Here is a 57341-nt window from a genome sequence, read left to right on the forward strand (position 1 = left end):
CCTACTTTCTTTTCGGGGAAAAGAAAGTAGGTCGCTCCGGGGGAGCGAAAGCCTTTGACTTTGACTTTGACGTTCAGAAGTGGACGTTAAGCAGTTGACTTCGAAGCTAAATAACTAAATTCAAAGCCTCTGAATATAAACCGCCAAGAAATCCAAAACTCCCCCAATCAAAAAAATCTACTGCCGGCCATTCCGCCGATTATCCGGCCACGGAGTATTGTAATTAGTCCGAAACGGATTAATATCAAGCCCCCCCCGCCGCGTATACCGCGCATAAACCGCCAGCTTCACCGGCCTGCACTCCCGCATCACGTCAACAAAAATCCTCTCCACGCACTGCTCATGAAACTCGTTATGGTTGCGAAACGAGATCAGATACTTGAGCAGCCCTTCCTGGTTGATCGGCGCGCCAACGTATCGGATCTGCACGCTGCCCCAGTCGGGCTGGCCGGTGACGAGGCAGTTCGACTTGAGCAGGTGCGACACCAGCGTTTCCTCGACCGGCGGCTCGTCCTGGTTCGCGTGCAGCAGGTGCGGCGCGGGTTCGTAGATGTCGGTCTCGATGTCGAGGCGGTCGAGCTGGATGCCGTCGAGTTCGCCCATCTTCTGGCTGCCGAGGTCGGCCTCGTTCACCAGGCGGACCTGCACGGTGCCGCCGGTGGCTTCGGAGAGGTCGTGGTGCAGCAGTTGCTGCACGGCCTCGGGCGAGGCGATCTTGCTCTGGTTGAACGAGTTCAGGTAGAGCTTGAACGACTTGGACTCGACGATGTTCGGCGTGTCGGCGGGAATGATGAAGCTGGCCAGCGCGACCTGCGGCTTGCCTTTCAGGTTCAGCCACGACAATTCGTAGGCGTTCCAGATGTCCACGCCGAAGAAGGGCAGGGCGCGGCCTTCGGCCAGGCCGATCTCGGTGCGCTTGGGCTGGCGCGGGATCGGGAACAGCAGCGTGGGATCGTATTCGGTCTTGTAGGCCGAGGGCTTGCCCAGCGGCGAGTGTTCGGGGAGGCTCATGGGGGCTCCGGGGCGGTGGGTCTTCTCCCTCTCCCGCTGGCGCGGGAGACGGGAGGAAGACCTCGGCTATCGGTCAGGTGGCCGGGCAGTCCGGCGTTTCGGCAAATCAGGACAGGAACAGCTTGTACACCGGATTCTCCGTCTCTTCCCAGTGTACGTAGCCCAGCGTGGCGAGGAACGCGCGGAACGCGCGTTTCTCGTTCTTGGGCACCTGGATGCCGACCAGGATGTTGGACGTGTCGCCACCCTGGTTGCGGTAGTGGAACAGGCTGATGTTCCAGTTCGGGCTCATGCTGGAGAGGAAGCGCATCAGCGCGCCCGGGCGCTCGGGGAACTCGAAGCGGTACAGCAGTTCGTCGTGCGCGAGCGGCGAATGGCCGCCGACCATGTAGCGGATGTGCTGCTTGGCCAGTTCGTTGTTGGACAGGTCCACCGTCTCGAAGCCGTGGCGGCGGAAGCCCGCGGTGATCTTCTCGTTTTCCGCGCGGCTGCTGATCTGCACGCCGACGAAGATGTGCGCGGTGCTGTTGTCGGCGATGCGGTAGTTGAACTCGGTCACGTTGCGCGTGCCGACCTGTTCGCAGAAGCGGCGGAAGCTGCCGCGCTCCTCGGGGATGCTGACCGCGAACACGGCTTCGCGCGCCTCGCCCACCTCGGCGCGCTCGGCGACGAAGCGCAGGCGGTCGAAGTTCATGTTGGCGCCGCAGGCGATGGCCACCAGGTGCTCGCCCTTGAGCTTCTCGCGCTCGGCGTAGAGCTTGAGGCCGGCCACGGCCAGCGCGCCGGCCGGCTCGAGGATGCTGCGGGTGTCCTGGAACACGTCCTTGAGGCCGGCGCAGATCGCGTCGGTGTCCACCAGCACGATCTCGTCGACCAGCTCGCGCGTGATGCGGAAGGTTTCCTTGCCGACCAGCTTGACCGCGGTGCCGTCGGAGAACAGGCCCACTTCCTTGAGTTCCACGCGCTTGCCGGCGTCCACCGAGCGCTTCATCGCGTCGGAATCCACGGTCTGCACGCCGATCACCTTGATCTCCGGGCGCACCGCCTTGATGTAGGAGGCGATGCCGGAGATCAGCCCGCCGCCGCCGATGGCCACGAACACCGCGTGCAGCGGGCCCGGGTGCTGGCGCAGGATTTCCATCGCGATGGTGCCCTGGCCGGCGATCACGTCGGGGTCGTCGAACGGGTGGATGAAGGTCAGCTTGTGCTTCTTCTCCAGTTCCACCGCGCGGTTGTAGGCATCGCTGTAGGAGTCGCCGTGCAGCACGATCTGCACCCATTCGCCGCCGCGCTCGCGCACCGCGTCGATCTTCACCTGCGGGGTGGTGACGGGCATCGCGATGATCGCCTTGCATTGCAGGCGCGCCGCCGACAGCGCCACGCCCTGCGCATGGTTGCCGGCCGAGGCGGCGATCACGCCGCGCCGCAGTTCCTCGGGCGTGAGCGAGGCCATCTTGTTGTAGGCGCCGCGCAGCTTGAACGAGAACACCGGCTGGGTGTCCTCGCGCTTGAACCACACCGAGTTGCCGGTGCGCGCGGACAACTGCTGGGCAAAGGTGAGATCGGTTTCCTGCGCCACGTCATACACTTTGGTGGTCAGGATTTTTCTCAGGTAATCGGTTTTGCGGGTCATCGTGGACAGCCAGGGCAGGGATGGCGAAACCATCAATGATAAAGGATGGCGCGCCGCCCGATGCCCGCGCCGGCACCCGGCGCGCGCGCAGCGCGGGCCGCGCAGCGCGCCGGGAGCAGGCTGGCGCACGTGCCCGGCGCCCGCACCGCGGCGGTGCAGGCGCCGGCGTGGTGCAGCCCGCGCGGCCGCGCACCATGTAGGACGGCGCCCGGTGGACGCTGTCAAAACACTCTGATACGGTGTAGCGCAATGCCTCCCTTGCCTCTCATCGAACCCGACACGGCGCTGTTCCTGGATTTCGACGGTACGCTGGCGGACCTCGCGCCCCGCCCTGACCTGGTACGGGTCGAACCGGAACTGGTGGGGACCCTGCGCGCCCTGCACCGCCACCTGGACGGCGCCGTGGCGCTGGTGTCCGGGCGGCCCATCGCCGAGCTCGACGACTTCCTCAAGCCCCTGCAATTGCCCGCGGCTGGCGTGCACGGCGCGGAACTGCGCGACGCCGGCGGCCGCAGCCTGCGCGAGCCCGATCCGGGCGTGCCGCTGCTGCTGCCGCCGCTGCAGGCGCTGGTGGCGGCGCACGCGGGGCTGCAGCTCGAACGCAAGTCCGTCGCGGTCGCGGTCCATTACCGCGCCGCGCCCGAGCTGGAGGGGCTGGTGCGCGACTTCGCCGCGCGCCTGGCCGCCGGCGCGCCCGGCATCGAGGTCCTGCACGGCAAGATGGTGGTGGAGCTCAAGCCGGCCGGCATCGACAAGGGCGGCGCCATCGACACCTTCATGCGCGGCCCGCCGTTCGCGCGGCGCCGGCCGCTGTTCGCCGGCGACGACATCACCGACGAAGCCGGCTTCGCGGTGGTGCGCCGCCTCGGCGGCCTGGGCGTGCTGGTCGGCGAGCGGCCCAGCGCGGCCACCGTCAGCGTGGCCGGGCCGGCGGCGCTGCGCTGCTGGCTGCACCGCTCGGCTAAGGCGCTGGAAGTCATGGCGGCGGCCGGCAACATGCCCACGGCGCCCACGGCGCCTACAGCGCCCGCTTCGCACGCTTCGCCTACGCCGTCCGCGCCACCCGCCGAGTCCGCCCCCACATCCACGACGACGCCTTGAGGGAGAAATCGCTGTGAGCCAATCATCCACCGAGGACAGCCAGCCGCGTGCCGCCGGCGCCACCCGCCACCATGCCGATCCCTCGCTCTCGCTGGGCATGATCGGCAACTGCGCGATCTCCGCGCTGGTCGACGGGCGCGGCCGCTACGTCTGGTGCTGCCTGCCGCGCTTCGACGGCGATCCGGTCTTCAACGCGCTGCTCGACCCGGGCGAGAACGCCGGCCACTTCGCCATCGAGATCGAGGATTTCCAGGAAGCGCAGCAGTGGTACGAGCCGAACACCGCGGTGCTGCGCACGCGGCTGACGGACCGCCACAACAACTGCATGGAGATCACCGATTTCGCGCCGCGCTTCTTCCGCCTGGGCCGCTATTTCCGGCCGACCACGCTGATCCGGCGCATCCGCCCGGTGCGCGGCGCGCCGCGCGTGCGGGTGACGGTGGCGCCGCGCTTCGACTGGGGCCGCGTGGCGCCCGAGATCACGCGCGGCAGCAGCCACGTGCGCTATATCGGCGACGGCATGACGCTGCGCATGACCACCAACGCGCCGCTGACCTATGTGCTGTCGCGCACGCCCTTCCTGCTCACGCGCAGCCTCGACTTCATCCTCGGCCCCGACGAGACGCTGCAGGGCGGGGTGGAGGAGATCGCGCGCGACTTCGAGCAGGAGACCACCGCCTACTGGCGCCTGTGGAGCCGCCGCCTGGCGGTGCCGCGCGAATGGCAGGACGCGGTGATCCGCGCCGCCATCACGCTCAAGATGTCGCTGTTCGAGGAGACCGGCGCCATCGTCGCGGCCATGACCACCAGCATCCCGGAGGCGCCCGGCAGCGGCCGCAACTGGGATTACCGCTTCTGCTGGCTGCGCGACGCCTTCTTCGTGATCCGCGCGCTCAACAGCCTGTCCGAGGTGGGCACGATGGAGGACTACCTGCGCTGGCTGTCCAACGTGGTGATGCAGTCCAAGGACGGCCACATCCAGCCGCTGTACGGCATCGGCCTGGAGCTGGAGCTGCCCGAGAGCGTGCTCGATCACCTCGCCGGCTACCGCGGCATGGGGCCGGTGCGCGTGGGCAACCAGGCGCAGGAGCACTTCCAGCACGACGTGTACGGCAACGTGGTGCTGGGCGCGGCGCAGGCGTTCCACGACCACCGCCTGCTGCACCGGGGCGGCGCGGCCGAGTTCCGCGTGCTGGAGACCGTGGGCGAGCAGGCGGTGCGCGTGTTCGGCACGCCCGACGCCGGCATGTGGGAGCTGCGCACGCGCGCGCGCGTGCACACCTCGTCGGCGCTGATGAGCTGGGCCGCGTGCGACCGCCTGGCCAAGATCGGCGACGCGCTGCAGCTGGCGGGCCGCGCGGCGTACTGGCGCCGGCACGCGGACGTGATGAAGGAGCGCATCGTGCGCGAGTCGTGGAGCGAGGAGCGCCAGGCGTTCGCCGAGAGCTTCGGCGGGCGCGAGCTGGACGCCAGCGTGCTGCTGATGGCCGAGGTCGGCTTCATCGCGCCGCAGGACGAGCGCTTCATGTCCACGCTCCGGGCGATGGAAGCCTCGCTGTGCGACGGGCCCTACATGCGCCGCTATGAGGCGCCCGACGATTTCGGCAAGCCCGAGACGGCGTTCAACATCTGCACCTTCTGGCGCATCGACGCGCTCGCCCGCGTGGGGCGCCGCGAGGAGGCGCGCGAGATCTTCGAGGCCATGCTGGCGGCGCGCAATCCGCTCGGCCTGCTGTCCGAGGACACCCATCCCGTCACCGGCGAGATGTGGGGCAATTTCCCGCAGACGTATTCGATGGTGGGCCTGATCAATGGCGCCACGCGCTTGTCGGCACCGTGGGACGCGGTGATCTGAGCCGGCGGGCGGGCCGCGGCGCCGCACCACAAAGGAAGACATGGGCAGACTAGTTGCGGTATCCAACCGCGTGGCCGACCCCCGCAACATCGCCGCGGGCGGGCTGGCGGTGGCGCTGGGCGAGGCGCTCAAGGCCACCGGCGGCGTCTGGTTCGGCTGGAGCGGCAAGATCGTGGAGACCGCGCAGGGCGGCACGCCGGGCGAGGGCGAGCTGCACATCCAGCAGGCCGGCAACGTCACGCTGGCCACGGTGGACCTGTGCCGCGAGGACCACGACGCGTATTACCAGGGCTACAGCAACGGCGTGCTGTGGCCGGTGTTCCACTACCGCATCGACCTGGCGGATTTCGATTCGGCCCACCTCAACGTGTACCGCCGCGTCAACCAGCTGTTCGCGCGCAAGCTCGCGCCGCTGCTGCGCCCCGACGACGTGATCTGGATCCACGACTACCACCTGATCCCGCTGGCGTCGGAGCTGCGCGCGATGGGCTGCGGCCAGCGCATCGGCTTCTTCCTGCACATCCCGCTGCCGCCGCCGCTGATCCTGGCCGCGATCCCGCAGCACGAGTGGCTGATGCGCGCGCTGTTCGCCTATGACCTGATCGGCTTCCAGAGCCAGCTCGACCTCGAGCATTTCTCGCGCTACGTGCAGCGCGAGGCGCAGGCCGAGCCGATGGGCGACAACCGCTTCCGCGCGTTCCACCGCACCGTGCGCGCGCAGGCCTTCCCGATTGGCATCGACGTGGACGAGTTCGCCGCGCTGGGCCGGGGCGACGAATCGCGCGAGACCTACGAGATGATGCGCGGCCAGTACGCCACGCGCCGGCTGCTGCTGGGCATCGACCGCCTCGATTATTCCAAGGGCCTGCCGCAGCGCCTGAAGGCGGTGCGGCAACTGATGGCGCAGTACCCGGAGAACCGCCGCAGCGCCACGCTGATCCAGATCGCCGCGCCCTCGCGCGAGACCGTGGACGCCTACGCCGACCTGCGGCGCGAGATGGAGGGGCTGTCGGGCGCGATCAACGGCGAGTACGGCGAGCTGGACTGGATGCCGGTGCGCTACATCCACCGCACCACCGCGCGCCGCCGCCTGCCGGGGCTGTGCCGCGCGTGCCGCGTGGCGCTGGTGACGCCGCTGCGCGACGGCATGAACCTGGTGGCCAAGGAGTTCGTCGCCGCGCAGGACCCGGACGACCCCGGCGTGCTGGTGCTGTCGCGCTTCGCCGGCGCGGCCGAGCAGCTGCGCGAGGCGCTGCTGGTCAATCCCTACGACATCAACGCCACCGCGCAGGCGATCCAGCAGGCGCTGCACATGCCGCTGGCCGAGCGCCAGTCGCGCCACCAGAAGCTGCTCGAGCGCATCCGCGCGCAGGACGTGCACTGGTGGCGGCGCGAGTACCTGCGGACGCTCTCGGAGTCGGACGGCAACTGACGGCGGGACGACGAGATGGCCAGGCGGCGCCGGCGCGGCGGCTGCCGGCCGGGCGCTCAGCCCGCCAGGTCGCCGGCCACGTCCACGTCACGGAAGGCGCCTTCGTCTTCGGTCGGGATGCGGATCACCGGCTGGCTTTTCAGCAGCGCGCGCGCGCCTTCGTCGCCGTCGAGCGCGAGCAGCGCCTCGCGCCAGGCCGCGCCGAACCCCACCGGATGCCCGCGTCGGCCGTCGCGCCACGGCGCGGCGATGGCCCCGGGCGTGGTGACGGCCAGCGCCACCGCGCGGATCAGCTCCGCGGACAGCCACGGCATGTCGGCCAGCGCCACCACCCAGCCGCGCGCGGCCGGCGTGGCGGCGATGGCCGCGGCCAGCGCGGCGCCCATGCCGGCCTCGGCGGCCGGGGCCTCGAGCACGCGGCAGCCGGCCGCGCGCAGCTCGTGCGCCAGCGCCGGGTGGCCCGGGCGGATCACGGCCAGCGCGCCGGGCAGCGTGGCGGCCAGCGTGCGCGCGCTGCGCCCGGCCACGGTGTGGCCGTCGGGCAGCCGGGCGAGCAGCTTGTTCTGCCGGCCGCTGGCGTCGAAGCGGCGGCCGTAGCCGGCCGCCAGCAGGATGCCGGTGGGCGGCCCGGCGGCATCGGGCGCCGCCCCGCTCACGAGTCGACGCCGCAGGAGCTGGCCGGGTCGGCGGCCAGCTCGCGCGCGGCCTTGGCGCCTTCGACCTGGAGGATGTCGGGCAGCGAGACGTGGTTCTTGGCGGCCACCACCTCGGCCAGGATCGAGATGGCGATCTCCGGCGGCGTGCGGCTGCCGATGTAGATGCCGACCGGGCCGTGCAGGCGCGCGAGCTGCAGGTCGTTGAGGTCGAATTCCTTGAGCCGCTCGCGGCGCGCCTGGTTGTTGCGGCGCGAGCCGAGCGCGCCCACGTAGAACGCGCGCGTGCGCAGCGCTTCCATCAGCGCGAGGTCGTCGAGCTTGGGGTCGTGGGTGAGGGCGATCACGGCGCTGCGCTCGTCGAGCTTCATCTCCATCACGGTGTCGTCCGGCATGGTGCGCACCATCGTCACGCCGGGGATGTCCCAGGTCTCGGTGTATTCCTCGCGCGGGTCGCACACCGTGACCTGGAAGCCCAGCCCGACCGCGATCTGGCACAGGTACTTCGACAACTGCCCGGCGCCGATCACCAGCATGCGGTAGCGCGGGCCGTGGATGGTGAGCAGCGTGCGGCCGTCGAAGGCCAGGCCGTCGGTGGCCTCGGCGTGGCCGAGCGTGGCGCGGCCGCTGGCCATGTCCAGCGAGCGCGCCACCAGCCGGCCTTCCTCCACCGCGGCCAGCAGTTCGGCCAGCCCGCTGGCGGGGCCGAGCGGCTCCGTCACCAGTTCGATGGTGCCGCCGCAGGGCAGGCCGAAGCGGTGCGCTTCCTCGGCGCTGATGCCGTACTTGACGGACTCGGGGCGCGCGCCGGCGATGCCCTCGCGCCGCACGCGGTCGATGAGGTCATCCTCGATGCAGCCGCCCGAGACCGAACCGACCACCAGGCCGTCGTCGCGCACCGCCAGCATGGCGCCTTCGGGCCGGGGCGACGAGCCCCAGGTCCTGACCACCGTCACCAATAGCGTGCGGTGGCCTTCGGCCATCCAGCGCACGCTGCTTTTCAGGACTTCGAGATCCACGCTGTCCATGATCGTTTCCGCTTCGATTCACCGTTCTGTTCACCGGGCGCGCCGCCGTCGACGGCCGGCGCCCCATCCGTGGCGGTATCGTCCGCCGTTGCTGTCTCCCCCTGCGCCTGGGCTTCTGCCTGCGCCTGCGGGTCGCCGCCCAGCGCCGCCGTGAAGCGGTCGAAGAAGGCGTCGGCCATCTTGCGCGCGGCCGCATCCACCAGCCGCGAGCCGATCTGCGCGATCTTGCCGCCGACCTGGGCGTTGACCGTGTAGGTCAGCAGCGTGTGCTCGCCTTCGGGCGCCAGCGTCACGTGCGCGCGGCCCTTGCCGAAGCCGGCTGCGCCGCCCTGTCCGTCGAACTGGATGGTGTAGCTGTCGGGCGCCTGGATGTCCTGCAAGGCCATGCGTCCCTTGAAGCGCGCCTTGACCGGGCCGACCGCCGCGGTCAGCGCCAGCAGGTAGGCGTCGCCGAGGTCGCCGTCAGGCTCGATGCTCTCACATCCCGGGATGCACTGCTTGAGCAGGGCCGTGTCGTTGAGGGCTGCCCAGGCGGCCTGCTGCGCCACCGGCAATTGCCTGGTCTGTGTCATTTCCATGATGGGGCGGTCTCCTTGTCTTGTCTGCCGGGTCTTGTCTGCAACGGGTGCGTGGCGGGCGGCGCGTGGCGCGGCTCGGCCAGCAGCGCCTCGAGCGCGAACAGGCTGTCCAGGTTGTGGGCCGGGCGCAGCGCGTCCACGTGGGGCAGGATGGCCTGCACGCCACGCGCGCGCGGCGTGAAGCCGGCGTAGCGCAGCAGCGGGTTGAGCCACAGGATGCGGTGGGCGAAGCGGCGCAGGCGCGCCATTTCGGTCTCCAGCAGGCCGATGTCCTCGTGGTCCAGGCCGTCCGTGACCAGCAGCACGGTGGCGCGCCCGGACAGCGTGCGGCGCGCCCACTGGCGGTTGAACGCGGCCAGCGCGGCGCCGATGCGGGTGCCGCCGGCCCAGTCGCGCACCTGGCCGGCGATGGCCTCGACCGCCTCGTCCGGGTCGCGCTCGCGCAGCGCGCGCGTGATGTTGGTCAGGCGGGTGCCGAACAGGAACACCGAGAGCCGCTCGCGCGACTGCATCAGCGCGTGGCAGAAGTACAGCACCGCGCGCGAGTACTGGCTCATCGAGCCGGAGATGTCGAGCAGCAGCACCAGCGGCGGGCGGCGCTCGGCCTGGCGGCGGAATTTCCAGCGCAGCCATTCGCCCTGCTGGCGCACCGCGAGCCTGGCGCTGGCGCGCAGGTCGGCGCGCGGCCCGCTGGCGGCGGCGCGCAGGCGGCGCGTGCGCTCGGTGGCCAGGCGTGCGTGGCGCGCGCGGATCATGTGCCGCAGCGCGCGCCATTCCTCGGCGCCGAGCGTCTCGAAATCGCGCTGCGCGAGCCGCTCCTGCGCCGAGAAGGTGAGCGGGGCGCCGAAGCGTTCCCCGGTTTCCCCGTTCTCCTTTTCGTGCCGGGCGGCCCGGGGCGGCTGCCGCGCGGCCAGCGCGTCGGCCAGGCGGTTGCCGCGCCGCGGCGGCGGCGTGCCCGCGTCCACGCGCGGCAGCAGCAGCGCGCGCAGCTTGCCTTCCCAGTCGGGGTCGCGCCAGAACAGGTCGAAGGCGGCGTCGAACAGGGGCCGCTGGTCGGGGCCGCCGACCATCAGCGCGGCCATCGCCGCGCGCACTTCGTCGCGCCGGCCGATGTCGACGTATTGCAGCGCGTCCAGCGTATCCGCCGCGTGCGCCGGCGACAGGCCGAAACCGGCGTCGCGCAGCAGCCGCACGAAGTGCGCGACGTTGCGCGCCAGCATGGGCAGGGCGCCGGCGGCGGGCGTGCCGGCGGGCGTGGCGTCGGGGTGCAGCCTGGGCATGGCTCAGCCTCCCGGCGCGCCGGCCAGCAGCTCGGCCACGGTGGGGCCGTCCACGCGGGCGAGGTCGTCCTGGTATTTCAGCAGCACGCCCAGCGTGTCGCGCACCGACTGCGGGTCGAGCTCGCTCACGCCGAGCGCGGCCAGCGCGCGGCACCAGTCGATGGCCTCGGCGATGCCGGGCGCCTTGAACAGGTCGATGCCGCGCAGCCCGTGCACGAAGCCGATGGCCGCGAGCTGCAGCGCGGCGGCGGCCTCGGGCGCGCGCGCGGCGACGATCTGCAATTCGCGCTCGCGCTGCGGATAGCCCATCCACTGGTACAGGCAGCGCCGCTTGAGCGCGTCGTGCACCTCGCGCGTGCGGTTGGACGTGACCACGATCAGCGGCGGCCGCTCGGCCTGCACCACGCCGATCTCGGGAATCGACACCTGGTATTCGGACAGCACTTCCAGCAGGAAGGCCTCGAACGGCTCGTCGGCGCGGTCGATCTCGTCGATCAGCAGCACGCGCGGCATGCCGGGCGCGGCCGGGTCGGGCAGCAGCGATTCGAGCAGCGGGCGCTTGAGCAGGAAATCGTCGTGGTAGAGCGACTGCGCCTCGGGCCGCTCGCCGCGCGCCTCGGCCAGGCGCAGCGCCATGATCTGGCGCGGGTAGTCCCACTCGTAGAGCGCGCTCGACGCGTCCAGCCCTTCGTAGCATTGCAGGCGCAGCAGCCGCGTGCCGAGCGCGCCGGCGATGGCGCGCGCCAGCGCGGTCTTGCCCACGCCGGGCTCGCCTTCGAGGAACAGCGGGCGCTGCATGCGCAGCGCCAGGTAGAGCACGGTGGCGGTCTCGCGGTCGGCGAAGTATTGCTGCGCCTCCAGCAGGGCGGCGGTGTGGTCGATGGAGGTGGGGAGCATGGTGTTGGGGGCGCGGAGCGAGGCGGTGGGTTTGCGTGGGCTTGGTGGTGCTGCAGGCGCTGGCCTTCTCCCCCAGCCCCTCTCCCGCGTGCGGGAGAGGGGAGAATACCGACGGTGCCTGCATTGCTGTCGGCGTGCTCCCCTCTCCCACTTGTGGGAGAGGGGTCGGGGGAGAGGGCGGGCGCCCGCCAGTGTGAAAGCGCCCGCGCGGCCTCAGCCGCCGCCGGCCTGCTCCACCGCCCGCGCCGCCAGCACCGGGATCAGGTGCGCGCGGTACTCGGCCGACGCATGCAGGTCGGCGTTCAGCCGGCCCGCGTCCACCGTGACCGCGCGCGCCGCCGCCGGCGTGAAGCTGGCCGACAGCGCCTGCTCCAGCGGCGCGCAGCGGAACACGCTGTCGGCCGCGCCGGTGACGGCCACGCGCACCGCGTTGCCGAAGCGCGCCACCATCACGCCGACCAGCGCGAAGCGCGAGGCCGGGTTGCGGAACTTGACGTAGGCGGCCTGCCCGGGGACGCGGAAGCGCACGGCGGCGATCAGCTCGTCGGGCTCCAGCGCCGTCTCGTAGAGGCCCTTGAAGAAGTTGTCGGCGGCGATGTTGCGGCGGTCGGTCACCACCGTGGCGTCGAGCGCGAGCACCGCGGCCGGGTAGCACGCGGCGGGGTCGTCGTTGGCCAGCGAGCCGCCGAGCGTGCCCATCGCGCGCACCTGGCGGTCGCCGATGCCGCCGGCCAGCGCGGCCAGCGCGGGAATCGCCCTGGCCACTTCCGCGCTGGCGGCGACGTCGGCGTGGCGCGCGGCCGCGCCGATCACCAGCTCGCCGTTGTCCATGCGGATGTCGGCCATGCCGGCGATGCGCGACACGTCGATCAGCGCCGACGGCGCCGCCAGCCGCAGCTTCATCGCCGCCAGCAGGCTCTGGCCGCCGCCGAGGAACTTGGCGTCGGGGTCGCGCTTGAGCGCGGCCACCGCGGCCCTGGCATCCGCGGCGCGTTCGAAATGGAATGCGTACATGGTCTGCCTCCGGTTCAGTTGGCGCCTTGCGCGTGGTGGTCCGCCTGCCGGATCGCCTGCCATACGCGGTGCGGGGTGGCGGGCATCTGGATGTCGCGCACGCCCAGCGGCGCGAGCGCATCGACCAGCGCGTTGATGAAGGCCGGCGGCGAGCCGATCGCGCCGGCCTCGCCGCAGCCCTTCACGCCGAGCGGGTTGTGCGTGCAGGGCGTGCCCTTGGCGGTCTCCACCGTGAAGTCCGGCAGGTCGGCGGCGCGCGGCATGGCGTAGTCCATGTAGGAGCCGGTCAGCAACTGGCCGCTGTCGTCGTAGATGCACTGCTCCAGCATGGCCTGCCCGAGGCCCTGGCCGATGCCGCCGTGCACCTGGCCTTCGACGATCATCGGGTTGATGATGTTGCCGAAGTCGTCCACGGCGGTGAACTTGACCACCTGGCTCTCGCCGGTGTCGGGGTCCACCTCCACCTCGCACACGTAGGCGCCGGACGGGTAGGTGAAGTTGGTCGGGTCGTAGAAGGCGTTCTCGTTGAGGCCCGGCTCGAGCTTGTCGAGCGGGTAGTTGTGCGGCACGTAGGCGGTCAGCGCGATCTCGCCGAAGGTCTTGCTGCGGTCGGTGCCGGCCACGCTGAACACGCCGTCCTTGAACTCGATGTCGGCGTCGGACGCTTCCAGCAGGTGGGCCGCGATCTTCTTGGCCTTGGCCTCGATCTTGTCGAGCGCCTTCATGATGGCCGAGCCGCCCACCGCCAGCGAGCGCGAGCCGTAGGTGCCCATGCCGAACGGCACGCGGCCGGTGTCGCCGTGCACGACCTCCACCGCGTCGAGCGCGATGCCGAGGCGGTCCGCCACCACCTGCGCGAAGGTGGTCTCGTGGCCCTGGCCGTGGCTGTGCGAGCCGGTGAACACGGTCACGGTGCCGGTCGGGTGGACGCGGATCTCGCCCACCTCGAACAGCCCCGCGCGCGCGCCCAGCGCGCCGGCGATGTTCGACGGCGCCAGCCCGCAGGCCTCGATGTAGCACGAGTAGCCCAGCCCGCGCAGCTTGCCGCGCTGCCTGGCCTCGTCGCGCCGCGCCGGGAAGCCCTTCACGTCGGCGAGCTCCTGCGCGCGCGCCAGGCACGGCTCGTAGTCGCCGGTGTCGTAGGTCAGGCCGACCGGCGTGGCGTAGGGGAAGTCGCGGATGAAGTTCTTGCGGCGCAGCTCGGCGGGGTCCATCTTCAGTTCGCGCGCGGCGGTCTCCACCAGCCGCTCGACCACGTAGGTGGCCTCCGGGCGGCCGGCGCCGCGGTAGGCGTCCACCGGCGCGGTGTTGGTGAACACCGCGCGCACCTCGGCGTAGATCGCCGGCGTGGCGTATTGCCCGGCCAGCAGCGTGGCGTAGAGGATGGTGGGCACGCTCGAGGAGAACGTGGACAGGTAGGCGCCCATGTTGGCCACCGTGTGCACGCGCATCGCCAGGAACCTGCCGTCGGCGTCGAGCGCCAGTTCGGCCTTGGTGACGTGGTCGCGCCCGTGCGCGTCGGTGAGGAAGGATTCCGAGCGTTCGGCGGTCCACTTGATCGGGCGCCGGACCTTCTTCGAGGCCCAGGTCAGCGCCACGTCCTCGGCGTACAGGAAGATCTTGGAGCCGAAGCCGCCGCCCACGTCCGGCGCGATGATGCGCAGCCGCGACTCGGGCAGGCCGAGCACGAAGGCGCCCATCAGCAGGCGTTCCACGTGCGGGTTCTGGTTGGCGACGTAGACGGTGTAGCTGTCGTCCTGCTTCGTGTAGCTGGCATTGACCGCGCGCGGCTCGATCGCGTTGGGGATCAGGCGGTTGTTGACGATCTCCAGCGTGGTCACGTGGGCGGCGCGCGCGAACGCGGCGTCGGTGGCGGCGCGGTCGCCGTGGCCCCACACGTAGCTGGTGTTCTCCGGCACGTCGTCGTGCACCAGCGTGGCGGCGCAGGCGGCCTGCGCGGTGTTGACCACGGCCGGCAGTTCTTCGTAGTCGACCTCGATCTTCTCGGCGGCGTCCCTGGCCTGCTGCAGGGTCTCGGCCACCACCAGCGCGACCTGGTCGCCCACGTGGCGGGCCTTGCCCTGCGCCAGCACCGGGTGCGGCGGCTCCTTCATCGGGCTGCCGTCGATGCTGTGGATCAGCCAGCCGCACGGCAGGCCGCCGACCTTGTCGGCGGCGATGTCGTCGCCGGTGAAGACGGCGATCACGCCGGGCGAGGCCAGCGCCTCGGCCTTGTCGATGGCGCGGATGCGCGCGTGCGCGTGCGGCGAGCGCACGAAGTAGCCGTAGCTTTGCTGCGGCAGCACGATGTCGTCGGTGTACTGGCCGTTGCCGGTCAGGAAGCGATAGTCTTCTTTGCGCCTGACCGGGGCGCCGATCAGGTGCTGGTGTTCGGGTGCGTTCATGGCGGGTCCCCTTACTCGGCGCTGGCGGTGGCGGCGCCAAGCATGGCGGCCTGGCCTTCCTGCACGGCGCGCACGATGTTGTGGTACCCGGTGCAGCGGCACAGGTTGCCGTCGAGCTGCTCGCGGATGGCGGCGGCGTCGGCCCCGGGCCGGGCCTGGACCAGGGCGGTGGCGCTCATCACCATGCCGGGCGTGCAGAAGCCGCACTGCAGGCCGTGGCAGTTGCGGAAGGCCTCCTGCATGGGGTGGAGCTGGCCTTCGGGGGCCAGCCCCTCGATGGTGGTGACGCGGGCGCCGTCCGCCTGCAGCGCCAGCAGGTTGCACGACTTGACCGCGCGGCCGTCCAGGTGCACGGTGCAGGCGCCGCACTGGGCGGTGTCGCAGCCGACGTGGGTGCCGGTGAGGCGAAGCTGGTCGCGCAGGAACTGGACGAGAAGGGTGTTGGGTTCTACCTGGGCCTCGACGGCGCGGCCGTTGACGGTCAGGCGGATAGGAATCGCCATGCTTGTCTCCATGTGGGTGGACACGTGCATGACCAGAGCCGCGAATCCCGACATGCTGCGCGGGACTGGCCACGACGCGTTACTGCCGTTTGGTGATGTTGCTGCTGACGGCTATTTCGTGATGTTGGTACTGCGGTGCTGCGGCTGCCTGTTGACGCTGCTGGTTGACGCTGTCCGCCGCGGCTGCCGGCCGATGCGGCCTGTCGCGATTCGCGGCAATCCGCGCCGCCGGTAAGATGCGTGCGGACGACCGCTGCGGACGACCGCTGCGGACGACCCATGCAGACGACGCATGCGCGCGAACGTTTGCCCGCGGCCGGCTCTAACAGTTAATCACAAATCACCGGCGCCTGCCATGCGGGTTGCCCCCCTGGGGCGGCCCGTGCGGCGGCGCGGAACCACAGGACCACTTTTGCCAATGGAAGGCTTCATCGACTGGCTGTTCTGCACCATCGCCCTGCCCAAGGTGGGGCTGCCGGCGATCTTCGTGGTCAGCCTGGTGTCGGCCACGCTGCTGCCGCTTGGCTCGGAGCCGGCGGTGTTCGGCTACATCAAGCTCAACCCGCACATGTTCTGGCCGGCCATCGCCGTGGCCACGCTCGGCAACACCGCCGGCGGCGCCATCGACTGGTGGCTCGGCTACGCCGCCAAGCTGGCGCTGGTGCGCTACCGCAGGCGCCGCCAGCAGCGCGCGCACGAGCAGGAGCACGCCGGGCACCGGCTCCATCCGCGCCACGCGCGCAAGCCGGCGCTGGACCAGCGCTATTTCCGCTGGATGCGCCGGCTCGGGCCGCCGACCCTGCTGGCGTCGTGGCTGCCGGCCATTGGTGATCCTCTGTGCACTTTGGCGGGGTGGCTGCGGCTGCCGTTCGGGCCCAGCCTGGTTTACATGGCGATCGGCAAGTTTCTGCGCTACCTTGCCATGACCGTCGCGCTGCTGACGGTGCCGGACAGCTTCTGGCACGGTATTGGTGCGGGCCTGCGCAGCCTGTTCTAGCGCGCGCCGGCCGGGCGGCGGCCGCCAGGCGAGGCCCGGCGGGGGTTCCAGGGGGGTATTCCATTCCCGCATGCTGCGGTGCGGCGAAAGCAGGCGTTGAAGTACAATTGCCCTTTAAAGACGATCCGGCGCACCGTCCCCGTGCGCTACAGGTAGCGGTCCCTCCCCATGAACGCCCCACTCGTGCTCGATGCCAAACTCGCCGCGCAGGATGCCCAGCCGCGCCTGCGTGAGATCCCCTATAACTACACGTCTTTCTCGGACCGCGAGATCGTCATCCGGCTGCTGGGCGAGGAAGCCTGGCGCATCCTGCACGAGCTGCGCGGCGAGCGCCGCACCGGCCGCTCGGCGCGCATGCTGTACGAAGTGCTGGGCGACATCTGGGTGGTGCGCCGCAATCCCTACCTGCAGGACGACCTGCTCGAGAATCCCAAGCGCCGCCAGATGCTGGTGAGCGCGCTGCACCACCGCCTGTCCGAGGTGGAGAAGCGCAGCGCCGCCGACCGCGCCGAGCATGCCGAGCCGGCCGCCGAGGACCGCTCCCACCGCGTCGAGCAGCTGGTCAGCTTCGCCAAGCAGGCCATCGAGGACTTCAAGCAGGAGTTCGCCGACGCCTACGAGCTGCGCAAGCGCACCCAGCGCGTGCTGGGCCGCGTCACGCAGAAGGACAACATCAAGTTCGACGGCCTGTCGCGCGTCTCGCACGTGACCGACGCCACCGACTGGCGCGTGGAATACCCGTTCGTGGTGCTCACGCCGGACACCGAGGAAGAGATCGCCGGCATGGTCAAGGGCTGCTTCGAGCTGGGCCTGACCATCATCCCGCGCGGCGGCGGCACCGGCTACACCGGCGGCGCCGTGCCGCTCACGCCGATGAGCGCGGTCATCAACACCGAGAAGCTGGAGCAGCTCGGGCCGGTCGAGCAGAGCGACCTGCCGGGCGTGGCGCGCAAGGTCGCCACCATCTTCTCCGGCGCCGGCGTGGTGACGCGCCGCGTGGCCGACGCGGCCGACCGCGCCGGGCTGGTGTTCGCGGTCGACCCGACCTCGATCGACGCCTCGTGCATCGGCGGCAACGTGGCCATGAACGCCGGCGGCAAGAAGGCCGTGCTGTGGGGCACCGCGCTGGACAACCTGGCGTGGTGGCGCATGGTGGACCCGGAAGGCAACTGGCTCGAAGTCACCCGGCTGGACCACAACCTGGGCAAGATCCACGACGTGCCGGTGGCTTCGTTCGAGTTGAAGTGGTCGGACGGCAGCCGCGGCCCCGGCGAGAAGGTGCTGCGCACCGAGACGCTCGCCATCGAGGGCCGCAAGTTCCGCAAGGAAGGCCTGGGCAAGGACGTCACCGACAAGTTCCTGGCCGGCCTGCCCGGCATCCAGAAGGAAGGCTGCGACGGCATCATCACCAGCGCGCGCTGGATCCTGCACCGCATGCCGGCGCACGTGCGCACCGTGTGCCTGGAGTTCTTCGGCCAGGCGCGCGACGCGATTCCGAGCATCGTCGAGATCAAGGACTACCTGGACGTGGAGTCGCGCACGCCGGGCGGCGCCGTGCTGGCCGGCCTGGAGCACCTGGACGAGCGCTACCTGCGCGCGGTCGGCTACGCCACCAAGAGCAAGCGCAACGCGTTCCCGAAGATGGTCCTGATCGGCGACATCGTCGGCGACGACCAGGACGCGGTGGCGCGCGCCACCTCGGAAGTCATCCGCATGGCCAACGGCAAGAGCGGCGAAGGCTTCGTCGCGGTCAGCCCCGAGGCGCGCAAGAAATTCTGGCTGGACCGCTCGCGCACCGCCGCGATCGCCAGGCACACCAACGCCTTCAAGATCAACGAAGACGTGGTGATCCCGCTGCCGCGCATGGGCGAGTACACCGACGGCATCGAGCGCATCAACATCGAGCTGTCGATCAAGAACAAGCTCAAGCTGACCGACGCGCTGGAAGCGTTCTTCGCGCGCGGCAACCTGCCGCTGGGCCGCAGCGACGACGCCAACGAGATTCCCAGCGCCGAGCTGCTGGAAGACCGCGTGCAGCACGCGCTGCAGCTGCTGCGCGAGATCCGCTCGCGCTGGATCTACCTGCAGGACCACCTCGACACGCCGCTGGCCAGCGCGCGCGCCGCGCTGATCGGCCACGGCCTGGGCCTGCTCGGCCAGGCCTTCGAGGCGCGCCTGGCGCAGCAGCCGGACGCCACCGTGTTCCACCTGCTGCAGGACCGCACCATCCGCGTGTCGTGGAAGAACGAGCTGCGCGCCGAGCTGCGCAACATCTTCAACGGCGGCGAGTTCAAGCCGATCCTGGACGAGGCGCAGAAGATCCACAAGCAGGTGCTGCGCGGGCGCGTCTTCGTGGCGCTGCACATGCACGCCGGCGACGGCAACGTGCACACCAACATCCCGGTCAACTCCGACGACTACGACATGCTGCAGGACGCCCACCGCGCGGTGGCCCGCATCATGGCGCTGGCGCGCTCGCTCGACGGCGTGATCTCCGGCGAGCACGGCATCGGCATCACCAAGCTGGAGTTCCTGACCGAGGACGAGATCGGCGAGTTCCGCCAGTACAAGCAGCGCGTGGACCCGCAGGGCCGCTTCAACAAGGGCAAGCTGCTGCCCGGCGCGGACCTGCGCAATGCGTACACGCCGTCGTTCGGGCTGATGGGGCACGAGTCCATCATCATGCAGCAGAGCGACATCGGCGCCATCGCCGACAGCGTCAAGGACTGCCTGCGCTGCGGCAAGTGCAAGCCGGTGTGCGCCACCCACGTGCCGCGCGCCAACCTGCTGTACAGCCCGCGCAACAAGATCCTGGCGACCTCGCTGCTGGTGGAGGCGTTCCTGTACGAGGAGCAGACCCGGCGCGGCATCTCGATCAAGCACTGGGACGAGTTCTCCGACGTGGCCGACCACTGCACGGTGTGCCACAAGTGCGTGACGCCGTGCCCGGTCAAGATCGACTTCGGCGACGTGTCGATGAACATGCGCAACCTGCTGCGCAAGATGGGGCAGAAGAAGTTCAACCCCGGCACCGCGGCGTCGATGTTCTTCCTCAACGCCACCAGCCCGCAGACCATCAACATGACCCGCAAGGTCATGATCGGCTGGGGCTACAAGGCGCAGCGCCTGGGCCACGACGTGCTCAGGAAGCTGGCGAAGAAGCAGACCGCGCACCCGCCCGCCACGGTGGGCCGCGCGCCGGTGCAGGAGCAGGTGATCCACTTCATCAACAAGAAGATGCCGGGCAACCTGCCCAAGAAGACCGCGCGCGCGCTGCTCGACATCGAGGACAACGAGATCGTGCCGATCATCCGCGACCCGAAGCGGACCTCGCCCGAGACCGAGGCGGTGTTCTACTTCCCGGGCTGCGGCTCGGAGCGGCTGTTCTCGCAGGTCGGCCTGGCCACGCAGGCCATGCTGTGGCACGTGGGCGTGCAGACCGTGCTGCCGCCGGGCTACCTGTGCTGCGGTTATCCGCAGCGCGGCAACGGCCAGTTCGACAAGGCCGAGAAGATCGTCACCGACAACCGCGTGCTGTTCCACCGCGTGGCCAACACGCTCAACTACCTCGACATCAAGACCGTGGTGGTGAGCTGCGGCACCTGCTACGACCAGCTGGCCGGCTATGAATTCGACAAGATCTTCCCGGGCTGCCGCATCATCGACATCCACGAATACCTGCTGGAGAAGGGCGTCAAGCTCGAGGGCGTGACCGGCACGCGCTACATGTACCACGACCCGTGCCACACGCCGATCAAGACGATGGACCCGACCAAGCTCGTCAACGCGCTGATGGGCGGCAACGAGGGCGGCGGCAAGATCGAGAAGAACGAGCGCTGCTGCGGCGAGTCGGGCACGCTGGCGGTGAGCCGCCCGGACGTGTCCACGCAGATCCGCTTCCGCAAGGAAGAGGAGATGACCCGGGGCGCGGACAAGCTGCGCGCCGACGGCTTCGGCGGCGACGTCAAGATCCTGACCAGCTGCCCGTCGTGCCTGCAGGGCTTGTCGCGCTACAAGGAAGACGCCACGGTGCAGGCCGACTACATCGTGGTCGAGATGGCCAGGCACCTGCTGGGCCAGGACTGGATGCCCGAGTACGTGGCCCGCGCCAACGCCGGCGGCATCGAGCGGGTGCTGGTGTGATGGCGGCGAGCGCCGCGGGCGTCGGCAAGCCAACGGTTCGCTCCCCTCTCCCGCGGCGGGGGAAGGGAGCAGGACGCCGGCATCGCGGAGGCATCGCGGCATGAGCATCGTCCCCGACTGCCCCCTCTGCGAAACCGACGGCGGCGAGCTGGCCTGGCGCGGCGAGCGCGCCCGCATCATCCTGGTCGAGCACGCGCGCTTCCCCGGCTTCTGCCGCGTGGTCTGGAACGGCCACGTGGCCGAGCAGACCGACCTGCCCGACGACGACCAGGCCTGGCTGATGCGGCTGGTGGCGCGCGTCGAGCGCGTCGTGCGCGAAGTGATGACGCCCGACAAGGTCAACCTCGCCGCCTTCGGCAACATGGTGCCGCACCTGCACTGGCATGTCATTCCGCGCTATCGCTGGGACACGCATTTCCCGGAAGCCGTGTGGGCCGCGCCGCAGCGCGAGGCCGACGCGGCGCGGGTGGCGGAACTGACGTCGCGGCTGCCGGTGCTGCGCGACGCGCTGGCGCACATCGGCGAGATGGGCTAGGCGTGTCCACGCCATGCCGGCGCGCCGCGTTGTAGTGGCTGGGGAACCCGGCACGCGCTGCCGGCTTCTAAGAGGCTAATATCTTCCACGAGCGCAGGCCGACGGCCGTGCGTGACCTGCTTGCGCGAAAGGTGCCATGTCCACACCGACTTCCGTTACCGTACCCGGCCCGGCCGTGCCGGCCCGTGCCCTCAAGATCCAGAGCCGCCTGCGCGTGGCCGAGACCTGGGCGCTGATCAAGCCCTACTGGAAGTCCGAGGACCGCAAGGCCGGGCTCGGGCTGCTGGCCTTCGTGGTGGCGCTCAATCTCGGCATCGTCTACATCAACGTGCTGCTCAACGAGTGGAACCGGGTGTTCTACAACGCGCTGGAGCAGCATGACTACACCTCCTTCAAGGCGCTGCTGATCCGCTTTTCGTGGATCGCCGGCTTCTTCATCGTGGCGGCCATCTCGCGGCAGTACTACACCATGATGCTGCAGATGCGCTGGCGCACCTGGATGACCGGCCAGTTCATGGACCACTGGCTCAGCCACCAGGCCTACTACCGCATCGAGCAGACCCACGCCACCGACAACCCCGACCAGCGGCTGGCCGACGACCTGCGCTCGTTTACCGACGGCGCGCTGTCGCTCTCGCTCGGGTTGCTCAATTCGGTGGTCACGCTGCTGTCCTTCGTCGGCATCCTGTGGGCGGTGTCGGGGCCGATCAGCTTCGCGCTGGGCGGCACCACGCTCACCATTCCTGGCTACATGGTGTGGTTCGCGGTCGGCTACGCGGTGATCGGCTCGCTGATCGCCCACATGGTGGGGCGCCCGCTGATCGGCCTGAACTTCCAGCAGGAGCAGTACGAGGCGGATTTCCGCTTCACGCTGGTGCGCCTGCGCGAGAACAGCGAGCCGGTGGCGCTGTACCGCGGCGAGCCGACCGAGCAGGCCGGCCTGCGCTCGCGCTTCGACCGCATCCGCGCCAACTGGAACCAGCTGATGCGCTATACGCGGCGGCTGACCTTCGTCAATTCCGGCTACAGCCAGTTCGCCATCATCTTCCCGCTGATCGTGGCGGCGCCGCGCTACTTCGCCGGCAAGATGACGCTGGGCGGACTGATGCAGATGAGCTCCGCGTTCGGCCAGGTGCAGGGCGCGCTGTCGTGGTTCGTCGACAGCTATGCCACGCTGGTGGGCTGGAAGGCCGCGGCCAACCGGCTGATCGACTTCGGCGACGCCATCCGCGTGGCCGAGCGCCAGGACCGGGAGCACACCGGCGTGCGCGACATCGAGGTGGACCAGGCCGACGGCGCGGCCATCCGCATCGACACGCTGGCGCTGGCGCTGCCGGTGCGCACCGGCAACCGCGGCGAGATCCGGCAGCGCCCGCTGGTGGCGCCGTTCTCGCTGCAGATCGCGCCGGGCGAGCGCTGGCTGGTGAGCGGCCCGTCCGGCTGCGGCAAGAGCGTGCTGTTCCGCGCGCTGGCCGGCATCTGGCCCTACGGCAGCGGCACGGTGTCGATGCCGCGCGCGGCGCGCATGCTGTTCCTGCCCCAGCGCAGCTATCTGCCGATCGGCTCGCTGGCCGACGCGCTGGCCTATCCCGACGCGGGCACCCTGCACAGCACCGAGGCGCTGCAGCGGGTGCTGGTGCAGGCCCGGCTCGGCGCGCTGACCGGGCAGCTCGACGTGTTCGACAACTGGTCGCTGCGGCTGTCGCCGGGCGAGCAGCAGCGGCTGGCGTTCGCGCGCGCGCTGCTGCAGAAGCCCGACTACCTGTTCCTCGACGAGGCCACCAGCGCGCTCGACGAGGAAACCGAGGAAGCCATGTACCGCCTGATGGTGGAGTCGCTGCCCGGCGCGGCCATCGTCAGCATCGCCCACCGCAGCACGGTGGCGGCCTTCCACGGCCGCCGCCTGCGCTACGTGGCCGCCGACGGCGCGCACTGGGAGGCGGAGCCGGACGGGCGGGGGGCGCAAAGCGGGCAAAGTGGGCAAGCAGAGGCGGCTGCGGTAAGCTATCGGGTCGTACACGAAGCGTGAAGGCGGGTGTGGCCGCGGCCTGCGGCGTCCCCGCTGCCGCGCGCACCCATCACATGGCAGGCCTCGAAAAAGATACTCCCCATCCCACCGCCCTCACCGTGCACACCCAGTCGCGCGTGCTGGAGGTGGGCTTCGACAACGGCGCCAGCTTCCGGCTGCCCTTCGAATACCTGCGCGTCAACTCGCCCTCGGCCGAGGTGCAGGGCCACGGCCCCGGGCAGGAAGTGCTGCAGACCGGCAAGCGCGACGTCGCCATCGCGGCGGTCGAGCAGGTCGGCAACTACGCCATCCTGATCCGGTTTTCCGACGGACACGACACCGGCATCTATTCGTGGGAACTGCTGTACCGCCTCGGCGCCGAGCAGGACGCCATCTGGCAGGCCTACCTGAAGCGGCTGGAGGCGGCCGGGATCGACCGCGACGCCCCGATGCCCGCCGCCGGCGGCCACGCCTGCGGCAACCATTGAGCCCGGGCGCCGCGCGCGCCTGCCGTCGCGGCCATCGGCACGATGACCGGCACGACCACCGCCGCGCATACCGACGAGATTACTGAATTACGGAGCAAGCCATGAGCGAAACCCATTTCGGGTTCGAGAAAGTCAGCGAAGAGGAAAAGGCCGGCAAGGTGGCCGGTGTGTTCCATTCGGTGGCGAGCAAGTACGACGTCATGAACGACCTGATGTCGGGCGGCATGCACCGGCTGTGGAAGATGTTCACCATCGCCCAGGCCGGCGTGCGGCCGGGCTTCAAGGTGCTTGACATCGCCGGCGGCACCGGCGACCTGGCCAAGGCCTTCGCCCGCCAGGCCGGCCCGACCGGCGAGGTCTGGCTGACCGACATCAACGAGTCGATGCTGCGCGTGGGCCGCGACCGCCTGCTCAACAAGGGCGTCGTTACCCCGGTCTGCCTGTGCGACGCCGAGCACATCCCGTTTCCCGACAACCACTTCGACCTCGTCACGGTGGCCTTCGGCCTGCGCAACATGACCCACAAGGACGCCGCGCTGGCGGAGATGCGCCGCGTGGTCAAGCCGGGCGGCAAGGTGATGGTGCTGGAGTTCTCCAAGGTCTGGAAGCCGCTGGAAAAAGCCTACGATATCTACTCCTTCAAGGTGCTGCCCTGGCTGGGCGAGCGCGTGGCCCAGGATGCCCACAGCTATCGCTACCTCGCGGAATCGATCAGAATGCATCCAGACCAGGTTTCACTTGTACGCCTGATGGAACATGCGGGCCTGGAAAATGTCGAATACTTCAATCTGACGGCCGGGGTCGTGGCTCTTCACGTCGGGCGGAAGTACTAGACTGATATAGGCTCAATGAAGATGAGCGAACTTGACAGGGGAAGTGCAAAAATGTCGCAAATTCGCGGAAAATTCATGGCGGCGGTGCTGATCGGCACCCTCGCTCTCGGCATGGCGCTGGACGCCAATGCCAAGCGGCTGGGCGGCGGCTCGCGCAGCTTCGGCAAGCAGTCGTCGAACGTGACGCAGCGCCAGCAGACACCGCCGCAGCAAGCGCCCAGCCAGACGCCGGCCCAGCAGCCGGGCCAGCAGGCCGCGCCCGCCGGTGCCGCGGCTGGCGCCGGGGCAGCCGCCGCGGCCGCGCCCAAGCGCAACTGGGGCGGCATGCTGGGCGGCATCGCCGCCGGCCTGGGCATCGGCTGGCTGCTGTCGCACTTCGGCCTGGGCGGCGCGGCGATGAGCTTCCTGTCCAACCTGATCCTGATCGCGCTGGCGGCCTTCGTGGTGATGTGGCTGATCCGCAAGTTCCGTGGCGGCGCCGGCCGCGCGCAGCAGCCGGCCTATGCCGGCGGCGGCCTGGGCGGCATGAATGGCGGCTCGGTTGGCAGCAGCGAGCCGGTCCTGCGCCAGCAGGTGCCCGGCGGGGCGGCCAATCCCGTGATGCCCGCGGCCGGCGCGGCCGCGCCGGCGATGGCGGGCGCCGCGCAGCCGTGGGGTGTGCCGGCCGATTTCGACACCGCCGCCTTCCTGCGCAACGCCAAGGTCTACTACGTGCGCCTGCAGGCCGCGTGGGACGCCGGCAACCTCGAGGACATCCGCGAGTTCACCACGCCGGAAATGTTCGCCGAGATCAAGATGGATCTGGCCGAGCGCGGCGCCGAGGTCAACAAGACCGACGTGGTCACGCTGGAAGCCGAGCTGCTGGGCATCGAGGACAGCCCGGCGCAGCATCTGGCCAGCGTGCGCTTCTCCGGCATGATCCGCGAGAAGGCGGGCGAGCCGGCGCAGCCGTTCGCCGAGGTCTGGAACCTGGCCAAGCCGGTCAGCGGCAGCGGCGGCTGGGTGCTGGCCGGGATCCAGCAGGTGTCCTGAGCCTGCCGGCCAGGCGGGCTGCCGCCCGCCTGCAGGTGGCTTAGAATGGAGGCCCACGTGAAAACGTGGGCTTTCTTTTTGTCCGGCGCCGCGGTGCCGGCGCCAGCCACCCGGACTTCACGGACCTCACGGATTCCCACGGACCCCCACGGATCTCAACCCGCAAGCACTGAAAGGCCCCGCCCCCAGCCCGACCCCCTTATGCCCACCCTCCCCACCGCTCTGACCACGCCTCCGATCACCGCCCTGAACCACCTGCTCGAGCAGGAGCCGTGGGCGCTCTCGCTGCTCCAGCCGTTCGCCGGCCGCGCGCTGCGCTTCGACGCGGCCGCCTTCACGGTGGTCCTGCGCGTCACCGGCCAGGGGCTGGTCGAACCGGCGCCGGCGGAGGAGGCCCCCGCGGTGACGCTGACCGTGCCGCTGCAGCAATGGCCGCTGGTGGCATCCGACATCGCCGACGGCGGGCAGGCGGCGGCGATGAAGCACGTGCGCATCGAGGGCGATGCCGAGCTGGCCAATACCGTGTCGACGCTGGCGCGCAACCTGCGCTGGGACGCCGCCGAAGACCTGTCGCGCGCGCTGCGCGGCATCCTCGGCGGCCCGCTCAGCGACAGCGTGGCGCAGCGCGTGGTGCAGGGCGCGCAGGACGCCCGTGTGCAGGCCGCGCGGCTGGGCCGCACGCTGGTCGAGAACGTGACCGAATACCTGCTCGACGAGCAGCCCACCCTGGTGCGCCACGCCGCGCTCGACACGTTCGGCACCGGGGTGCGGGCGCTCGGCGACGATCTCGCGCGGCTGGAAAAGCGGCTGGAGAAGCTGGAGCAGCGCGCCCGCCCGCAAGGCGGCGCGGCCGCGGGGGCGGGCAGCCTGCCGTCCGCCCACCGCTGAACGCCGCCCGCCCATGCCGATGGCTGTGCCCGCATCGGCCAATCCGTAGCGCCCAAATACTGAAACCTGCATGACCCGCTTCCTGCGCCTTTGCAAGATTGTCTTCGTCATCCTCTACTACGGGCTGGATGAACTCGTGCTGTCCGGCTTCAAGAGCCGCCGCATCCGCTTCCTGGTGCGCGTCATCACCATCGGGCGCAAGCTCGACATGCCGCGCGGCGAGCGCCTGCGGCTGGCGCTGACGCGGCTCGGGCCGATCTTCGTCAAGTTCGGCCAGGTGCTCTCGACCCGGCGCGACCTGATGCCGGCCGATATCGCCGACGAGCTGGCCAAGCTGCAGGATCAGGTGCCGCCGTTCGACCCGGTGGTGGCGGTCAAGATCATCGAGCGCTCGCTGGGCCGGCCGCTGGCCACGCTGTTCGAGAGCTTCGACCACCAGCCGGTGGCCAGCGCGTCGATCGCGCAGGTGCACTTCGCCACGCTCAAGGGCGGCTCCAGCCACGGCCGCGAGGTGGCGGTGAAGGTGCTGCGCCCGGGCATGCTGCCGGTGATCGACAGCGACCTCGCGCTGATGCGCGACCTCGCCGCCTGGCTCGAGCGCTTCTGGGCCGACGGCAAGCGCCTCAAGCCGCGCGAGGTGGTGGCCGAGTTCGACAAGTACCTGCACGACGAGCTCGACCTGATGATCGAGGCCGCCAACTGCAGCCAGTTGCGCCGCAACTTCAACGACACCAGACTGCTGCTGGTGCCCGAGGTGTTCTGGGACTTCTGCAGCAGCGAGGTGTTCGTGATGGAGCGCATGCACGGCGTTCCCATCTCGCGCAACGAGGCGCTCAGGGCAGCCGGCGTGGACATGCACAAGCTGGCCGAGGAGGGCGTGGAGATCTTCTTCACCCAGGTCTTCCGCGACGGCTTCTTCCATGCCGACATGCACCCCGGCAACATCCTCGTGTCGGTGGCGCCGCAGACGCTGGGCCGCTACATCGCGCTGGACTTCGGCATCGTCGGCGCGCTGTCCGAGTTCGACAAGAACTACCTGGCGCAGAACTTCATCGCCTTCTTCCGCCGCGACTACCACCGCGTGGCGCTGCTGCACGTGGAGTCCGGCTGGGTGCCGCCCGACACGCGCGTGGAAGAGCTCGAAAGCGCGGTGCGCGCCTGCTGCGAGCCGTACTTCGACAAGCCGCTCAAGGAGATCTCGCTGGGCATGGTGCTGATGCGCCTGTTCCAGACCTCGCGCCGCTTCAACGTCGAGATCCAGCCGCAACTGGTGCTGCTGCAGAAGACCCTGCTCAACATCGAGGGTCTGGGCCGCCAGCTCGATCCCGACCTCGACCTGTGGCAGACCGCCAAGCCCTTCCTGGAAAAATGGATGCACGAGCAGGTCGGCTGGAAGGGCGCGTGGGAGCGCATCCAGGTCGAGGCGCCGCAATGGGCCAAGATGCTGCCGGACTTCCCGCGCCTCGCGCACCAGTTCCTCGAGCGCCGCGCGCTGGTGGACAACGGCCAGCAGGAGAAGCTGCTGGGCACGCTGATCGCCGAGCAGCGCCGCACCAACCGCCTGATCGCCACGGCGCTGCTGCTGGCCGGCGGCTTCCTCGCCGGCATCGTGCTGACGGAACTGCTGAGCCTGGGCGGCTACCTGTAGCCCGCCGCGTTCGCGGCCCGCATCGGGCAGGACAATCACAAGGAGACACGGCGTGACCGAAGCCAACAAGAGCGGCAAGGACAGCAAGGACAGCAAGGAGCGCAAGGACAGCGACCCCGGCAGCGCCGCCGCGCCCGCCTTCGCCACCCGCGACGCCGCCGACCCGGCGTTCTGGGACGAGCGTTTCGAAAAGGGCTTCATGCCGTGGGACCTGGGCGGCGTGCCGGCCGAGTTCGCCGCCTTCGCCACGGCGCTGGCGCCGTGCCCCACGCTGGTGCCCGGCTGCGGCAACGGCTGGGAAGCCGGCTGGCTGCACGCGCGCGGCTGGCCCGTGACCGCGATCGACTTTTCGCCGCAGGCCGTGGCCAGCGCGCGCCACGCGCTGGGGCCGGCCGGCGCCGTGGTGCGCGAGGCGGATTTCTTCGCCTTCACACCGGAGCCCGCCTGCCGCCTGATCTACGAGCGCGCGTTCCTGTGCGCGCTGCCGCCGGCCATGCGCGCCGCCTACGGCGCGCGCGTGGCGGCACTGCTGCCGGCGGGCGGCCTGCTGGCCGGCTACTTCTTCCTGGACGAGACCCGCGGCGGCCCGCCGTTCTCGATCCCGCGCGCCGGGCTGGAGGCGCTGCTGGCGCCGACCTTCGAGCTGGTGGAGGACCGTCCCGCCACCGGTTCGCTGCCGGTGTTCGCCGGGCGCGAGCACTGGCAAGTCTGGCGCCGGCGCGCATAGGCGCCCGCGTTTTCCCGGGGCGCCGGCGCGCGCGGGCCCGCCTGTGGCGCCCGCGCTGCACCGCTTCGGGGATTTGCCCGGCGCCCGGAATTTTTTTCTCCCGCGGCGGCCTGCGTGGCTATAATCCGCGTTTTGATTCGGCTACGACCGCAGGCTAGATCAGCCACCCATGCGGCCCCGACCGATGAATTGGACCCGGGGCAGGGCGGCACAGGCACAGGCAGCATCCCGCCCACCCGGCAACCGGTTTTTCGCCGCAAGGGCATTTTTGGGATAGGGCAGCGCCATGCTGATCTGGTTCGTCGTCATCTACTGGATAATCTCGGTCGGCATCGGCCTGTGGGCCGCGCTGCGCGTGCGCAACACCACGGACTTCGCGGTCGCCGGCCGCAGCCTGCCTTTTTACATCGTCACCGCCACCGTCTTCGCCACGTGGTTCGGCTCGGAGACGGTGCTCGGCATCCCCGCCGTGTTCCTCAAGGAAGGCCTGTCCGGGGTGGTGTCCGATCCCTTCGGTTCCTCGCTGTGCCTGATCCTGGTCGGCCTGTTCTTCGCGCGTCCGCTGTACCGCATGAACCTGCTCACCATCGGCGACTACTATCACAACCGCTACGGGCGGCTGGCCGAGGTGCTGACCACGCTGTGCATCGTGATGTCCTACCTGGGCTGGGTGGCCGCGCAGATCAAGGCGCTCGGGCTGGTGTTCTTCACCGTCTCGGACGGCGCGCTGTCGCAGGAGGCCGGCATGATGATCGGCGCGGCCAGCGTGCTGGTCTACACGCTGTTCGGCGGCATGTGGTCGGTGGCCGTGACCGACTTCATCCAGATGATCATCATCGTGATCGGCATGGTGTACATCGGCGTCGAGGTCAGCGGCCAGGCTGGCGGCGTGGCCGCGGTGGTGTCGCACGCGGCGGCGGCCGGCAAGTTCACCTTCCTGCCGTCGCTGGACCTGGTGCAGATCATCGGCTTCGCGGCGGCGCTGTTTACCATGATGCTGGGCTCGATCCCGCAGCAGGACGTGTTCCAGCGCGTGACCTCGTCGCGCACCGAGCAGATCGCCGGGCGCGCCTCGGTGCTCGGCGGCGTGCTGTATTTCTGCTTCGCCTTCATCCCGATGTTCCTGGCGTACTCGGCCACCATGATCGATCCGCAGATGGTGGAGAAGTACATCAACACCGACTCGCAGCTGATCCTGCCCAAGCTGATCCTGACCCACGCGCCGATGTTCGCCCAGGTGATGTTCTTCGGCGCGCTGCTGTCGGCCATCAAGAGCTGCGCCTCGGCCACGCTGCTGGCGCCGTCGGTGACGTTCGCCGAGAACATCCTGCGGCCGTACTTCCGCCACCTCGACGACCGTCGCTTCCTGCGCGTGATGCAGACCGTGGTGCTGTGCTTCGCGGTGCTGGTGACGCTGTTCGCGCTGAACTCGCACCTGTCGATCTTCCACATGGTCGAAAACGCCTACAAGGTCACATTGGTCTCGTCCTTCGTGCCGCTGGCGTTCGGCATGTTCTGGAAGCCCGCCACGCGCCAGGGCGGCCTCGCCGCCATCCTGCTGGGGCTGGCGTCGTGGCTGTGCTGCGAGGTCGCCTTCCCCGACGCGGCGGTGCCGCCGCAGATGGTCGGGCTGATGTTCTCGATCGGCGGCATGGTGCTCGGCTCGCTGCTGCCGCAGTGGATCGGCGACCATCCGCGCGTCAAGGAAGTCCACCTGGCCTGAGCGGCGCCGGCATCGCATCCCGCCTGGCGTGCGTCCGGATGCATTTTCTGCCCCTTTTCCTGCGGCCCGGCTCACGCAGAACGGTTTATAATTCAAGGCTTTGCACCGCCATGCGGCGGCCCGGGAACGGCAACTTCCCGGCCGGCACGGCGGCGCCTTCCGATCCGTCCATCCAGTTTCCGTTCCAGAATCCTCGCGGAGAGCCACTATGCCGATTTATGCCTACCGTTGCGACGCCTGCGGCCACGGGCGCGATGTGCTGCAGAAAATGAGCGATGCTCCGCTCACCGACTGCCCATCCTGCGGCGCGGCGGGCACCTTCAAGAAACAACTGACCGCGGCGGGCTTCCAGCTCAAGGGCTCGGGCTGGTACGTCACCGACTTCCGCGGCGGCAACGGCGGCACCTCCGCGCCGGCCACCGCGCCCGCCGCGGGCGGCGACAGCGCCGGCGGCGCGCCGGCAGCGTCGGGCGAGCCGGCCGGCGGCGCCGCTGCCTCTTCGACCGCTTCGGCGGCCTCGGGCACCACCGCATCGACAAGCCCGGCCGGCGGTTGCGGCAGCGCTTGCGCCTGCCATTGAAAGCAGAACGCACCGTGCCGGCGAAGAAGACCTCCGCCCTCAAGACCTGGTTCCTGACCGGGCTGCTTGTCCTGGTGCCGCTGGGCATCACGCTGTGGGTGCTGAGCCTGGTCATCGGCACGATGGACCAGAGCCTGGCGCTGCTGCCCGAGACCTGGCGCCCGGACCGGCTGATGTTCGGCAAGCGCGTGACCGGCCTGGGCGCGATCCTGACGCTGCTGTTCATCCTGCTGGTCGGCATGCTGGCCCACAACTTCATCGGCCAGCGGCTGGTGCGCTGGTGGGAGGCGCTGCTGGGCCACATCCCGGTGGTCGGGCCGATCTACACCAGCGTCAAGCAGGTGTCCGACACGCTGCTGTCGTCCTCGGGCAATGCCTTTCGCAAGGCGCTGCTGGTGCAGTACCCGCGCGAAGGCTCGTGGACCATCGCCTTCCTCACCGGCCGCCCCGGCGGCGACGTGCAAAACCATCTCCAGGGCGAGTACGTCAGCGTCTACGTGCCGACCACGCCCAACCCGACCTCGGGCTTCTTCCTGATGATGCCCAAGGCCGATACCATCGAACTCGACATGACCGTCGACGCCGCGCTGAAGTACATCGTCTCGATGGGCGTGGTGGCGCCGACCGAGCTGCCGCGCAAGAGCGACACGGCGCGCGACGACGGGGCGCCGGACGAAGCCCTCGCCGAGCCCGCCGACACAACGTCTTCAAATTGATCGCCGGCCGCACCAGCGGCCGCGTTATTCCGGGAATTCTCTTATGTCCTCCATGCGTACTCACTATTGCGGTCTCGTGACCGAACAACTGACGGGCCAGGAAGTGGCCCTGACCGGCTGGGTGCAGCGCCGCCGCGATCACGGCGGCGTGATCTTCATCGACCTGCGCGACCGCGAAGGCCTGGTCCAGGTGGTGTGCGACCCCGACCGCCCCGAGATGTTCAAGGCGGCCGAAGAGATCCGCAACGAGTTCTGCATCCGCATCACCGGCAAGGTGCGCGCGCGCCCGGCCGGCACCGAGAACGCCAACCTGACCTCGGGCAAGATCGAGGTGCTGTGCCATGAGCTGACCGTGCTCAACCCGTCGGTCACGCCGCCGTTCCAGCTCGACGACGACAACCTGTCGGAAACCACGCGCCTGACGCACCGCGTGCTGGACCTGCGCCGCCCGCAGATGCAGTACAACCTGCGCCTGCGCTACAAGGTGGCGATGGAAGTGCGCAAGTTCCTCGACGCGCAGGGCTTCATCGACATCGAGACGCCGATGCTGGGCAAGAGCACGCCGGAAGGCGCGCGCGACTACCTGGTGCCGTCGCGCACCAACCCGGGCCACTTCTTCGCGCTGCCGCAGTCGCCGCAGATCTTCAAGCAGATGCTGATGGTGTCGGGCTTCGACCGCTACTACCAGATCACCAAGTGCTTCCGCGACGAGGACCTGCGCGCCGACCGCCAGCCCGAGTTCACGCAGATCGACTGCGAGACCTCGTTCCTGACCGAGCAGGAGATCCGCGACCTGTTCGAGGACATGATGCGCACGGTGTTCAAGAACGCCATCGACGTGGACCTCGACGCCCGGTTCCCGGTGATGGAGTTCCGCGAGGCGATGGCCCGCTTCGGCTCGGACAAGCCCGACCTGCGCGTCAAGCTTGAATTCACCGAGCTGACCGACGTCATGAAGGACGTCGACTTCAAGGTGTTCTCCGGCCCGGCCAACAGCGACAACGGCCGCGTGGTCGGCCTGCGCGTGCCGGGCGGCAGCGCCATCTCGCGCGGCGAGATCGACGCCTACACCCAGTTCGTCGGCATCTACGGCGCCAAGGGCCTGGCCTGGATCAAGGTCAACGAAGTGGCCAAGGGCCGCGACGGCCTGCAATCGCCGATCGTCAAGAACCTGCACGACGCCGCCATCGCCGAGATCCTCAAGCGCACCGGCGCCCAGGACGGCGACATCATCTTCTTCGGCGCGGACAAGGCCAAGGTGGTCAACGACGCCATCGGCGGCCTGCGCCTGAAGATCGGCCACTCCGAGTTCGGCAAGAGCAACGGCCTGTTCGAGGACGTGTGGAAGCCGCTGTGGGTGATCGACTTCCCGATGTTCGAGTACGACGAGGAAGACGCCCGCTGGGTCGCCATGCACCACCCGTTCACCAGCCCCAAGGACGAGCACCTGCAATACCTGGAAACCGATCCGGGCAAGTGCATCGCCAAGGCCTACGACATGGTGCTCAACGGCTGGGAAATGGGCGGCGGCTCGGTGCGGATCTACCGCGAGGACGTGCAGAGCAAGGTGTTCCGCGCGCTCAAGATCGGCGAGGAAGAAGCCCGCGCCAAGTTCGGCTACCTGCTCGACGCGCTGCAGTACGGCGCGCCCCCGCACGGCGGCCTGGCCTTCGGCCTGGACCGCATCGTCACGATGATGGCCGGCGCCGACTCGATCCGCGACGTGATCGCCTTCCCCAAGACCCAGCGCGCCCAGGACCTGCTGACCCAGGCCCCGAGCACGGTCGACGAGAAGCAACTGCGCGAGCTGCACATCCGCCTGCGCTCGGCCGAGCCGAAGACCGCCTGAGTGCCGGGCGGCCTGCGGGCCGCCCGCCGCATGCTGCTCAGGAAGCCCAGCGTGGCGCCGACCCCGGTTGGCGCGCGCAGGGCTTTTTTTCGCCCGCGCAGGGCCGGGGCCCGCGCGTTGTGTGCCCTGCCGCACGCGCGCGGCGCGCGGCGGTGGCCCGCCGGGCCGCGCCACAGGCGGCTTTGCGGCATTTCGGCGTGCGCGTAGGCAGAAACCCGCAGTCGCCCCGATTTGTCCATCCAGTGGACAACCTGCATTGAGGGTGCCCGCACCCGTCCCGATAATGGCTCCATCCCGCGCCGGCCCTCCTGGCCAGAAGCGCGGCGGACAGACCAGAAAGGAGACAGAGGTGCATTTCCGCAAGCTATCCAATTCCCTCGGCGCAGAAGTCGTCGGCTTCAGGATTACCGCCGACTGCGCGCCGGACGATCTCGCCGGGATCCGGCAGGCATTCGCGCAGTACCAGGTGCTGCTGTTCCGCGACCAGGACATCTCGTTCGACACGCACATCGCGTTCAGCCGGAAGTTCGGGCCGCTCGAGCAGCACGACGCGATCCCCGAGTACCGCCACCCGGACCATCCCGAGCTGATCGTCGTCACCAACGAAGGCAAGGAGCGCTCCAAGGTGTTCGGCCAGCAGTGGCATTCGGACCACTCGATGACGCTGCGCCCGAGCATGGCCTCGCTGCTGCACGCGCACGTGATTCCCGAGGTGGGCGGCGACACCATGTTCGCCAACATGTACGAGGCCTACGACACGCTCTCGGACGGCATGAAGCGCCTGCTCGCGCCGATGCGCGCGGTGCACACCGTGATCGCCGCGAAGCACCTGCGCGGGCTCGACGAGAAGACGCTGGCCGCCAAGGCCAGGAACAACCCGCCGGTGGTCCACCCGGTGGTGCGCATCCATCCGGTGACGGGGCGCCCCGCGCTCTACGTCAACGAAATGCTGACCAGCCATTTCGAAGGCATGACGGTGGCCGAGAGCCAGCCGCTGCTGCAGTACCTGTTCGCGCACTCCACGCGGTCCGAGTCCGTCTACCGCCACCAGTGGCGCAAGCACGACGTGCTGATGTGGGACAACCGCTGCACCATGCACCTGGCGCTGATGGACTATGACCACCAGCAGCTGCGCCGCCTGTTCCGCACCACGCTCGAAGGCGATTGCGCGGGCGAGTATCTCGACGCCGCCGCCACCGCCACCGCCTGAACGGGAGACCACCATGCTATTCAGGGAAAACAGGATCAGGGCGGCGCTGGCCGCGGGCAGCGCGCCGATCGGCGCGTTCGTGCAGATGGCCTGCCCGGAGATCGTCGAGGTGGCGGGCAACGCCGGCTACGACTACGTGTGGATCGACGGCGAGCACGGCTCGTTCGGGCTCGAGACCACGGTGCAGATGATCCGCGCGGCCGAAGCCACCGGCATGACGCCGATGGTGCGCGTGCCCAGCCACGACCCGGCCGGCATCGCCAAGGCGCTCGACGCCGGCGCGATGGGCGTGATCGTGCCGCAGGTGGCCACGCGCGCGCAGGCCGAGGCCGTGGTGGCGGCCGCGCGCTACCGCAACGCCGAGTGGCCGCAGGGCCGGCGCGGCGCCTGCCCGCTGATCCGCGCCACCGGCCACCAGACGCTGGACTGGAAGGGCTACGCCAAGTGGGCCAACGACAACGTCATGGTGTGGCTGCTGGTGGAGACCGTGGAAGGGCTGGACAACCTCGGCGAGATCCTCCAGGTGCCCGGCATCGACGCCATCGTGCTGGGCGCGTTCGACCTCGCGGTGTCGATGGGCCATGACGGCGACCGCCACCACCCGGCCGTGGCCGCGCGGCTCGACGGCATGATCGGCATGGTGCGCGAGCACGGCGTGGAAGTGGTGGCGCTGCTGTTCGACGCCGACATCGCGGACATGAAGGCGGCCCGGCGCCACTACGCGGACAGCGGCTGCCGCATCCTCATCGCGGGCAGCGACCGGCGCACCATTTCCAATGCTTTCGGCGCCATCCACGACGCCATCCGAGACGCTGCGCAGGACACTGGCGACGTTGCCGCGCGGGATGCCATCCGCGCTGCCGTCCCGGCCTGACGCCGGCGCAAACGGGAGACAACCATCATGCATTCCATTCCCTCCATCGCGGGGCGCGTGCTCATTGCCGCGGCCCTGGCCTGCGGCGTGGCGCGCGCGCAGCCGCAGCAGCCCTATCCGTCCAAGCCGGTGCGCGTGGTGGCGCCGGCGCCGGCCGGCGGCGGCACCGACTTCCTGGCGCGCCTGATCGGCGTGAAGATCGGCGAGAAATCCGGCCAGCCGTTCGTGGTCGACAACGTCACCGGCGCCAACGGCAACATCGGCGCCGCGCAGGTCGCGCGCGCCACGCCGGACGGCTACACCCTGCTGATGTCCTACGTCGGCACGCAGTCGATCAACCCGAGCCTGTACAAGTCGATGCCCTACGACCCGTCGACCGACCTCGAGCCGATCGCCAAGGTGGCGTCGTATCCGTTCGTGATCGCGGTCAACGTCAGCGTGCCGGTGAATTCGCTCAAGGAGCTGATCGAGTACTCGCGCGCCAATCCGACCAAGCTCAGCTTCGGCACGGCCGGCGTCGGCAGCGGCGGGCATCTCGTGGGCGAGATGTTCAACCGGCGCCACGGCACGCATATCGCGCACGTGCCGTACCGTGGCAGCGCGCCGGTCATCACCGACCTGATGGCCGGGCAACTGCAGGTCATCTTCGACACGCTGAACACCGCCGGGCCGTACATCCGCGCCGGCAAGATCAAGGCGCTCGCCGTGACCAGCGAGACCCGCGTGCCGTCCTTTCCGGAGATTCCCACGGTGGCGGAGCAGGGCTTTCCCGACATGGTGATCAGCGGCTGGTACGGGCTGTTCGCGCCGCGCGCCACGCCCGCGCCAATCGTGGCCACGATCCGCAAGCAGGTCGGCGAGGTGCTGGCCAGCGCCGACTACCGCGACAAGGTCGCGGCGGCCGGCTACGTGCCGGCGCCGCCGCAGGCCGGCGGCCAGTTCCGCGAATTCGTCAACGCCGAGACCCGGCGCTGGGCGGTGCTGGTCAAGGACAGCGGCGCCAGCATGGAGTGAGCGCGGCGCGGCGTCAGTGGCCCGCGGCTTTGATCTCGGCCTGCATGATCGCGACCGCTTCGCGCTGGCGCGGGATCGACATCCGGTCCAGCGGCGCGGTCACGCTCATGGCGGCCTGCCCGAGGCCGCCCGAGGCCTTCATCGGCACGCCCACGGCCAGGATGCCCTTGAGCGAGTAGTTGCCGACCACGGCGTAGCCGCGCTCGCGGCAGTTCTCGACCAGGCGGCGCACGGTGGAGACATGGAGGTTGCCGTAGTTCAGGTAGGCCTCGGTGTTGGCCTTGAGCAGCGCCGTCACCTGGCGCGCGCCCATCGTGGAAAGCAGGGCCACGCCGGCCGCGCCGACGCCCAGCGGCTGACGTCCGCCGACCGGCAGCGACAGGATCTGGATCGGGTAGGTGCCGATCTCGCGATGCAGGCAGAGCAGGTCGTTGTCCTTCTGGCGCACCAGGAACACGGCGTTGCCGGTGCGCTGCGCGATGCGGCGCATCACCGGCTCCATCTGGCGCACGAACGCGCCCCAGCGGTCGTCGGGATTGTCGACGGCGGCCGCCAGCGTGAACGACTTGCCGTCCGCCTCGCGCGCCACGAAGCCTTCGGCCTCGAGGATCTCGAGCAGGCGGTACACGGTGGGGCGCGGGATGCCGGTGAGCGCGGCGAGCTCGGCCGCGCGCAGCGCCGCGGCGTCGCGCAGCGCGCCGAGGATGCGCAGGCCGCGGCGCAGGGCGCCGGGTTCCATCGGCTCGGTGGGGGGCATGTCCGGGGACGTATTCGGGGGCGTGTCCATAGGGTGGACATATTAGTGGGCAACGGCGGCGCTGGCAAAGCGCGCCGCCGCCGGTAGCAGCGCCGGCCCCGCCGCGGGGCCACGGCGATTTCCCTTCGTGAATTTCTGAACAAGGAGCAGGCAATGACCAACCCAAGCGCAGGCGCCCGGCTGCGGGCACTGATCCAGCGCGGCAGCATCGCCGTCGCGCCCGGCTGCTACGACGGCCTCACCGCGCGCCTGGTCGAGCAGGCCGGGTTCGAGGCGGCCTACATGTCCGGCCTGTGCGTGGCCGCCACGCTGGGCGAGCCGGACGTCGGCGCGATCAGCGTGGACGCGATGGTCGAGCGGGCCCGGATCATCGCGCAGTCCACCTCGCTGCCGCTGATCGTCGACGCCGACAGCGGCTACGGCGGCGCCTACAACGTGTTCCGCGCCACGCGCGCGTTCGAGGCGGCCGGCGCGGCGGCGCTCCACCTGGAGGACCAGCCGTTCCCGAAGAAATGCGCGGCGATGCCGGGCAAGACGCTGGTCGGCGCCGCCGAGATGGTGGCGCGCATCCGCGTGGCGCTGGAAGCGCGCACCGACCCCGACTTCATGATCATCGCGCGCACCGATGCGTTCGCGGTCGAAGGCCTCGACGCGGCCATCGCGCGCGCGCAGGTCTACGAGCAGGCTGGCGCCGACGCCACCATCATCATGTCGGTGGCCGCCGAGGCCGACATGGCGCGCATCACCGCGAGCCTGAAGAAGCCGACCATCGTCATGATGGTGGAGAACCTGCGCCCGCTGGTGCCGGCCGCGCGGCTGCAGGCGATCGGCTATCCGCTGGTGGTCTATCCGGTGTCGCTGCTGCAGGGGCAGGTGCACGCGCAGGCCCGCATGCTGGCCGCGCTGCGCGAGGACGGCAGCACCGCCGCGAGCGCGGCCGCGGCGGTCACGCTGGGCGACATCGCCGGCCATCTCGACCTGCCGCGCGCCAGCCGCGTGGATGCGGACTACGCGCGGTACGTGGCGCAGGCCCGCGACGGAGTCGCCGCGCAATGAGCCGCCCGTCGCTGACCGTGGCCGAGAAGATCCTGGCGCGCGCCGCCGGCCTCGGCGCCGTGCGCGCCGGCGACGTGGTGTGGGCGGTGCCCGACCTGATCGTCGCCCACGACCTCAACTACCACCGCCACCGCAAGATGCTGGACGGGCTCGGCTACGCGAACCTGGCCGCGCCCGGGAAGGTCTTCGTCACCATCGACCACACCACCAACTCGGCCGCGCCCGGGCACCTGGAAGCGCACGCCTTCATGCGCGGCGATGCGCGCGCGCAGGGCGTGGGCTGGTTCCTCGACACCGGCCGGCACGGCATCAGCCACAACGCGCCGCTGGACTTCGGCATCGTCAGGCCCGGCATGCTGGTGGTGGCCGCCGACACGCGCGCGCCGGCGCTCGGCTGCGCCGGCGCGCTCGGCGTGGCGCTGGGGCTGAGCGTCACGCTGGCGCTGGCCACCGGCAAGGTGTGGCTGCGCGTGCCCGAGACCATCCGCGTGCGCCTGTCGGGGCCGGTGCGCGCCGGCGTGATGAGCCGCGACGTGGGCCAGTGGGTGGCGGCCGCCATCGGCGCGGAGCGCGGCGACTACCGCTGCATCGAGTTCCACGGCAGCTACGTCGACGCGCTCGGCGAGGACGAGCGCCACACGCTGTGCAACGCGATGGTGGACATCGGCGTCAAGGCCGCGGTGTGCCCGGCCACCGACGCGCACGGCGTGCGCTGGGCCAGCGATTCCGGCGCACGCTTCGCCGAGGACATCGTCTTCGACGTCTCCGGGCTGGACCTGCAGGTGTGCCTGCCGCCCGACCCGCAGCACACCGTGCCGCTGGCGCGGGCGGCCGGCGTGCCGATCACCTCGGCCTTCATCGGCTCGTGCATCGGCGGCAAGATGGAAGACCTGCGCGCGGCGGCGGCGGTGCTGGCCGGGCGGCGCGTGCATGCGGGCGTGCGGCTGACCGTGATCGCCGCGACCCAGGCGATCTACCAGCAGGCCATGCGCGAGGGGCTGCTGGCCATTCTCTCGGCGGCCGGTGCGGAGATCTCCGCCGGCATCTGCGGGCCGTGCTACGGCACCTACGCGCCGCTCGGCGACAACGACGTTTCCATCTGCACCGCCACGCGCAACGACCACGGCCGGCTCGGCAGCGAGCGCGCGCCGGTGTACCTCGCCAACGCCGCGGTGGTGGCGGCATCCGCCGTGATGGGCCGCATCGCGGCGCCGGCCGAACTGACCCGGGAGGCAGCATGACCACGACATCCGGCGGCACGCTGGTGCAGCGCGGCCGCGTATGGCGCTTCGGCGACGACGTGCTCAACGACGGCCAGATCATGGACATCGAGATGACCCGCCAGGTGGTGTACGACCCGGCGCGGCTGGCGCCGCTGGCCATGTGCGGGCTCGACAAGGACTTCGCCGGGCTGGCGCGGCATGGCGATTTCGTGGTGGCCGGGCGCAACTTCGGCAAGGGGCCGATGCACATCCAGGGGCCGCTCGCGCTGGGCGCGCTCGGCGTCTCGGTGCTGGCCGAGTCGATGGCGCGCTCGTTCTTCCGGCTGGCCGTGTCGGTGGGCCTGAAAACGCTGCCGTTCGCCGCCGGCATCACGGCCTTCGCCGGGCAGGGCGACGACATCGAGGTCGATTTCATCAGCGGCGAAGTGCTCAACCACACACGCGGCACGCGCGGCGGCTTCGGCGCCATGTCGCCGGCGCTGGTGGAGATCGTGCGCGCCGGCGGCGAGCAGGCCTGGCTGAAGGCGCAGGCGGGCGCCTGAACGCGCGGGCCGGCGGCGTTCCGGGGGGCGGCGTAGCGCCGCCGCCATCCCGGCTGGTTTCCAATTGTTACATCGCGGAACGAAGGGCCCCGGCCCCCGGTCTTCTTCCTTTAGGCGCGAAGCCGCAGGCCCGTTTCGAAGGCACGCCGGCCGCGCGGGAGGAATCTGCCGTGTCCCTGGATATAGAACTGATCCGCCAGTTTTTGCTGTCCCATGCCGAAACCATCCTGACCTGGCTGGTGGCCGGGCTGGCGATGATGTTGCTGGCGCGTTTCGAGCTGCGGCGCGCGGTGCGCCGCTCGGCCATCGCCATGTCCGAGTCGGTGGCCACCACGGTGGCGGCCTGCGTGCCGGAGATCGCGCATGCCGCGCAGAGCGGCGGCGCGGGCGCGGCACCCCAGCCCGAGCCGGTGGAACTGCAGCGCGCCGAGGCGCTGCGCCGGGTCGCGCTCGATACCGTTGGCACCGTGATGGCGCGCGGGCGCTGGCTGGAAGACCTGGGCAACCTGCGCGTGGCCGACGACGCGCTGCTGCCGGGCGGCCGGGCCGGCGGCGCCGATCCGCTGCTGGTGGTGGCGCCGCAGCCGGTGGTGCAGGCCTACCTGGCGGCGCAGCGCAGTTTCGAGGAGCATGCCGCGCAACTGCGCGACGAGCGCCGCGAGGCCATGCGGCTGGCCGACGCGCTGCAGGCGCTGGCCGACGAGGCCGCCCACGTCGAGCAGGAAACCACCAGCATCGTGATGCGCTTCGAGCAGGCCAACGCGCAGGCCGGGCAGGGCGTGGAGCCCGGCGACTACCACCGCTTCCTGATCCAGAAGTACAACGCGCTGGGCGTGCGCGAGAAGGAGATCGGGCAGGAACGCACGCAGCTGCAGGCGCAGGCGCGGCAGGCCGCCGACCGCCTCGCCGCGCATGCCAACGCGGCCTCGCGCGACTACACGCAGGCGCTCACGCCGCTGATGCAGCAGCTGCGCGCGGCGTGGGGCCACGGCGACTCGCCGGGCGTGTTCGAGACCTGGCTGCGCGAGGCGCCGGCCCAACCATCCGCCGAGCCGCCCGCCGAGCCGCCGTCCCAGTCCAGCGTGCACGCCGCCTGAGTACCGGGCGGGACCGCGCCGAAGCCTTCCGTGAACCACGGCGCCACCGTGTTTTCCCGTGGCGGCCGCGTCCATCTGCGGTAAGCTTGGGGTCGTTGCCCGCCCCCATCCCATGCCCTACAAGATTCCTCAATCCGTGCTGGTCGTGATCCATACGCCGGACCTGCAAGTGCTGTTGCTGGAGCGCGCCGACCGGCCCGGTTACTGGCAGTCCGTCACCGGCAGCCTGGATACGCCCGACGAGCCGCTGGCCATGACCGCCGCGCGCGAGGTGGCCGAGGAAACCGGCCTCGTCGCCGCCGAGCACCGGCTCGAAGACTGGCAGCACACCCTCGACTACGAAATCTACCCGCAGTGGCGCCACCGCTACGCCCCCGGCGTGACGCGCAACACCGAGCACTGGTTCGGCCTGCGCGTGGCGCGCCCGGTGCCGGTGACGCTGGCGCCGCGCGAACACCTGCAATGGCAGTGGCTGCCGTGGCGCGAAGCCGCCGCGCGCTGCTTTTCGAGCAGCAACGCGCAAGCCGTGCTGCAACTGGACTGGCGCGTGCAGGGCCTGCGCGCGCCGCGTGGAGCCGATTCATGAGATTGCGTGTGGTCACCTACAACATCCACAAGGGCGTGACCGGCATCGCGCGCAAGCCGCGCATCCAGAACGTGCGCACCGGCCTGCATACGGTCGATGCCGACATCGTGTTCCTGCAGGAAGTGCAGGACCGCAACGACCGCCTGGTGGCCGCCGAGCTGTTCGACGCCGACCACACCCAGCTCAACTACCTCGCCACCGACGCCTATCCGCACTCGGTGTACGGGCGCAACGCGGTGTACGACCACGGCCACCACGGCAACGCGATCCTGTCGCGCCACCCGATCCTGATGTCGGAGAACCTCGACATCTCCGACCACCGCTTCGAGCAGCGCGGCCTGCTGCACGCGGTGGCGGACATGAACGGCACCGAGGCGCACCTGATCTGCGTGCACTTCGGCCTGTTCGCGCGCAGCCGCGCGCGCCAGGCCGAGGCGCTGGTCAAGCGCGTGCGCGACGTGGTGCCGGCCGAGGCGCCGCTGGTCATCGCCGGCGACTTCAACGACTGGAACCACCGGCTGGACAACCTGATCTGCTCCACGCTGGGCGCCACCGAGGTGTCCCACGCCGGCGGCGCGCGCCTGCACACGTTCCCGAGCCACATGCCGTGGTGGCAGCTCGACCGCATCTATGTGCGCGGCTTCGAGATCGAGCGCGCCAGCGCGCTGACCGGGCGCGACTGGGCGCAGCGCTCCGACCACGTGCCGCTGATGGCGGAGCTGGCCCGCATCGCGGTGCCGGAGCGGCCGCTCGCGCGCACCGACGGCGGCGGCGCCTGACGGCGCGCGAGGCCGCCGTTCGTTTTTTCCCGGGAAGCGCGTTGCCCTGTCGTGGTGCCGCAGGCGGTTCAGGCCGCGGCGGCCAGGCTTATTGCGCCTGGCGAGTCCCGCAGGCCGGGCTGGCCTGCGCGAGCACCAGCGCGGCGATGGCGTCCAGGTCGGCCAGGTCCAGCACCGGCAGCGCGGTGGCCGCCGCCACTGTCCGCGGGTCGTCGGTGGCCACGGCCACCACGCCGGGCAGGCCGGCCCACAGCGGCGGGCGGCCCAGCGCGGGGCGGTAGACCTCCAGCTTGGGGAAGCTGCTGCGCTTGTAGCCTTCCACCAGCACCAGGTCGGTGGCGGCGGGCAGCACGGCGAGCGCGTCGGCCAGTTCGGGCGAGGGTTCGGTTTCCGGGTAGTGGCGCATCAGCGTCAGGTGGCGCGCCCCGACCAGCACCACGTTGGCGCAGCCGGCCTCGCGCATGCGCCAGGAATCCTTGCCGGGCGTGTCGGGGTCGAAGCCGTGGTGGGTATGCTTGACGCCGGCCACGCGCAGGCCGGCGGCAACGAAATGCGGGATCAGCCGGTCCAGCAGCGTGGTCTTGCCGCTGCCGGACGAGCCGGAAATGCCGAAAACCTTCACGATATGGGGGCGCGTGGCGGGATAAAGCGCCGAAGATAGCAGAGAACGGCGCGCGCGGCGCGGCGCGTGCGCGGCGCGGAACATGCGCATGACACCGGCGTGCCTGATAATGTGCCCCATGCCGCCGCTTTCGCCCCCGCATCCGCATCCGCACGCCTGCCCGGTGCCGCCGTCCCGCGCCGGCATCGCCGCGCTGCGCGACGACGCCGATGCCGATGCGGGCGCGCCGCCGCAGGCGCCGCGCCGGGCCGGCCCGCTGCGCTCCGAGTGGCGCCGCGGCAAGCCGCTCGGCGGCAACGCCGTGCGGCTGCTGCGCGGCGGCGCCGAGTTCTTCCCGGCGCTGATCGCCGCCATCGACCGCGCGGTGTTCTCGGTCTCGCTGGAAACCTATATCTACGCCGACGACGAGGTCGGCGCGGCCGTGACCGGCGCGCTGGTGCGCGCGGCCGCGCGCGGCGTGACCGTGCGGCTGGTGGTGGACGGCTTCGGCGCCGGCGACATGCCGGCCGCGCTGGCCGCGCGCCTGCGCGACGGCGGCGTGGCGCTCAAGGTGTTCCGCCCGCTGCGCGGCTTTCGCCTGGCGCGGCGCAACCTGCGCCGGCTGCACCGCAAGCTCGCCGTGATCGACCAGCAGGTCGGTTTCGTCGGCGGCATCAACATCATCGACGACCACAACCACGGCCCGTTCGAGAGCGCCGGCCTGGGCCCGCGCTACGACTTCGCCGTGGAGGTGCGCGGCCCGCTGGTCGGCCAGATCGCGCTGAGCGCGGAGCGCCTGTGGTGGCAGCTCACGCTGCGCGGCGAGATGCGCAGCGTCGGCCTGGCCGGGGTGGCGGCCGAATTCCCGCTCATCACCGACCTGCCGCTGCCGCGCCAGGACGCGGCCGGCGGCATGCGCGCCGCGCTGCTGCTGCGCGACAACCTGCGCAACCGCCGCGCCATCGAGCGCCAGTACCTGCAGGCACTGGGCAGCGCGCGGCGCGAGGTCATCATCGCCAATGCCTATTTCCTGCCCGGCTACAAGATGCGCCGCGCGCTGCTGGCCTGCCGCGAGCGCGGCGTGCGGGTGCGCCTGCTGCTGCAGGGCATGGTCGAGTACCGGCTCCAGCACTACGCCACGCATGCGCTCTACGCCACCCTGCTGGCCGCCGGCGTGGAGATCCACGAATATGCCGACAGCTTCCTGCACGCCAAGGTGGCGGTGGTGGACGATGCCTGGGCCACGGTCGGCTCCAGTAATATGGATCCCTTCAGCCTGCTGCTCGCGCGCGAGGCCAACGTCGCGGTCTACGACGCCGGTTTCTGCGCCGGCCTGCGCCAGGAGCTGGAGCGCGCCATCGCCACGCGCAGCAGCGAGGTCAAGGCCGCCACCCACGCGCGCCGCTCCGCGCTGCGCCGCCTGGGTAGCTGGGCCGCGTACATGGTGCTGCGCATCGGCGTGGTGGTGGCGGGGGTGACGGGGCGCTACTGACGCGGCCGGCCAGCCGCCTGCTGCTCTGCGGTGGCGGCGGCGCAGCGAAGCGCGGGCGCGGCGCGGCGTCGCCATGCCCCGGCTTGTTGCGCCGCACCGAACCCGGCCGCTGCGTTTAGAAACGCCGGTCTAATTAAATGCTTGCCGCCGCGGGGCGCCATCACAATAATCTGAACGACCGTTCTTTTTTGCCTTAGACTGCGTGCATTCGCGTCTGCCGGGCAGCGCCTTTCAGGGCCGCCGGGCAGCGTAAATCAGCATTACGTCAGGGTCATTGCGCGGCCGCGAACAGGAATCGCACCGCCAAGAACGGAGAAAAATCATGCGACACCAGTCTGCCCGTCTCGAATCCGCCGCTTCCGCGTCCCCCGCGCCCATGCGCAAGGGGGAAATGACGCGCGTGGCGATTCTGGATGCCGCGCTGGAACTGTCGTCCCGCGACGGGCTCGAGGGTTTGACCATCGGGCTGCTCGCGGAACGCATGCAGATGAGCAAGAGCGGCGTGTTCGCGCATTTCGGTTCGCGCGAGGACCTGCAGGTGGAAGTGGTGCGCGAGTATCACCGGCGTTTCGAGCAGGAGGTGTTCTACCCCTCGCTGCACGAGCCGCGCGGGCTGCCCCGGCTGCAATCCATGGTGCGGCGCTGGATGGAAAAACGCATCCAGGAAGTGACCACGGGCTGCATCTACATCAGCGGGGCGGTGGAATACGACGACCGCGCGGAAAGCCCGGTGCGTGACGAGCTGGTCAAGAGCGTCACCATCTGGCGCGCCGCGCTCACGCGCGCCATCGACCAGGCCAAGGAAGAGGGGCACCTGCGCGCGGACTGCGATCCGCGCCTGATGCTGTTCGAGATGTACAGCCTTGAGCTAGGCTTGCATCATGACGCCCGCTTCCTGCGCCTGCCCGCCAGCGCCGAGCTTGCGATGGTCGCGCTCAACAAGTTGATCCAGTCTTACCGAACCTGACGCCGCGTGGCGTTCCGTGCCGGGATCGTGCACGGGCGGCGTGGCGGCTTTACAGATACCTCCAAGGAGTCTTTGATGGGCCAGTACACCGCACCGTTGCGCGACATGCAGTTCGTGCTCCATGAATTGCTCGGCGTGGAAGCCGAACTCAAGGCGCTGCCGAAGCACGCCGACGTCGACGCGGAAACCATCAACCAGGTGCTCGAGGAGGCCGGCAAGTTCTGCTCCGAGGTGGTGTTCCCGCTCAACCAGAGCGGCGACCGCGAAGGCTGCACCTACGTCGGCGACGGCGTGGTGACGGCGCCCAAGGGCTTCAGGGAAGCCTACCGCCAGTACGTGGAAGCCGGCTGGCCGGCGCTGGGCTGCGACCCCGAATACGGCGGCCAGGGCCTGCCCATCCTGGTCAACAACGCGCTGTTCGAGATGCTGAACTCGGCCAGCCAGGCGTGGACCATGTACCCCGGCCTGTCGCACGGCGCCTACGAGGCGCTGCACGCGCACGGCACGCCCGAACTGCAGCAGACCTACCTGCCCAAGCTGGTGTCCGGCGAGTGGACCGGCACCATGTGCCTGACCGAGCCGCACTGCGGCACCGACCTCGGCATCCTGCGCAGCAAGGCCGAGCCGCAGGCCGACGGCGCATACCGCATCACCGGCACCAAGATCTTCATCTCGGCCGGCGAGCACGACCTCTCCGACAACATCATCCACCTGGTGCTGGCGCGCCTGCCGGACGCGCCGCAGGGCACCAAGGGCATCTCGCTGTTCGTGGTGCCCAAGTTCATCCCGGACGCGGCCGGCAATCCCGGCGAGCGCAACGGCATCAAGTGCGGCTCGATCGAGCACAAGATGGGCATCCACGGCAACGCCACCTGCGTGATGAACCTGGACGGCGCGCGCGGCTGGATGGTGGGCGAGCCCAACAAGGGCCTCAACGCCATGTTCGTGATGATGAACGCGGCGCGCCTGGGCGTGGGCATGCAGGGCCTGGGCCTGACCGAGGTGGCCTACCAGAACTCGCTGGCCTACGCCAAGGACCGCCTGCAGATGCGCGCGCTGACCGGCCCCAAGGCGCCGGACAAGCCGGCCGACCCGATCATCGTGCACCCCGACGTGCGCCGCATGCTGCTGACGCAGAAGGCCTACGCCGAAGGCGGCCGCGCGTTCAGCTACTGGACCGCGCTGCAGATCGACCGCGAGCTGTCGCACCCGGACGAAGCCGTGCGCAAGGAGGCCGGCGACCTGGTGGCGCTGCTCACGCCGGTGATCAAGGCGTTCCTGACCGACAACGCCTTCACCGCCACCAACGAAGGCATGCAGGTGTTCGGCGGCCACGGCTACATCGCCGAGTGGGGCATGGAGCAGTACGTGCGCGACGCCCGCATCAACATGATCTACGAAGGCACCAACACCATCCAGGCGCTGGACCTGCTGGGCCGCAAGATCCTCGGCGACATGGGCGCCAAGCTCAAGGCCTTCGGCAAGATCGTGCAGGCGTTCGTCGAGCAGGAGGGCACCAGTGAAGCCATGCAGGAGTTCGTCAATCCGCTGGCCGACCTGGGCGACAAGGTGCAGAAGCTGACCATGGAAATCGGCATGAAGGCGATGGCCAACCCCGACGAGGTCGGCGCCGCCGCGGTGCCTTACCTGCGCGTGGTGGGCCACCTGGTGTTCTCGTACTTCTGGGCGCGCATGGCCCGCATCGCGCTGGACAAGGAAGCCGGCGGCGACAAGTTCTACACCAGCAAGCTGGCCACGGCCCGCTTCTACTTCGCCCGGCTGCTGCCGGAGACCGCCGCCGAGATCCGCAAGGCGCGCGCCGGCTCGGCCAGCCTGATGGCGCTGGACGCGGATCTGTTCTGATCTTCGCGGTTGCCATTGCGCGTGCGCTTCCGGCGATGCGGCAGGTTGGCTCCCCTCTCCCATGCAATGGGAGAGGGGCCGGGGGAGAGGGCCGGCGGTTCGACAGGCGACGTCGCCTGAACGAGCGCCCGCCCTCTCCCCCAACCCCTCTCCCGCAAGCGGGAGAGGGGAGCCAGCCGCCAGCATGACCGGACGCACGCGGGCAACCCCCTCTCTTCTCAACGCTCACTTCTCCTAGGAGCGCGCATGTCCAATTTCATCGTCAAGAAGGTCGCCGTGCTGGGTGCCGGCGTCATGGGGGCGCAGATCGCGGCGCATCTCGTCAACGCCCGCGTGCCGGTGGTGCTGTTCGACCTGCCTGCGAAGGAAGGCCCGAAGAACGGCATTTCGCTCAAGGCCGTCGAGAACCTCAGGAAGCTGTCGCCGGCACCGCTCGGCATCAAGGAAGACGCCGCGCTGATCCGGGTCGCCAACTACGAGGACGACATCGGCCTGCTCAAGGAATGCGACCTCGTGATCGAGGCGATCGCTGAGCGCATGGACTGGAAGCACGACCTGTACAAGAAGGTCGCGCCGTATCTCGCGCCGCACGCGATCTTCGCCACCAATACCTCGGGCCTGTCGATCACCGCGCTGTCGGACGGCTTCGACGCGGACCTCAAGTCGCGCTTCTGCGGCGTGCACTTCTTCAACCCGCCGCGCTACATGCATCTGGTCGAGCTGATCCCGACCGCCGCCACGCAGCCGGCCATCCTGGACCGCCTGGAAACGTTCCTGACCTCCACGCTCGGCAAGGGCGTGGTGCGCGCCAGGGACACGCCCAACTTCATCGCCAACCGCGTCGGCATCTTCTCGATCCTGGCGGTGTTCGCCGAGGCCGAGAAGTACGGCATCCCGTTCGACGTGGTGGACGACCTGACCGGCGCCAAGCTGGGCCGCGCCAAGTCCGCCACCTTCCGCACCGCCGACGTGGTGGGCCTGGACACGATGGCCCACGTCATCAAGACCATGCAGGACACGCTGCAGGACGACCCGTTCGCGCCGGTCTACAAGACGCCGGCCGTGCTCAAGGGGCTGGTGGACGCGGGCGCGCTGGGGCAGAAGACCGGCGCCGGCTTCTACAAGAAGGAAGGCAAGGCCATCAAGGTGCTGGACCCGAAGACCGGCCAGTACGTCGACGCCGGCAAGAAGGCCGACGAGATCGTGGTGCGCATGCTGAAGAAGGAGCCGGCCGAGCGCATCAAGCTGCTGCGCGAGTCAACCAACCCGCAGGCGCAGTTCCTGTGGGCGGTGTTCCGCGACGTGTTCCACTACATCGCCGTGTATCTCGAGCAGATCGCCGGCTCGGCCGCCGACATCGACCTGGCGATCCGCTGGGGCTTCGGCTGGAACTCCGGCCCGTTCGAGGACTGGCAGGCGGCCGGCTGGCAGCAGGTGGCCGACTGGGTGAAGGAAGACGTGGATGCGGGCAAGGCGCTGGCGAAGGTCGCGCTGCCGGTATGGGTGTTCTCCGGCCCCGTGGCCGAGGCCCAGGGCGTGCATGGCGCGCAGGGCTCGTGGTCGCCCGCGGCCAGCGCCTTCGTCAAGCGAGCCGAGCTGCCTGTCTATCAGCGCCAGGTGTTCCGCGCCGCCCTGAAGGGCACGGCCGCGGCCGATCCGCGCAAGGCCGGCCGCACCGTGGAGGAGAACGACGCGGTGCGCATCTGGGTGAGCGAAGGCCAGGACGACGTGCTGGTGGTCTCGTTCAAGAGCAAGATGAACACCATCGGGCCGGACGTGATCGCCGGCCTCACGCGCGCGGTCGACCTCGCCGAGGCCGGGTACAAGGGCCTGGTGGTGTGGCAGCCGACCTCGCTGCAACTGGGCGCGCCGGGCGGCCCGTTCTCCGCGGGCGCCAACCTGGAAGCCGCGATGCCGGCCTTCATGATGGGCGGCGCCAAGGGCATCGAGCCCTTCGTCAAGACGTTCCAGGACGGCATGATGCGCGTGAAGTACAGCGCCGTGCCGGTGGTGGCGGCGGCGTCCGGCATCGCGCTGGGCGGCGGCTGCGAGCTGATGCTGCATTCGGCGGCGCGCGTGGCCGCGCTGGAGACCTACGTCGGCCTGGTGGAGGTGGGCGTCGGGCTGGTGCCGTCCGGCGGCGGGCTGAAGGAGGCGGTGCTGGCCGCGGCGCGCGCGGCGCAGGCCGCCGGCAGCACCAACTACCTGCAGTTCGTCACCGGCCGCTTCCAGAGCGCGGCCACGGCCAAGGTCTCGGCCTCGGCGCTGGAGGCGCGCGCGATGGGCTACCTGCAGCCGTCGGACGCCATCGTCTTCAACGTGCACGAGCTGCTGCACGTGGCGCAGAACACCGTGCGCGCGCTGGCCGATGCCGGCTACCGCGCGCCGCTGCCGGCGCTGGTGCCGGTGGCGGGCCGCTCGGGCATCGCCACCATCAAGGCGCAGCTGGCCAACATGCGCGACGGCGGCTTCATCTCCGCGCACGACTTCCTGATCGCCAGCCGCATCGCCGAGGTGGTGTGCGGCGGCGACGTGGAGGCCGGCTCGCTGGTCAGCGAGGAATGGCTGCTGGCGCTGGAGCGCCGCGCCTTTGTCGATCTGCTCGGCACGGGCAAGACCCAGGAACGCATCATGGGCATGCTGCAGACCGGCAAGCCGGTGCGCAACTAAGGCAAGCGAGGAACCGACATCATGAAACAACTGCAAGACGCATACATCGTTGCCGCGACCCGCACGCCGATCGGCAAGGCGCCCAAGGGCGCGTTCAGGAACACCCGGCCGGACGACCTGCTGGCCACCATCCTGCGCGCGGCCGTGGCGCAGGTGCCCGGGCTCGATCCCGCGCTGATCGAGGACGCCATCGTCGGCTGCGCGATTCCCGAGGCCCAGCAGGGCCTGAACGTGGCGCGCATCGGCGCGCTGCTGTCGGGCCTGCCGGTCAGCGTGGGCGGCATCACGGTCAACCGCTTCTGCGCCTCGGGCCTGTCGGCGGTGGCGATGGCGGCCGACCGCATCCGCGTGGGCGAGTCCGACGTGATGATCGCCGCCGGCGTGGAGTCGATGAGCATGGTGCCGATGATGGGCAACTCGCCGTCGATGTCGCCGTCGATCTTCGCGCGCGACGAGAACATCGGCATCGCCTACGGCATGGGCCTGACCGCCGAGAAGGTGGCCAGTCAGTGGCAGGTCAGCCGCGAGGACCAGGATGCGTTCTCGCTGGCCTCGCACCAGAAGGCGATCCGCGCGCAGCAGGCCGGCGAGTTCGCCGACGAGATCACGCCGGTGGAGATCGTGGAGAAATTCCCCGACCTCGCCACCGGGCAGGTCGACGTCAAGACGCGCACCATCGCGCTCGACGAAGGCCCGCGCCCGGAGACCTCGCTCGAAGGCCTGGCCCGGCTGCGCCCGGTGTTCGCCAGCAAGGGCAGCGTCACCGCCGGCAACAGCTCGCAGACCTCGGACGGCGCCGGCGCGCTGATCCTGGTCTCGGAGAAGATCCTCAAGCAGTTCAACCTGGTGCCGCTGGCGCGCTTCGTCTCGTTCGCGGTGCGCGGCGTGCCGCCCGAGATCATGGGCATCGGCCCCAAGGAAGCGATCCCGGCCGCGCTCAAGGCGGCGGGCCTGACCCAGGACCGGATCGACTGGATCGAGCTCAACGAAGCCTTCGCCGCGCAGGCGCTGGCGGTGACGCGCGACCTTGGCCTGGATCCGGCCAAGGTCAACCGCATGGGCGGCGCCATCGCGCTGGGCCACCCGCTCGGCGCCACCGGCGCGATCCGCTCGGCCACCGTGGTGCACGCGCTGCGCCGCCACGACCTGAAGTACGGCATGGTGACGATGTGCGTGGGCACCGGCATGGGCGCGGCGGGGATTTTCGAGCGCGTCTGAACGCGCCGCGGGCGACGTAGTCGAGACGGGCCACGGAACACGGACTCGCGCCGTGCCGCCGTGGCCCGTCTTGCCATTCTCCCGGCCCGTCGTACAACAGCGCCGGGCCGGCCAGCAAGGAGCGGACATTCCATGAGCATTCTCACCACCATCGGGCAGGGCATCCTGACCATCGAGTTCGACCGGCTCGACAAGAAGAACGCCATCACCGCGGCGATGTACCAGGCGATGGCCGACGCGCTGCGCGCGGCCGAGACCGACCCGGCCGTGCGCGTGGTGCTGCTGCGCGGCAAGCCCGAGGTCTTCACCGCCGGCAACGACCTCGACGACTTCATGAAGCGCCCGCCCACCGGCGGCGAGGGCGAGCCGCCGGCGCCGGTGTTCCAGTTCCTGCAGCAGATCAGCCAGGCCGGCAAGCCGCTGGTGGCCGCGGTGAGCGGGCCGGCGGTCGGCGTGGGCACCACCATGCTGCTGCATTGCGACCTGGTCTACGCCTCCGAGACGGCGCGGCTGTCGCTGCCGTTCGCGCAGCTCGGGCTGTGCCCGGAAGCGGCTTCGAGCCTGTTGCTGCCGCGCCTGCTGGGCTACCAGCGCGCCGCGGAAAAGCTGCTGCTGGGCGAAGCCTTCGGCGCGCACGAAGCGCAGCAGATCGGGCTGGTCACGCGCGTGCTGCCGGTGGCCGAGCTGCACGAGTTCGCGCTGCAGCAGGCGCGCAAGCTGGCCGCGCTGCCGGCCTCGTCGCTGCGCGCGACCAAGCGCCTGATGAAGGGCGGCGACATGGCCGCGGTGCAGGCGCGGATGCAGGAGGAAGGCGAGACATTCCGGCGCATGCTGCAGGCGCCGGAGGCGAAGGAGGCCTTCACCGCGTTTTTCGAGAAGCGCCGCCCGGATTTCTCGCGCTTCGACTGAGGCGTCAGAACGAGTAGACCGCGCTCAGGACGGCGGCGCGGCCGTCGCCGTATTCGAGCGCCGACGAGCGCGAGGCGCTGCCCAGCGACTGCCGCACCCGCTCCACGTAGGCCTTGTTGAACAGGTTGTCGACGTTCAGCTGGAACCGGAGGCGCTTGTTCGGCGCATAGCCGAGCATGGCGTTGTGCACCAAATAGCTGCCGAGCGTGCCGTCGCCGGCCGAGGTCACGTTGCGCCTGCCGACGTAGCGCGCGCCGTAGCCGAGCGTCCAGCCGGCCGCAAGCTGGTAGGTGGTCCACAGGCTCAGCGAATGCGCCGGCGTGTTGGCCAGCGCCTTGCCTTCGCGCGCGGGCGCGAGAGGCGACCGGCGCGTCGCGCTGTTCAGGTAGGTGTAGCTGGCCAGCAGGTCCCATTGCGGCGTCAGCTTGCCGGCCGCGCCCAGTTCCACGCCGCGCACGCGCTGCTTGCCCGCCAGCGCGTAGCTGCCGTCGGCCAGCCGTTCGCGCGCATTGTTCTTGTCGACCTGGAACAGCGCGCCGTTGACGCTCAGGCGCCGCGCCAGGAATTCCCATTTGGTGCCGACCTCGAAGGTCCTGTTCTTTTCCGGCGCGAGCGAGGCCGTGTTCTTGTCCACGCCCGAGCCGGTGGTGACGAGATGCTCGGCGGACGGATTGAAGGCGGTGCCATAGGCGGCATAGACGCGGCCGTTGTCCGTGGGCTTGAAGACCACCCCGGCGCGCGTGCTGAGCTGGCGGTCGGCGCTGTCCGCGCGCTCGGTGGGTTTGCCCGCCGGCGTGCTTTGCGAACTGCCGTCCATCCAGTCGTAGCGCATGCCCAGGCTCAGGTCCCAGGCCTTGCCCAGGGCGATGGTGTCGAGCGCGTAGAGCGCCTTCACGTCGAGCCAGGTCCGGTTGTAGCCGCTGTCCTGCCGGTTGGCCGGGCCGCTCCAGAAGCCGGGCGGGTTGCGCAGGTCGTAGCCGCCGGCGGGGTAGTGGCCGGAGAGATTGTAGGAATAGGTGCCGCGCTCGTAGGTCTCGCGCGAGATCTCGAAGCCGCCGACCAGCGTGTGCGCCAGCCCGAAGGTATCGAACCGGCCGGTCAGGTTGGTCTGGTTGATCCACATGGCGGTGGTCGAATCGCGGCCGTAGCCCTGCGGGCCGGCCGGCTTGTAGCGCCCGGGCGGCAGCCCGGTCTGGTCGACGTGCGAGGCCGAGATGACGGTGTCGCGGTGCAGGCGCGAGTAGCGCGTCAGGTTCTGCAGCTTGAGCCTGTCGCTGAACTCGTGTTCGAGCCGGGCGGTGATCGCGTCGGTGGTGATGTCTTCCTTGTCGAGGTTGCGCCAGCCGAAGTAGCCGTGGCGGCCCGCGCCGGCCAGCGGGTGGCCGTTGAGCGCCGGCACGCCGTAGTCGGGCAGGTTGTCGTCGCGCTGGTGGAAGTAGCTCAGGGTCAGCTGCGTGGGCGATCGCAGGCCGAACACGACCGACGGCGCGACGCCCCAGCGGCGCCGGTCGACCGGGCCGCGGCCCGGCACGTCGTTCTCGTGCGCCATCAGGTTCAGGCGCACCGCGGTCGATGCCGCGCCCCACGGCAGCACCTGGTTGGTGTCCAGCGTCAGGCGGCGGAAATTGTCGGTGCCGAGGCCCGCGCCGGCGTGCGTGAAGCTGTCCGCCCCGGGCTGCTTGCTGATCATGTTGATGCTGCCGCCGGTGGTGCCGGCGCCGCCGAACACCGAGTTCGGCCCCTTGATGACCTCGACCGCCTCCAGGTTGAACAGGTCGCTGCGGTTGTTCTGGCCGCTGTCGCGCAGGCCGTCGACCTGCATGTTGGCGTTGGCGCTGAAGCCGCGGATGTTGATGCTGTCGCCCGAGCCGCCGCCGCCCTCGCCGGCGTTGAAGGTGATGCCGGAAACGTTGGACAGCACCTGCCGCAGGCTCAGCGCGTTCTGCTCCTCCATCACCTGCCGCGGCACCACCGAGATGGTCTGGGGCGTGTCCAGCAGCGGCATCGCGTACTTGGCCGAGCCCGAGGCGTCCACCTTGGCGCCCGGCAGGAGCGCTTCGCGCAGCGTGACCGTTTCCAGCTCGACGTGCCGGCCTCGCCGTTCGCGGTCCTCGGCCAGGACCGGCGCGGCGCAGGCCGCCATCGCCAGCACGGTGCAAGCCAGGGGGCGGCGCGGCGGCAGCGCGACGGATTTTATGTAGCTGCTCATTCTTTGCTCCAGAAACACGGTTGATAATCATTCGCATTTAAGGATCGAAAGACAGGCCGGGGACTCGGAAGCAGCCCAATTCACGGAGGGAAATTTCCGATTTTCAATCGGAGAGCGTGCACCTGCCGGGTGGCCGGCCGCGCGCCGGCGGCCCGGGCGGGCCGGGCGGGCCGGGCGGCGGCATGGCGGCGGCGCTGTCGATGGTGCTGGCGGCGTGCCCGCGAGGATTCAGGCGGCCGCCTGGGCGGCAGTCCGGCCGGGGAGGGCGGTCAGATCGCCGGCAGCACGCGCGGCTGCCGGCTGTCGTCGGTCGCCACGTAGGTCAGCGTGGCTTCCGTGACCTTGACGATCTCGTTGCTGTGGCGCATGCGTTGCGCGTAGACCTCCACCGACACCGTGATCGAGGTGCGGCCGGTCTTCTCGATGTCGGCGTAGAAGCTCACCAGGTCGCCGACGAAGACGGGATGCTTGAACAGGAACGAGTTGACCGCCACCGTGGCCACGCGGCCCTGGGCGCGCTCGACCGCGGGGATCGAGCCGGCCAGGTCGACCTGCGCCATGATCCAGCCGCCGAACACGTCGCCGTGCACGTTGGCGTCGGCCGGCATGGGGACGACGCGCAGCGCGGGATATTTGCCGGGCGGCAGGCAGGGGTGGTCGATGGCTTGGGTCATGATGGCTGGGGCAGAAGAGACAGGGTTGGGGCGGCGCCGTGCCGCGGGGCCGGGCGATGCGTGCCGGAGTGCGTTGGCCGCCGTGCGGCGCCGGCATCGCGGCGTGGCCGCGGTCGGGCGGATGCGATGGTGGCGCCGGCCAGCCGGGCCGATCTCTGCCACAATCGCATATTCGCCCGAATTCTAACGTATGCGACGCTATTCCCCGCCGGCCGAGCCGTCCCCCGCCCGGCCCGCTTCCTCCCTGTTCTCCAAGTCCGGCGTGCCACGCAGCGACTGGCAGACCGTGCGCAATCTGCTGCCCTACGTATGGCACTACAAATGGCGCGTGATGCTGGCGCTGGTCTGCCTGGTGGCGGCCAAGGTGGCCAACCTCGGCGTGCCGGTGCTGATGAAGAAGCTGGTGGACAACATGAACGTGCCCGCCGGCAGCGCCGCCGCGCTGCTGGTGGTGCCGGTCGGGCTGATCGTGGCCTACGGCGTGCTGCGGCTGTCCGGCACGCTGTTCACGGAGCTGCGCGAGATCCTGTTCGCCAAGGTCACGCAGAGCGCGGTGCGCGAGATCGCGCTGCAGGTGTTCCGCCACCTGCACGCGCTGTCGCTGCGCTTTCACCTGGAGCGGCAGACCGGCGGCATGAGCCGCGACATCGAGCGCGGCACGCGCGGCATCCAGTCGCTGATCTCGTATTCGCTCTACAGCATCCTGCCGACCCTGGTCGAGATGGGGCTGGTGATGGGCTTCTTCATCCTGCACTACGACATCTGGTTCGCCGCCATCACCGGCTGCGCGCTGGTGAGCTACATCGTCTTCACCATCGTGGTGACGGAGTGGCGCACGCACTTCCGCCGCAGGATGAACGAGCTGGATTCGCGCGCCAACCAGAAGGCGATCGACTCGCTGCTCAACTTCGAGACCGTCAAGTACTTCGGCAACGAGGAATACGAGGCGCGCCGCTACGACGAGAACCTGCTGACCTACCGCTCGGCGGCGATCCGCTCGCAGAACTCGCTGTCCTTCCTCAACTTCGGCCAGCAGGCCATCATCGCCACCGGGCTGATCCTGATCCTGTGGCGCGCCACCGTGGGCGTGGCCGCGGGCAAGCTCACGCTGGGCGACCTGGTGCTGGTCAACACGCTGATGATCCAGCTCTACATCCCGCTGAACTTCCTCGGCGTGATCTACCGCGAGATCAAGCAGGCCACCACCGACATGGACCGCATGTTCGTGCTGCTGGGCACCAACCGCGAGGTGGCCGACGCGCCGGGCGCGCCGGCGCTGCGCGTGCAGGGCGCGGCGGTGCGCTTCGCCCACGTGGGCTTCGGCTACGAGAGCAACCGCGCCATCCTCGACGACGTCGACTTCACCATCGCGGCGGGCACCACCACCGCGGTGGTGGGGCACAGCGGCTCGGGCAAGTCCACGCTGGCGCGGCTGCTGTTCCGCTTCTACGACGTGGGCAGCGGCGCCATCGAGATCGACGGGCAGGACATCCGCGCGGTCACGCAGGACAGCCTGCGCCGCGCCATCGGCATCGTGCCGCAGGACACCGTGCTGTTCAACGACAGCATCTACTACAACATCGCCTACGGCCGGCCCGAGGCCAGCCACGAGGAAGTCATCGCGGCCGCGCGCGCGGCGCAGATCGATACCTTCATCCGCGAGCTGCCGCAGGGCTACGACACGCCCGTGGGCGAGCGCGGCCTCAAGCTCTCGGGCGGCGAGAAGCAGCGCGTGGCGATCGCGCGCACGCTGCTCAAGAACCCGCCCATCCTGGTGTTCGACGAAGCCACCTCGGCGCTCGACTCGCGCACCGAACAGGCCATCCAGGCCGAGCTGATCCGCCTGGCGCAGAACCGCACCACGCTGCTGATCGCGCACCGGCTCTCGACCGTGGTGCACGCCGACCAGATCCTGGTGATGGACCACGGCCGCGTGGTCGAGCGCGGCACCCATGCCGAGCTGATGCGCATGGATGGCCGCTACGCCGAGATGTGGCGCATCCAGGCGCGCAGCGCCGCGCAGAACGCCACGCCGGTGGAAGA

Annotated in this window: 48 protein-coding genes (1 of these 48 running past the window's edge); 34 read left to right on the plus strand and 14 right to left on the minus strand. The window is 70.0% G+C overall.

Annotated elements, in window-relative coordinates:
• Positions 1 to 177: 177 nt before the first annotated feature.
• Together queF and ilvA are read right to left on the minus strand one after the other, a co-directional pair.
• Positions 178 to 1011: an NADPH-dependent 7-cyano-7-deazaguanine reductase QueF gene (gene queF / locus AC3WXD_RS22715; protein WP_020205857.1), complete on the minus strand. Its 834-nt coding sequence runs from the start codon at positions 1009 to 1011 to the stop codon at positions 178 to 180.
• A 106-nt stretch (positions 1012 to 1117) separates the two neighbouring features.
• Positions 1118 to 2644 carry a threonine ammonia-lyase, biosynthetic gene (gene ilvA / locus AC3WXD_RS22720; RefSeq protein WP_492324746.1) on the minus strand — a complete coding sequence of 509 codons (1527 nt, stop codon included), beginning with the start codon at positions 2642 to 2644 and terminating at the stop codon, positions 1118 to 1120.
• 249 nt (positions 2645 to 2893) lie between these two features.
• On the opposite strand from ilvA, the gene otsB reads away from it, so the two are divergent.
• From otsB to otsA, 3 genes are all read left to right on the plus strand, one after another.
• Positions 2894 to 3745 (plus strand): trehalose-phosphatase, encoded by an 852-nt coding sequence (gene otsB, locus AC3WXD_RS22725; RefSeq protein WP_492324747.1) that lies wholly within the window; start codon positions 2894 to 2896, stop codon positions 3743 to 3745.
• Positions 3746 to 3842: 97 nt separating this feature from the next.
• On the plus strand, positions 3843 to 5600 hold the full coding sequence (locus tag AC3WXD_RS22730) for a glycoside hydrolase family 15 protein (RefSeq protein ID WP_492324807.1): 1758 nt from the start codon (positions 3843 to 3845) through the stop codon (positions 5598 to 5600).
• A gap of 40 nt (positions 5601 to 5640) precedes the next feature.
• Positions 5641 to 7032, plus strand: coding sequence for an alpha,alpha-trehalose-phosphate synthase (UDP-forming) (gene otsA / locus AC3WXD_RS22735; protein ID WP_029044212.1), 1392 nt, complete (start codon positions 5641 to 5643; stop codon positions 7030 to 7032).
• A 56-nt stretch (positions 7033 to 7088) separates the two neighbouring features.
• Here otsA and AC3WXD_RS22740 read toward each other — a convergent pair whose 3' ends face one another.
• From AC3WXD_RS22740 to AC3WXD_RS22775, 8 genes are all read right to left on the minus strand, one after another.
• Complete coding sequence (locus AC3WXD_RS22740; RefSeq protein WP_492324748.1) at positions 7089 to 7688, minus strand: nucleotidyltransferase family protein; 600 nt, start codon at positions 7686 to 7688, stop codon at positions 7089 to 7091.
• Complete coding sequence (locus AC3WXD_RS22745) at positions 7685 to 8713, minus strand: XdhC family protein (RefSeq protein ID WP_020205863.1); 1029 nt, start codon at positions 8711 to 8713, stop codon at positions 7685 to 7687. The genes AC3WXD_RS22740 and AC3WXD_RS22745 overlap by 4 nt, the downstream gene beginning before the upstream one ends.
• The gene (locus AC3WXD_RS22750) at positions 8686 to 9291 is read right to left on the minus strand and encodes an SRPBCC family protein (protein ID WP_492324749.1); all 606 of its coding nucleotides are present in this window, start codon (positions 9289 to 9291) and stop codon (positions 8686 to 8688) included. The genes AC3WXD_RS22745 and AC3WXD_RS22750 overlap by 28 nt, the downstream gene beginning before the upstream one ends.
• The gene (locus AC3WXD_RS22755) at positions 9282 to 10571 is read right to left on the minus strand and encodes a vWA domain-containing protein (protein WP_492324750.1); all 1290 of its coding nucleotides are present in this window, start codon (positions 10569 to 10571) and stop codon (positions 9282 to 9284) included. Before AC3WXD_RS22755 ends, AC3WXD_RS22750 begins: the two co-directional genes overlap by 10 nt.
• A 3-nt stretch (positions 10572 to 10574) precedes the next feature.
• Positions 10575 to 11468, minus strand: coding sequence for an AAA family ATPase (locus AC3WXD_RS22760; RefSeq protein WP_492324751.1), 894 nt, complete (start codon positions 11466 to 11468; stop codon positions 10575 to 10577).
• A gap of 213 nt (positions 11469 to 11681) precedes the next feature.
• Positions 11682 to 12482, minus strand: coding sequence for an FAD binding domain-containing protein (locus tag AC3WXD_RS22765; RefSeq protein ID WP_020205867.1), 801 nt, complete (start codon positions 12480 to 12482; stop codon positions 11682 to 11684).
• A 14-nt stretch (positions 12483 to 12496) separates the two neighbouring features.
• Positions 12497 to 14887 (minus strand): xanthine dehydrogenase family protein molybdopterin-binding subunit, encoded by a 2391-nt coding sequence (locus AC3WXD_RS22770; RefSeq protein ID WP_492324752.1) that lies wholly within the window; start codon positions 14885 to 14887, stop codon positions 12497 to 12499.
• Between the two features lie 11 nt (positions 14888 to 14898).
• Positions 14899 to 15390, minus strand: a complete 492-nt coding sequence (locus AC3WXD_RS22775; RefSeq protein WP_020205869.1) for a (2Fe-2S)-binding protein — start codon at positions 15388 to 15390, stop codon at positions 14899 to 14901.
• On the opposite strand from AC3WXD_RS22775, the gene AC3WXD_RS22780 reads away from it, so the two are divergent.
• The 18 genes from AC3WXD_RS22780 (at position 15389) to AC3WXD_RS22865 (ending at position 36655) form a co-directional block, all read left to right on the plus strand.
• The gene (locus tag AC3WXD_RS22780) at positions 15389 to 15625 is read left to right on the plus strand and encodes a hypothetical protein (RefSeq protein WP_454730905.1); all 237 of its coding nucleotides are present in this window, start codon (positions 15389 to 15391) and stop codon (positions 15623 to 15625) included. The genes AC3WXD_RS22775 and AC3WXD_RS22780 overlap by 2 nt on opposite strands.
• Positions 15626 to 15808: 183 nt before the next feature.
• The gene (locus AC3WXD_RS22785; RefSeq protein WP_492324753.1) at positions 15809 to 16387 is read left to right on the plus strand and encodes a YqaA family protein; all 579 of its coding nucleotides are present in this window, start codon (positions 15809 to 15811) and stop codon (positions 16385 to 16387) included.
• Positions 16388 to 16555: 168 nt separating this feature from the next.
• The gene (locus AC3WXD_RS22790) at positions 16556 to 20530 is read left to right on the plus strand and encodes a DUF3683 domain-containing protein (RefSeq protein ID WP_029044214.1); all 3975 of its coding nucleotides are present in this window, start codon (positions 16556 to 16558) and stop codon (positions 20528 to 20530) included.
• 100 nt (positions 20531 to 20630) lie between these two features.
• Positions 20631 to 21065 carry an HIT family protein gene (locus AC3WXD_RS22795; RefSeq protein WP_492324754.1) on the plus strand — a complete coding sequence of 145 codons (435 nt, stop codon included), beginning with the start codon at positions 20631 to 20633 and terminating at the stop codon, positions 21063 to 21065.
• Between the two features lie 136 nt (positions 21066 to 21201).
• Positions 21202 to 23094, plus strand: a complete 1893-nt coding sequence (locus tag AC3WXD_RS22800) for an ABC transporter ATP-binding protein/permease (protein WP_059410460.1) — start codon at positions 21202 to 21204, stop codon at positions 23092 to 23094.
• Between the two features lie 53 nt (positions 23095 to 23147).
• Positions 23148 to 23561 (plus strand): gamma-butyrobetaine hydroxylase family protein, encoded by a 414-nt coding sequence (locus AC3WXD_RS22805; protein WP_029044216.1) that lies wholly within the window; start codon positions 23148 to 23150, stop codon positions 23559 to 23561.
• A gap of 101 nt (positions 23562 to 23662) precedes the next feature.
• A complete protein-coding gene (gene ubiE / locus AC3WXD_RS22810; protein ID WP_020205876.1) occupies positions 23663 to 24394 on the plus strand; it encodes a bifunctional demethylmenaquinone methyltransferase/2-methoxy-6-polyprenyl-1,4-benzoquinol methylase UbiE in 732 nt (243 codons plus the stop codon).
• A gap of 51 nt (positions 24395 to 24445) precedes the next feature.
• Positions 24446 to 25426: a Tim44 domain-containing protein gene (locus tag AC3WXD_RS22815; RefSeq protein ID WP_029044217.1), complete on the plus strand. Its 981-nt coding sequence runs from the start codon at positions 24446 to 24448 to the stop codon at positions 25424 to 25426.
• A 201-nt stretch (positions 25427 to 25627) separates the two neighbouring features.
• Positions 25628 to 26314, plus strand: coding sequence for a ubiquinone biosynthesis accessory factor UbiJ (locus tag AC3WXD_RS22820; protein WP_492324755.1), 687 nt, complete (start codon positions 25628 to 25630; stop codon positions 26312 to 26314).
• Between the two features lie 70 nt (positions 26315 to 26384).
• Complete coding sequence (gene ubiB, locus AC3WXD_RS22825) at positions 26385 to 27962, plus strand: ubiquinone biosynthesis regulatory protein kinase UbiB (RefSeq protein ID WP_020203144.1); 1578 nt, start codon at positions 26385 to 26387, stop codon at positions 27960 to 27962.
• Between the two features lie 52 nt (positions 27963 to 28014).
• Positions 28015 to 28689 carry a methyltransferase domain-containing protein gene (locus tag AC3WXD_RS22830; RefSeq protein ID WP_492324756.1) on the plus strand — a complete coding sequence of 225 codons (675 nt, stop codon included), beginning with the start codon at positions 28015 to 28017 and terminating at the stop codon, positions 28687 to 28689.
• Between the two features lie 286 nt (positions 28690 to 28975).
• A complete protein-coding gene (locus tag AC3WXD_RS22835) occupies positions 28976 to 30412 on the plus strand; it encodes a high affinity choline transporter 1 (protein WP_020203146.1) in 1437 nt (478 codons plus the stop codon).
• A 208-nt stretch (positions 30413 to 30620) separates the two neighbouring features.
• On the plus strand, positions 30621 to 30992 hold the full coding sequence (locus AC3WXD_RS22840) for an FmdB family zinc ribbon protein (RefSeq protein ID WP_454730909.1): 372 nt from the start codon (positions 30621 to 30623) through the stop codon (positions 30990 to 30992).
• Positions 30993 to 31006: 14 nt separating this feature from the next.
• Positions 31007 to 31708, plus strand: a complete 702-nt coding sequence (locus tag AC3WXD_RS22845) for a DUF502 domain-containing protein (RefSeq protein ID WP_020203148.1) — start codon at positions 31007 to 31009, stop codon at positions 31706 to 31708.
• Between the two features lie 43 nt (positions 31709 to 31751).
• On the plus strand, positions 31752 to 33557 hold the full coding sequence (gene aspS / locus AC3WXD_RS22850; RefSeq protein WP_029043640.1) for an aspartate--tRNA ligase: 1806 nt from the start codon (positions 31752 to 31754) through the stop codon (positions 33555 to 33557).
• Between the two features lie 349 nt (positions 33558 to 33906).
• Positions 33907 to 34767: a TauD/TfdA dioxygenase family protein gene (locus tag AC3WXD_RS22855; protein WP_492324757.1), complete on the plus strand. Its 861-nt coding sequence runs from the start codon at positions 33907 to 33909 to the stop codon at positions 34765 to 34767.
• Between the two features lie 13 nt (positions 34768 to 34780).
• Entirely contained in the window at positions 34781 to 35641 is an 861-nt protein-coding gene (locus tag AC3WXD_RS22860; protein ID WP_020203151.1) for an HpcH/HpaI aldolase family protein, read from the plus strand.
• A gap of 27 nt (positions 35642 to 35668) precedes the next feature.
• Entirely contained in the window at positions 35669 to 36655 is a 987-nt protein-coding gene (locus tag AC3WXD_RS22865; RefSeq protein ID WP_059410467.1) for a Bug family tripartite tricarboxylate transporter substrate binding protein, read from the plus strand.
• Between the two features lie 13 nt (positions 36656 to 36668).
• Here AC3WXD_RS22865 and AC3WXD_RS22870 read toward each other — a convergent pair whose 3' ends face one another.
• Positions 36669 to 37412: an IclR family transcriptional regulator gene (locus AC3WXD_RS22870; RefSeq protein WP_063922930.1), complete on the minus strand. Its 744-nt coding sequence runs from the start codon at positions 37410 to 37412 to the stop codon at positions 36669 to 36671.
• 153 nt (positions 37413 to 37565) lie between these two features.
• On the opposite strand from AC3WXD_RS22870, the gene AC3WXD_RS22875 reads away from it, so the two are divergent.
• The 6 genes from AC3WXD_RS22875 (at position 37566) to AC3WXD_RS22900 (ending at position 42695) form a co-directional block, all read left to right on the plus strand.
• Positions 37566 to 38468, plus strand: coding sequence for an isocitrate lyase/PEP mutase family protein (locus AC3WXD_RS22875; RefSeq protein WP_059410469.1), 903 nt, complete (start codon positions 37566 to 37568; stop codon positions 38466 to 38468).
• The gene (locus AC3WXD_RS22880; RefSeq protein WP_492324758.1) at positions 38465 to 39709 is read left to right on the plus strand and encodes an aconitase family protein; all 1245 of its coding nucleotides are present in this window, start codon (positions 38465 to 38467) and stop codon (positions 39707 to 39709) included. Before AC3WXD_RS22875 ends, AC3WXD_RS22880 begins: the two co-directional genes overlap by 4 nt.
• Complete coding sequence (locus tag AC3WXD_RS22885) at positions 39706 to 40233, plus strand: 3-isopropylmalate dehydratase small subunit (protein ID WP_020203156.1); 528 nt, start codon at positions 39706 to 39708, stop codon at positions 40231 to 40233. The genes AC3WXD_RS22880 and AC3WXD_RS22885 overlap by 4 nt, the downstream gene beginning before the upstream one ends.
• 170 nt (positions 40234 to 40403) lie before the next feature.
• Positions 40404 to 41330, plus strand: coding sequence for a hypothetical protein (locus tag AC3WXD_RS22890; protein WP_492324759.1), 927 nt, complete (start codon positions 40404 to 40406; stop codon positions 41328 to 41330).
• A gap of 112 nt (positions 41331 to 41442) precedes the next feature.
• Complete coding sequence (gene nudB / locus AC3WXD_RS22895) at positions 41443 to 41916, plus strand: dihydroneopterin triphosphate diphosphatase (protein WP_492324760.1); 474 nt, start codon at positions 41443 to 41445, stop codon at positions 41914 to 41916.
• Entirely contained in the window at positions 41913 to 42695 is a 783-nt protein-coding gene (locus tag AC3WXD_RS22900) for an endonuclease/exonuclease/phosphatase family protein (protein ID WP_043366615.1), read from the plus strand. The genes nudB and AC3WXD_RS22900 overlap by 4 nt, the downstream gene beginning before the upstream one ends.
• 88 nt (positions 42696 to 42783) lie before the next feature.
• Here AC3WXD_RS22900 and mobB read toward each other — a convergent pair whose 3' ends face one another.
• A complete protein-coding gene (gene mobB / locus AC3WXD_RS22905; protein ID WP_492324761.1) occupies positions 42784 to 43317 on the minus strand; it encodes a molybdopterin-guanine dinucleotide biosynthesis protein B in 534 nt (177 codons plus the stop codon).
• A 118-nt stretch (positions 43318 to 43435) separates the two neighbouring features.
• Here mobB and clsB point away from each other — a divergent pair, with 118 nt between their 5' ends.
• The 6 genes from clsB (at position 43436) to AC3WXD_RS22935 (ending at position 52415) form a co-directional block, all read left to right on the plus strand.
• On the plus strand, positions 43436 to 44788 hold the full coding sequence (clsB, locus tag AC3WXD_RS22910) for a cardiolipin synthase ClsB (RefSeq protein WP_492324762.1): 1353 nt from the start codon (positions 43436 to 43438) through the stop codon (positions 44786 to 44788).
• Between the two features lie 376 nt (positions 44789 to 45164).
• Positions 45165 to 45755 (plus strand): TetR/AcrR family transcriptional regulator, encoded by a 591-nt coding sequence (locus tag AC3WXD_RS22915; protein ID WP_029043643.1) that lies wholly within the window; start codon positions 45165 to 45167, stop codon positions 45753 to 45755.
• A gap of 75 nt (positions 45756 to 45830) precedes the next feature.
• Complete coding sequence (locus tag AC3WXD_RS22920; protein ID WP_492324763.1) at positions 45831 to 47618, plus strand: acyl-CoA dehydrogenase C-terminal domain-containing protein; 1788 nt, start codon at positions 45831 to 45833, stop codon at positions 47616 to 47618.
• 246 nt (positions 47619 to 47864) lie between these two features.
• Positions 47865 to 50288: a 3-hydroxyacyl-CoA dehydrogenase/enoyl-CoA hydratase family protein gene (locus AC3WXD_RS22925; RefSeq protein ID WP_492324764.1), complete on the plus strand. Its 2424-nt coding sequence runs from the start codon at positions 47865 to 47867 to the stop codon at positions 50286 to 50288.
• 18 nt (positions 50289 to 50306) lie between these two features.
• Entirely contained in the window at positions 50307 to 51506 is a 1200-nt protein-coding gene (locus AC3WXD_RS22930; RefSeq protein WP_492324808.1) for an acetyl-CoA C-acyltransferase, read from the plus strand.
• Between the two features lie 132 nt (positions 51507 to 51638).
• Complete coding sequence (locus AC3WXD_RS22935; protein ID WP_020203166.1) at positions 51639 to 52415, plus strand: enoyl-CoA hydratase; 777 nt, start codon at positions 51639 to 51641, stop codon at positions 52413 to 52415.
• Between the two features lie 4 nt (positions 52416 to 52419).
• Here the strand turns inward: AC3WXD_RS22935 and AC3WXD_RS22940 are convergent, their stop codons facing one another.
• Together AC3WXD_RS22940 and AC3WXD_RS22945 are read right to left on the minus strand one after the other, a co-directional pair.
• Positions 52420 to 54624, minus strand: a complete 2205-nt coding sequence (locus AC3WXD_RS22940) for a TonB-dependent receptor (RefSeq protein ID WP_492324765.1) — start codon at positions 54622 to 54624, stop codon at positions 52420 to 52422.
• 269 nt (positions 54625 to 54893) lie between these two features.
• Complete coding sequence (locus AC3WXD_RS22945; RefSeq protein ID WP_020203168.1) at positions 54894 to 55298, minus strand: acyl-CoA thioesterase; 405 nt, start codon at positions 55296 to 55298, stop codon at positions 54894 to 54896.
• Between the two features lie 190 nt (positions 55299 to 55488).
• Between AC3WXD_RS22945 and AC3WXD_RS22950 the strand changes: the two genes are divergently transcribed.
• Positions 55489 to 57341: the 5' portion of an ABCB family ABC transporter ATP-binding protein/permease gene (locus AC3WXD_RS22950; RefSeq protein ID WP_492324766.1), read on the plus strand. The gene runs 46 nt beyond the window's last position; the window shows 1853 of its 1899 coding nt (coding positions 1-1853); its start codon is at positions 55489 to 55491; its stop codon lies beyond the right edge, outside the window.

The sequence above is a fragment of the Cupriavidus sp. FW216-B1 genome (assembly GCF_058789195.1).

Excerpts from the sequence above, each read along its gene's own strand:
- queF (WP_020205857.1), bottom strand. The coding sequence starts at position 1,011 with ATGAGCCTCCCCGAACACTCGCCGCTGGGCAAGCCCTCGGCCTACAAG.
- ilvA (WP_492324746.1), bottom strand. The coding sequence starts at position 2,644 with ATGACCCGCAAAACCGATTACCTGAGAAAAATCCTGACCACCAAAGTG.
- otsB (WP_492324747.1), top strand. The coding sequence starts at position 2,894 with ATGCCTCCCTTGCCTCTCATCGAACCCGACACGGCGCTGTTCCTGGAT.
- AC3WXD_RS22730 (WP_492324807.1), top strand. The coding sequence starts at position 3,843 with ATGATCGGCAACTGCGCGATCTCCGCGCTGGTCGACGGGCGCGGCCGC.
- otsA (WP_029044212.1), top strand. The coding sequence starts at position 5,641 with ATGGGCAGACTAGTTGCGGTATCCAACCGCGTGGCCGACCCCCGCAAC.
- AC3WXD_RS22745 (WP_020205863.1), bottom strand. The coding sequence starts at position 8,713 with ATGGACAGCGTGGATCTCGAAGTCCTGAAAAGCAGCGTGCGCTGGATG.
- AC3WXD_RS22750 (WP_492324749.1), bottom strand. The coding sequence starts at position 9,291 with ATGGAAATGACACAGACCAGGCAATTGCCGGTGGCGCAGCAGGCCGCC.
- AC3WXD_RS22755 (WP_492324750.1), bottom strand. The coding sequence starts at position 10,571 with ATGCCCAGGCTGCACCCCGACGCCACGCCCGCCGGCACGCCCGCCGCC.
- AC3WXD_RS22760 (WP_492324751.1), bottom strand. The coding sequence starts at position 11,468 with ATGCTCCCCACCTCCATCGACCACACCGCCGCCCTGCTGGAGGCGCAG.
- AC3WXD_RS22765 (WP_020205867.1), bottom strand. The coding sequence starts at position 12,482 with ATGTACGCATTCCATTTCGAACGCGCCGCGGATGCCAGGGCCGCGGTG.
- AC3WXD_RS22770 (WP_492324752.1), bottom strand. The coding sequence starts at position 14,887 with ATGAACGCACCCGAACACCAGCACCTGATCGGCGCCCCGGTCAGGCGC.
- AC3WXD_RS22780 (WP_454730905.1), top strand. The coding sequence starts at position 15,389 with ATGCTTGTCTCCATGTGGGTGGACACGTGCATGACCAGAGCCGCGAAT.
- AC3WXD_RS22775 (WP_020205869.1), bottom strand. The coding sequence starts at position 15,390 with ATGGCGATTCCTATCCGCCTGACCGTCAACGGCCGCGCCGTCGAGGCC.
- AC3WXD_RS22785 (WP_492324753.1), top strand. The coding sequence starts at position 15,809 with ATGGAAGGCTTCATCGACTGGCTGTTCTGCACCATCGCCCTGCCCAAG.
- AC3WXD_RS22790 (WP_029044214.1), top strand. The coding sequence starts at position 16,556 with ATGAACGCCCCACTCGTGCTCGATGCCAAACTCGCCGCGCAGGATGCC.
- AC3WXD_RS22795 (WP_492324754.1), top strand. The coding sequence starts at position 20,631 with ATGAGCATCGTCCCCGACTGCCCCCTCTGCGAAACCGACGGCGGCGAG.
- AC3WXD_RS22800 (WP_059410460.1), top strand. The coding sequence starts at position 21,202 with ATGTCCACACCGACTTCCGTTACCGTACCCGGCCCGGCCGTGCCGGCC.
- AC3WXD_RS22805 (WP_029044216.1), top strand. The coding sequence starts at position 23,148 with ATGGCAGGCCTCGAAAAAGATACTCCCCATCCCACCGCCCTCACCGTG.
- ubiE (WP_020205876.1), top strand. The coding sequence starts at position 23,663 with ATGAGCGAAACCCATTTCGGGTTCGAGAAAGTCAGCGAAGAGGAAAAG.
- AC3WXD_RS22815 (WP_029044217.1), top strand. The coding sequence starts at position 24,446 with ATGTCGCAAATTCGCGGAAAATTCATGGCGGCGGTGCTGATCGGCACC.
- AC3WXD_RS22820 (WP_492324755.1), top strand. The coding sequence starts at position 25,628 with ATGCCCACCCTCCCCACCGCTCTGACCACGCCTCCGATCACCGCCCTG.
- ubiB (WP_020203144.1), top strand. The coding sequence starts at position 26,385 with ATGACCCGCTTCCTGCGCCTTTGCAAGATTGTCTTCGTCATCCTCTAC.
- AC3WXD_RS22835 (WP_020203146.1), top strand. The coding sequence starts at position 28,976 with ATGCTGATCTGGTTCGTCGTCATCTACTGGATAATCTCGGTCGGCATC.
- AC3WXD_RS22840 (WP_454730909.1), top strand. The coding sequence starts at position 30,621 with ATGCCGATTTATGCCTACCGTTGCGACGCCTGCGGCCACGGGCGCGAT.
- aspS (WP_029043640.1), top strand. The coding sequence starts at position 31,752 with ATGTCCTCCATGCGTACTCACTATTGCGGTCTCGTGACCGAACAACTG.
- AC3WXD_RS22860 (WP_020203151.1), top strand. The coding sequence starts at position 34,781 with ATGCTATTCAGGGAAAACAGGATCAGGGCGGCGCTGGCCGCGGGCAGC.
- AC3WXD_RS22865 (WP_059410467.1), top strand. The coding sequence starts at position 35,669 with ATGCATTCCATTCCCTCCATCGCGGGGCGCGTGCTCATTGCCGCGGCC.
- AC3WXD_RS22870 (WP_063922930.1), bottom strand. The coding sequence starts at position 37,412 with ATGCCCCCCACCGAGCCGATGGAACCCGGCGCCCTGCGCCGCGGCCTG.
- AC3WXD_RS22875 (WP_059410469.1), top strand. The coding sequence starts at position 37,566 with ATGACCAACCCAAGCGCAGGCGCCCGGCTGCGGGCACTGATCCAGCGC.
- AC3WXD_RS22880 (WP_492324758.1), top strand. The coding sequence starts at position 38,465 with ATGAGCCGCCCGTCGCTGACCGTGGCCGAGAAGATCCTGGCGCGCGCC.
- AC3WXD_RS22885 (WP_020203156.1), top strand. The coding sequence starts at position 39,706 with ATGACCACGACATCCGGCGGCACGCTGGTGCAGCGCGGCCGCGTATGG.
- nudB (WP_492324760.1), top strand. The coding sequence starts at position 41,443 with ATGCCCTACAAGATTCCTCAATCCGTGCTGGTCGTGATCCATACGCCG.
- AC3WXD_RS22900 (WP_043366615.1), top strand. The coding sequence starts at position 41,913 with ATGAGATTGCGTGTGGTCACCTACAACATCCACAAGGGCGTGACCGGC.
- clsB (WP_492324762.1), top strand. The coding sequence starts at position 43,436 with ATGCCGCCGCTTTCGCCCCCGCATCCGCATCCGCACGCCTGCCCGGTG.
- AC3WXD_RS22915 (WP_029043643.1), top strand. The coding sequence starts at position 45,165 with ATGCGCAAGGGGGAAATGACGCGCGTGGCGATTCTGGATGCCGCGCTG.
- AC3WXD_RS22920 (WP_492324763.1), top strand. The coding sequence starts at position 45,831 with ATGGGCCAGTACACCGCACCGTTGCGCGACATGCAGTTCGTGCTCCAT.
- AC3WXD_RS22925 (WP_492324764.1), top strand. The coding sequence starts at position 47,865 with ATGTCCAATTTCATCGTCAAGAAGGTCGCCGTGCTGGGTGCCGGCGTC.
- AC3WXD_RS22935 (WP_020203166.1), top strand. The coding sequence starts at position 51,639 with ATGAGCATTCTCACCACCATCGGGCAGGGCATCCTGACCATCGAGTTC.
- AC3WXD_RS22940 (WP_492324765.1), bottom strand. The coding sequence starts at position 54,624 with ATGAGCAGCTACATAAAATCCGTCGCGCTGCCGCCGCGCCGCCCCCTG.
- AC3WXD_RS22945 (WP_020203168.1), bottom strand. The coding sequence starts at position 55,298 with ATGACCCAAGCCATCGACCACCCCTGCCTGCCGCCCGGCAAATATCCC.